Source organism: Sphingobacterium sp. HSC-15S19 (assembly GCF_050433745.1).
Lineage (GTDB): Bacteria > Bacteroidota > Bacteroidia > Sphingobacteriales > Sphingobacteriaceae > Sphingobacterium > Sphingobacterium siyangense.
Genome location: NZ_JBNPWQ010000008.1, coordinates 115,343 through 173,013, shown reverse-complemented (window position 1 = coordinate 173,013; position 57,671 = coordinate 115,343). Strand labels below are relative to the sequence as shown.

Below are 57,671 nucleotides of genomic sequence, written 5' to 3'. Positions count from 1 at the left end.
ACGACCCATGCAATCTCGGTTGTACTGGCGCCTATATTACCACTGATCTCGCTCAGGGAAACATTGACCACAGTTGTATCGATAAGCTCCAGCAGCGCACAGGCTATAGCTGTACCAACTAATACTGCGCGGGTTGCTCCGGTCGGATATACTATTGCCGGTGAATCAGTTGAAGAATTTACCACCATATTATTTTGTTTTGATTTTCACTGATGCACTAAGGCCGGGAAATAAAGGAGTTTCCTTATCTGTCAAGCTTTCCTTATCCAATATGATTCGAATTGGAACACGTTGTACGATCTTGACAAAATTACCGGTGGCATTATCAGGTGGTAGTAAGGAAAATTTAGCCCCAGTGGCACCACCAAAAGAGCTGACTTTACCAGCAAGCTCCACATTCGGATAGGCGTCGATCTTGATGGTAACTTCCTGTCCTATCTTAATAGATTTTAACTGGCTCTCTTTGACATTCGCTGTTACCCAGATCGACTGCGAATCAACGATAGCACAAAGATTCTGCCCATTACTTACCAAATTTCCGGTTTGTACCGTCCTTTTGACCACTGTACCGCTACATGGAGAAATAATAAAAGCATGGCTCAGCTCATATTCGGCTAATTTTAGCTCTGCTTTCTTTTGTTCAACTAAGGCTTTCGCCGATCCAATTTGTTCCCTATCCGACTCAGCGGAGGTATTTTGGCCGTTTGCCGATGACCGCGAGGACTCCAATTTATCAATAGCCTGCGCGTGCTCAGCCTTGGCAAGTTCAAAACGGTTTTTTATTGCGTTATAGTCCTGCTGCGTAATGCCTTTGATTTCCAGAAGTCTGCTTGCCCTTTCCATCTCATCTTTTGCCACGTTCAGATTTGAAAGAGCTGCTGTAATTTCTTGCCTATTGGAATTAACAAGCCGCTGAGAAGCTGTTGCATTCTCAAAACTTGCTGTTACCATTTTTCCAACTGTTAGCACCCCCGATTGTGCACTCAATAAAGCAGCTTTAGCCTGTAAAACTTTCGCTTCCAGTTCCTCATTATTTAGTTTTATTAGTGTATCTCCCTTTTTTACATATTGATTATCCTGAAAATAAATTTGATCAACAGTACTGGACACCCTAGATTTTAATGTCACAATGTTACCGTCCAGTTGAGCATTGTCGGTGGTTTCATATCCCCCGCTATTGAGCCATAAAAAAAGGATGATTCCGGCTATAATAACCATTGCCGTGATTACATACATCTTTAAAGATGATTTTTTCTTAGAGTTTTGAGCTATTTCCATAAGTATAATTATATAAACCGAACGGTTGGTATGTTTCTTAGTCCAAAAAAAAGGCTTATTTTGCCTTTATTAAATCATAGATTGTTTTGAATTGTATTCCTATTTCATTGATCAGTTCTTCAACCTGGGTCCGCCTGACAAAATAGACCCCAACACCATAGTTTTGATAGATGAATAGTTTTGCGATCTGCATATCAGATAAAGGTGAAGCAATCTCTCCTTTTTCTCTAGCAATAGAGATTATTTCAGTCCAGTGGATTAATTCACTTCTTTTCCGCTGTTCCTGCTTTTCATTAAATTCAGGTAGTAATTTCATTGCATCAAAAATTAATGCAAATTGGTTAGCTCTCAGAATCCCTCCTTTTTCATCCGTCGCATTATTATAGCGGTTGATCCTATCCGTTGCTGCCACAATATACTGCTGAATAAATTCCCATAGGGAACCTTTAGAAAAATTATTATAGGCGTCTAACTGTGAAGTGTCAAAATAAAAATTGATAATCTCTTCAAAGACTTTCTCTTTACTGTTAAAATAGTGATAGAAAGCGCCTTTAGACAGACCAGTAGCAGTTACGATATCCTGCATGGTTACTTCATAGTAACTCTTTTGCAGAAAAAGTTTTAATGCTGTTGCTATAATAAGATCTTTTGAATTGCTCATAAACCGACCGTTTGGTTTGCAAATTTACAATTATTTATATCAATTGCAAATTTTTGCCTTCGAATAATGTTTTTTGTACAAACTTTGATGACATCTCCAATCCGTATTTCATGATATTCATGCTGTGTGGATGGCTTTGTGGTCAACACGAATGTAATACTGAAACTATTACCAATTGAAGCAGTACATCATAGATTTTAATAAGAAGCCGGGCAGCGTTATTTCTGTCCGATTCTATTATATGAACTTTCCTTTCCAGAGCTGACCAAAATAACAGATTCAGCATTCAGATTCTATATCTGAATACACAATATTTCTCTTTTTGATCCAGCAAATACTGTGGAATAGGCTATTTTATAATTCTCGGTATTGCCCTGATGTAGATCAGTTCAAAGATAATCTCAACAATTGTCTGACTTACTATTAGTACTGCTACCAATTGATTCTCCGGCGCAGGTAAAGCAAGTGCCAAGGGAAGCACTACCAATGAGTTTCTTGTAGCGGTCGACGTGAATAGCTCAAGAGCTATTCACGTCGACCTGAAATAGCCTAGCAGAAAACTTACCAATAAAGGGTGCAGCAATGGCAAATAAAATATAAATCAGAAGAACCTTCAAAATGGGATCTAGATTACCTACAAGCACGCCAATTTGTGACGCGATCACAACAAAAAAGGCAGAGCAATAAAGGACACGGGCAACCAACCTGAAAAATTTAAAATTGCAGCCCCAATTTTCTTCGTTGATCTTGGAGACAAATGGGTAAAAATGAAAGAAGAAACGGTATAACGATCAGATATAGAAACGCTTTGACAAAAGGAGTTATTTCAATAATGCCCACAGTTTCATTCCCAAGTAATATCCATAAATAAAGTGGAAGGAATAAGAGTTGTAAGATAAAAAGTAAAGGAGTGGATGCCAATATGGCCTTCGAATTTCCCTTTCCTAAGTGTGAAAAAACGATCACATAATCGCTACACGGAGTAAGCAATACTAATGCAACTCCAAGAGTAATTGTTGGCTATGTGGGGAAAAGCATTGTCAATACATAAATCAATATAGGAATCAATACAAAATTAACTAGCAACAGAGCCTTAAAAAATGAAGCATTTTTAAATGCCTTTTTCAATTCCAAAAAAGGAATTTGGCAGAACATATGAAGACTTACCATTTTGTTTTGAAAGTTTCATTTTCTAAGAAACATATTTATTTAATATCCTTCTAAATTCTGCAATCGGTGCGACCCTAGCAGGACCAATTCCTGCATGAATATTGAGTGGTTTTTCGTTAATTATAAATTGTAAATAATCTATTAATTTATGCAAATAAAGGAATTATAAACAATATTTTCATCGATCAATGATATTAAAGTAAATTTTTATAATTCTTGAACTATGATATGTTTTTCATTATATTTGCTACAATGTTGCGTCAAATATCCACCATATTGTTTTTAATAATTGCCCAAATAGTTTTATTGGGCCATGAGTTAATAGCGCATCATCACTACAATCAACGTGCAATTGATATTACTGACTGTACTTCGGATAATCAAAAGGACGATGACTCAACCTGGTCTCTTGCTTTTTCTGCTTTTATGCACACGGGTGAACATGCAACTTTTATTTATGCCCAGTCAAATAAGACCGAAATAGCAAAAAACATTTCAAAAATTGCAAAACCGTTTGCCGTACTTTTTGAGAATCCGACCTCGTATATTGCTGTTTATCAAAAACATACTTTTCCACCAAATAGCAAATGTATCTACAACTCGCTGCAAAAAAGTTGTTATACACTCCGTGGTCCTCCCTTCTTCTTTGTGGGATAATACTTATTGTCCTAAAATTTAAATTGTTAAAAGACTTAAATGTAGAAAGGCTTTAATAATAAAAAGCAATTTTCTACCGCTTTGTAAAATATACAATTTAAAAACCCATCCAAATTTACATGGTTTTATAGCTTTCAATTAATCCTTTTGGGATTATGGCATTGAACGATTATGTGACTCGAAAATAGTTTTGAGGAAATTTATATTTCTTACATCTATTATTTACTCACATCATAATTATTTGGTAGTTAATGCATAAATGTTGGTTATGTGAATAAATTATTTTATTTATTAGAAAGAGCAAAGTGAAGAAGTATTTAAAGGAAACAAATATATTGGATTATACGAACAGTTCGATCCAACGAATAATAGAACAGAGACATTGGAAGTGTTTTGATACTGTCTTTAGAATAAAAGCGATATACAATTTTGTACGCGATGAGATCAGATTTGGATACAACCACTCCAATACCTTAAAATCCTCTCAGGTACTTATAGATGGTTTCGGAAATGGAAATTGTAAGACAATTTTACTGATGTCTTTTCTCCGTGCAGTAGATATCCCCTGTCGTATCCACGGATTTGTCGTTGATAAATCAATTATTAAAGGTATTTTGGATGGTGTGTGGTATAAGCTCTCTCCACAGAAATTATTGCATAGTAGTGTAGAGGTATATGTTGATGATGAATGGTATATGCTTGAAGGTATCATGCTTGACAGTGAATACATAAAAGGTTTTTTAAAAGTAAAGCCAGAAATCAGGGAATCACTATTTATCTTTGGTCTATTCGAAAATGGATTTGAGAATTTTATCCTCGAAAAACGAATTAGTAATGAACAGGCCTTTAGAAGATCAGACGTTGAAGATCTGGGTACATACGACTCTCCTGACAATCTGTACAATTTACATAGCCAATATTTTAGTGTAATCAAAAAGTTTTTCTTTAAAAACTTTGCCCGTCACCGTTTAAATAAGATAATTGACAACGTACGTAACAATCAGGATGTTTAGAAAAAATTAAACTATTCTTTATAAGATATGTTTTACTGATAATTTAATCAATGGATTATGAATTATTTTAAGGTATTTTTTTCCCGACAGTTTTTCTGGGAAATTGTGAGAATCCTCACTGTTGGTTTGGCAAGCCTTTTATTTTATCTGGATCTTATTCCACTCTGGATACTTTTGCTCGCTACAGCTTTTGGATTATATGCTTTGCTAAAAACAGCATTGCAAGGACTAATAAAGGAAAAAAAAGTAGGTACAGAACTTTTTATTTCCATAGCGGTCGTCATCTCGGTCATTGGTAAGGAGTACCTGGCTGGCTCGGTCGTATTGATGATCATATTAATTGCAGAGTATATCGCAAGTGCAAGCGGTGAAAGAGCTCGAGCATCAATAAAGGAACTAATTGGAACAGTTCCAAGGTCTGCAACGCTTAAAAAAAATGGTACAGAACAAACTATTTCCATTGACTCACTGGCTATAGGCGATGTAGTAGTAGTGAAAGCTGGTGAAAAAATCCCAGTTGACGGAAAAATAGTAGCTGGTTCAGGGTCGGTCAATCAAGCTCCTATCACAGGTGAAAGTGTTCCCATAGAAAAAACGAACAGTAATGAAGTATTTGCGGGAACTGTTCTGGAGTTGGGGGTACTAGAGATTGAAATGACCAAAGCTGGAAAGGATACTGTATTTTCGAGAATTATTGCGCTTGTAGAAGAAGCTGAGAGTAGTAAGGCCCCGATCGAAAAACTAACAGATAAAGTAGCATCATGGCTTATTCCTGTAGTTTTCATCTTTGTTGGTGCCGTGTATTTTTTTACCCGCGATGTGAAACTCGTAATTGCACTGCTAATTTTTACATCACCCGCGGAACTGGGATTAGCTACTCCTTTGGTAACCATCTCGGCCATAGCGAGGGCTGCACGCGAGGGCATCATGGTAAAAGGAGGTAAATTTTTGGAAGAATTGGCCAAGATAAAAACTATAGTATTTGATAAAACGGGAACACTTACAATCGGAAAGCCCACACTTAATAAGATAGAAATTGTCAACGGTGAATTTACAGAGTCTGAGCTGCTTCATTTTGCGGCTTCGGCGGAAAACAGATCTAGTCACCCGCTCGCAAACGCAATTATAGCTAAAGCCGAAGTCTCTAATATTGCGATTTCTTATCCTACAGAATTTAATGTGTTTAAGGGAAAAGGAATCGGTGCGCTCGTTGAAGGTAGACGGGTGCTTATTGGCAATAAGGCACTCATGGATGATAATAAAGTGATCGTGGCCGTAAATATGGACAATCTCACAGATACCGCTATTTATATGGCTATTGATGACAAATACGCCTGTGCGTTTTACGTATCGGACGCTATACGTCCTGGAGCGAAAGAGATGATTCAGGAACTTAAAAATAGCGGGGTCGAAAACATTATTATGCTCACCGGCGATAATCCTCAAACTGCCCTACATGTTTCAAATGCACTCGGTATTACGTCCTTTAAAGCAGAGATGCTGCCCGAGGACAAAATTAATGTGATAAAAGAGCTTCAGTCCAAAGGAGATAAAGTTGCGATGGTGGGTGATGGAATCAATGATGCACCGGCGCTGGTCCAGGCTAATGTAGGAATATCTATGGGGGTTGTAGGGACACAAGCAGCCATGGAAGCGGCAGACATTGTATTGGTAGAAGACAAACTTGAGAAAATTGCCCGCTCCCGAGCAATAAGCAAAAAGGCATTTAAAACGATAAAGGAAAATATTATTGGCGGTGTCGGGATTGTACATATTATAGGCATTACACTTGTATTGATGGGCGTTTTAGGTCCAGTACAGGCTGCGGTTATACATCTTTTACCTGACACGTTGGTTTTTTTAAACTCAATCAAGCTGCTCAAAGTGAAAATACCATAGTACACACTTTTTGAAATTAAAAATCTATTAATATTAATTTCAATAATGGCAGTTGCTGGTTCATCCCGATTTTTTACCATGCGTAACGTAGATAATAGTAAAAAATTGGGATAATTAAACCTTCAATCGCTTTTTAATACACAGTCCTATGCGACTAAATCAGGCTCTACCTTATTATCATTTTGTGCTAAAATAGCTAATTTTTTTTCATTGTTATAGCAACCCTTCAGTGCATAGGATCTAAAATAAGATCTTATTCATTGAAGGGTTGTTTTGTCTAAATATCCAGAAAGGAAAACAATTATAAAATGTAACTATACATTACCTTTTACTGGCAATTGACCATTAGAAATTACCTAAAGCACTAAAACCAATGTAATTTTTGCCGACAGTGGGGAAAACAGCTGATCTACGTTTCTTATTTTTACTAAAAAACATCTTTTCCATTTTCGGATATATCCAATAGGCTATCTCTGTTGAAAAAATACCTACCCCTGCACCAGCTACAACATCACTTACCCAATGCTTATTATTAACAAGCCTATAAATACCTGTAAAAAAGGCAAATGGGTAACCAGATATGCTCAACCAAAAATTCTTCGATCGATATTCTCTAAATAAGAAGTGTGCAGAAGAAAAAGCGGTGGCGGCATGTCCAGAAGGAAAAGAAAGTCTATTTGAACCATCGGGGCGTTCAGAACGTATGATCCGTTTTGTCGGTACAACAATGGCGGCAGCAATAAATTGTGTTGCTCCATATAGGAGAATACTTCGCCTTGGATCATGCATACCCTGATAACCGGTTAGATTTATACCAATTGCTAAAGCTGCAGGAAAATATTGTGTGAAATTATCCAAATTTGTCTTTCGTGGTTTTTCATGTAATATTTGGTTCCGTGTTATAAAATCGACGTCTCTGATATTATGGACCATAAAACTAGCCGCCCCATAAGCGATGGAAGCTGATGGTAATATATATTTATTATAATTTGGTCGATTTACATCCGTTTGTTGCTTTCTTGATAACGATTGCAAATGGATTAGATTCGAGGTCGTATCCTGTGCATTTATGATTGATAATTTTGTTGAAAAAAGTATTAGAAATGAAGTTATTGTCTTGTAAACAAAATGTCGTCTTAGAATAGAGGAAAAATTCATTTTTTAATATTGTATAATTTAAAATTTTGCTGATTTTTATTTGTGGTGACAGAAGCAATAGTTGTAGCCAGTTCTTAAATAATCGTATTTAAATGGTTTTCAAGTGTATTCTGATCTAGCAAATAAAGCATGTCATTTCTTGTATCCATAGGAAACAATAATTCCCAAATTTGCCCATGTGTTAGACCTATTTCTGTCACTGCATTGATGGATGTTCCACATGCCTTCGCGCTGGCATGTGCAAGAAGCCTGTCTTCGAAGCTTTGAACATTTTTTTTCATATCTCCGAGAATTTTCTTAAAATACTTTTGTTCGGATGTATATTTTAATAAAAGAGGTTCATGCTTTATGAAGTTATTGCGGCATATCATAACATCAGAGATACTGCGGGCAATTGTTCTCTCTTTTTCCGATAGGTTGATAACGCACATGTTTAGTGGTTCCCAAGAAATTTCCAAAAGCATAGTTAACAGCTCAACTTTATTACCAAAAAAATCATAGATCTTATTTCTTGAAACCCCATCTAAATGAAGTAACTGGGAAACTTGAAAGCTATTGAAATCTGATCTCAAAATGAGTTGTCTCGACTCTTGAAGAATTTTGTTTATAAAGAGAAACTGTTTCATTTCTTACCAATCCTTTCCTGAATAGAGGAATTAACCGGCGGTGGAAATTCCGTAAAAAAAAGAATCTTCAGCAAATGGTACATAAACCTTATGCTGTATTTAATTATTGAAATTAAAAATGAGAATGAGTGTGCTGAAATACCCTCAATTTGAAAATTATTGAAGTAAAGTATATATGCTGGAAATGAATTGAGACTGCGAAATTCCTTACAGTCTTTATCACTATAAATAAGTTTGTACATAGACCAGATACTAGAGAAGCGTTTAATATAGAATCGTAATAAAAAACTTCTACGCGCAAACGTCCGGGCGCCATACGCGGGGCGTTCATCCCAAGTCAAAAGCGGAAGTTAAAAAAAACAATATGTAATAAATCTAAGAAACCTCAGTACGCAATGATGGTCTGAGGAATTAGGATGCTTTTGTATTTGGCGGACCCCGAAATAAGAGGCCAGCTATATACACAGATAATTTCTGGTATGGAAAATCAAAGCATAAAACCTTTCTTTGAGATAAGCTCTTTTCGAAAAGCTGCGAATTATCACTAGATTTTAAATGAGTGGGAAGTATGCAAATGTCGCTTACCTTGGTTGATATATCTGCAGTTTTGGTATAGCATATTTCTTCACCGAAATGGAAAAATGCGGTATCCCCTTTTTCAACTGGTTGCGTAATCAGGGCATCATTATCACAAAAAGCTAACTTTAAATCTAATCCGTATTGGTCAGTTTTCTGAGGATGTGAAACAATACTGTGACCTATTAATATGAATAGGAAAACGAACAGTTGAATTATGGTAAACCTTTTTTGCATATCAGTAGTCATAAATATAGCAATTTTAATCATCAATATGTTATGACATCCTAAGACTTTTTCTATTTTTTCGGTCAACATTAAGTTAGGTATCATACATTAAAAATATATGAAGAATTTAGTTCATTATGATAGATGAAGCTGATTTTAAGACCAAAATTCTTTGACGAAAAACTTAGAAATATTTTTTAGAATTCATTCATAATTAAGATTTATTTGTACCTTTATGAAGTTTATGCAAAAAAGGTTTACCATACTGATTATTCTGCTGGCCCAAATTATTGTTTTGGGACATGGCCTTTTTGCGCATCATCACCATGAAGAAGCCGAAATATTCCAGCATATTCGTGGTGGTGAAGTTAACACTGGAAAAGTAGATATCGGTCACTTATTCTCAGGAATTCAACATACCGGAGATCAGATTACTTATACAAGTTACGATAATTCTGATTTAAAATCGGCTAAAGATACCGTTAAGATATTTTTAGCTACTGTGCCGGATTACAGAATGTATTGGGAGTACACCATTGTATTCTTACAGCATACTTTTCCGCCTGAAGGACATATTGCCTATCAATCTCCCCTTCATTGTGGTTACTCTCTCAGAGGGCCTCCTATGTTCATCGTTGCCTAACTTTCGGAAACTCCTGAAGGTTAATTTTTCTATTCTGCCTGACATGATTGGGCAATATTTAAATATTACTTTTTTTAACAACGATGAAAAAACTACTTTATATCGCAGTACTTGCTGCTTTCACTTTTACTTCTTGTGGCAACAATGCCAAAACAGCAACAGAAACTACTGAAACTGAAATCACTCAACCTGAAGCCTCACAGCCTGTAAACCAGGATAGTGCAATCAAGGCCCATGGCCATTCACATGATGCCAATGGCGGACATGCCACTGCTCCAGCAGCTGCAAAACAGGATAGCAGTAAATCTGCTGGGGTGAATCAGGACAGTGTGGACAAAGCGCACGGACACAAACACTAATTCATTTCTTTTTTTAGTATTCACAATCAATAGAACCCTTATCAGCCCCTGATATTTGGGGATGAATCGGTGTTGTATCATATTTAAATTCAAATGGATTATATTAAAGTAGTCTTGTCTACCCTGCTTTTAGTTGTGCTCTCAGGTGCGCTATATGCACATGGGGTCGATGAAGACACCCAAACGTTTTTGAGTGGCAACTCAGGTGTCGCCTTTGTCCCATTTCTGTATATCGGAGCCAAGCATATGCTGACCGGTTATGATCATCTTTTGTTTCTGGTAGGGGTAATTTTCTTTCTCTACAAACGCAAGGAGGTATTGCTCTATGTCAGTTTTTTTACGATCGGACATAGTGTTACGCTCCTGTTAGGCGTATTAGCAGATATGGCTATCAACTCTTACCTCATAGATGCCATCATCGCGCTATCTATTGTCTACAAAGGTTTTGACAATCTGGGTGGTTTTCAGCGTTTTCTTGGATTCCAGCCCAATACGAAAGCTGCTGTTTTGATCTTTGGGCTATTCCATGGTTTTGGACTTGCAAGTAAACTACAGGAGCTTAGCTTCAGCCGAGAAGGCTTGCTAACCAACCTGATCGGTTTTAATATAGGCGTCGAGATCGGTCAGTTTATCGCCCTAGCTCTTGTTCTTTTTATTATCTCCAGTTGGAGAAGGTCGCCCAGCTTCCTGAAATTTTCAACACTTACCAATACCCTGCTCATGGCAGCCGGTTTTCTTTTGTTCGGCTATCAGATAGTCGGTTTTATCACATCTTAATACCTATTAAAAATGTCAGAAATAACACATCAAATATTAGATAAACAATCCATTGTAAAGCAGGTGCTTATTGCGCTTGTGATCGGCTCTGTCCTACTTGTGAGCGCAGTGCTTCCCGCAGAATATGGGATCGATCCTCTGGGAATCGGAAAAGTAACTGGTTTTAGCAAGTTGTATGTTCCCGAAGATAAGTCGGTAGCCACTACAAGCCAGACCGAACATAAGCTTTTGACAATAGACAAGGTAGGTTCAGGTCCGGAAGTGGCCAGACCAACTGCAGCTGATAACCCTCCGCCAGCAGAGCAGCTGGCTGAACGCACTGATGAGGCGAGTGTGCTGGTACCAGCGGGTAAAGGATTGGAATACAAAATCAACATGCTGAAGTACGGTGCATTGAAATACGAGTGGACCACCGATAAAAATGAAGTCTATTTTGATTTTCATGGTGAGGTTAAAGACCACAACGACTACTTTGAAAGCTATACAATTGCGTATTCCAATAATGTTGCGGGATCTTTTATCGCTCCTTTCGAAGGACCACAGGGCTGGTATTTTAAAAACTACTCAAACGAGGATATAACGGTCAAGATTAAACTGAAAGGTCAGTATCTCCTTAAAAAATAAATTTAACAATATCATGATATGTTAAACAAGATCATTCATTTTTCTATAAAGAATAAGTTGGTGATCGGATTATTTACCCTGGCATTAATTTGCTGGGGTACCTATTCCCTTACCAGACTTCCAATAGATGCCACGCCTGATATCACCGATAATCAGGTTATGGTCATCACCGTGTCGCCGACACTCGCCGCCCAAGAGGTGGAACAATTGGTCACATTTCCGGTCGAACAGACCATGGTCAGCATTCCCGGAATTAAAGACATGCGTTCTTTCTCGCGGTTTGGTCTTTCTATCGTCACCATCGTGTTTAACGAAAAAGTAGATATTTACTGGGGACGGCAGCAGGTACAGGAAAGACTTTCAATTGCATCAAAAAATATCCCTCCCGGTGTGGGAACACCGGAAATGGCACCAGTGACCACAGGATTGGGTGAGATATTCCAGTATGTGGTGCATCCGCAGAAGGGCTATGAAGATAAATATGATGCCACAGAATTACGTACAATACAAGACTGGATCATCAAGAGGCAACTGCTTGGTACACCAGGTGTCGCTGAAGTTAGCGGGTTCGGTGGTTTTGTAAAACAATACCAGATCGCAGTCGACCCGGACAAACTAGCAAGTCAAAATATAACGATATCGGACATTTTCAGCGCGTTGGAGAAAAATAACCAAAATACCGGCGGCGCTTACATAGATAAAGGACCCAATGCTTATTTTATCCGTACTGAAGGTTTGGTCAAAAACCTGGAAGAGATCAAAAATATCGTGGTCAAAAACGAAAATGGCGTGCCCGTATTTGTTCGGGATGTGGCTGATGTAGGATTTGGCAATGGTCCACGTTACGGTGCTGCAACCAGAAATGGGCAGGGCGAAACAGTGACAGGAATTGTCATGATGCTCAAAGGCGCTAATTCATCCGAAGTCATTTCGAATGTAAAGGCTAAAATAGCGGAAATACAAAAAGGACTACCAAAAGGCGTTGAAATCGAACCTTTCCTAGATCGTAAAAAACTTGTGGACGGTGCGATTTCAACGGTTTCGACTAACCTGATCGAAGGTGCTCTTATCGTTGTTTTCGTTCTGATCTTATTTTTGGGAAATCTCCGCGGTGGTCTTGTCGTTGCATCAGTCATTCCTTTGGCCATGCTGTTTGCAATCTGCATGATGAACCTTTTCGGTGTATCGGGCAATCTGATGAGTCTGGGGGCAATAGATTTCGGAATTATTGTAGATGGTACGGTCATTATAGTGGAAGCTGTCATGCATAGGATTACGGGAAGTAAAGCGCGATATGGGGGTATAGAAAAACTCTCCCAGGATCAGATGGATGACGAAGTTTATGAGTCATCGCGCAAGATCCGTTCGGCAGCAGCATTTGGTGAGATCATTATTTTGATTGTTTACCTTCCATTATTAGCGTTGGTTGGTGTAGAAGGGAAAATGTTCACACCAATGGCACAAACGGTGTCATTCGCAATTCTTGGTGCATTTCTACTTTCATTCACATATGTTCCGATGATGTCGGCGCTGGTTTTAAGTAAAAAGACAACACACAAGGAAAACTTCTCTGACCGGATGATGAATGCGATCCAGCGCTTCTATGCACCGATAATTGAAGGCGCAATGAAAAAGAAACTGTTGGTAGTTATTTTGGCTGTAGCACTGTTTATTGTTACCATATTTACATTCAACAGAATGGGCGCTGAATTTATTCCCCAATTAGATGAGGGAGATTTCGCTGTTGAAACGCGTGTTCCGGTGGGAAGTTCCATTAATCAGATGATCGCTGTTTCGAAAAAGGCGCAAGATATTCTCCTCAAAAATTATCCCGAAGTAAAACAGGTGGTGAACAAAATCGGTTCCGGTGAAATTCCTACAGATCCGATGCCTATTGAAGCTGGTGACATGATGGTAGTCTTAAAACCTAAAAAGGAATGGACCAGTGCGGAAAACCGTGAAGAACTGATCGAAAAAATGCAACAGTCTCTGGCTGTTATCCCAAATGCGACATTCAGTTTTCAGCAACCGATACAGATGCGTTTCAATGAATTGCTAACAGGTGCAAAACAGGATGTTGTACTTAAAATTTATGGAGAGGATCTTGATGTACTCTCGGATCTTGCCTCAGACGTGGGCAAAAAGATTCGCAATGTTGATGGTGTGGAAGATCTTTATGTTGAAGAAATAACCGGGCTGCCTCAGATCAATATCAAGTTCAACCGGGATAAGATTGGCCAGTACGGGATGAATGTAGATGAGATCAATAGTGTCGTATCCGCGGGATTTGCAGGTAAAATATCCGGGCTTGTCTATGAAGGGGAACGTCGGTTTGATCTTGTGGTCAGATTGGACAGTGCCGCACGTGTTGATATTACTGATGTTCAGAATCTATTTGTCAGTACACCAAATGGTCTTCAGGTACCCTTAAGTGAACTTGCAGAGGTGAGCTATAAACCCGGTCCCGTGCAAATACAGCGTGACAATGCCAAACGGCGCATTACCGTTGGCTTCAACGTACGTAACCGTGATGTTAAGAGTATAGTAAATGATATACAGGATGTAATAGCAGCCAGGGTCAAAATTCCTTCGGGATACTATGTCACCTATGGTGGGCAGTTCAAAAACCTGGAAGAAGCCAACGCTAGGCTTGCTGTAGCACTACCGGTAGCCTTATTACTCATCTTATTGTTACTCTATTTTACGTTTCACTCTGTCAAACAAGGACTGCTGATATTCACAGCAATACCATTGTCGGCCATTGGTGGTGTATTCGCACTGTTAATCCGCGATATGCCGTTTAGTATCTCGGCGGGTGTGGGATTTATTGCACTCTTCGGCGTGGCCGTACTGAATGGCATAGTCCTGATTGCTGAATTTAACAGGCTTGAAGCTGAAGGAGTCTCAGATATCATGGAGCGGGTACGTGTAGGAACAAAAGTCAGGTTACGCCCCGTATTAATGACCGCTACTGTGGCGTCGTTGGGTTTCCTACCGATGGCCATTTCCGCATCATCAGGTGCTGAAGTACAACGCCCATTGGCGACTGTCGTGATCGGCGGACTGATCACCGCGACGGTACTCACGCTGGTCGTGCTACCAGTACTGTATATCTATTTTTCAAAATCATCGAAAAACACCGTCATGAAAACACTGCCACCCACACTCCTATTGATCATGGGTTTATTTGCACTTCCTGAAAGCGCAGGCGCGCAGGTGGCTGATCTGCCATCCAAAGCCCTGACGCTCGATCAAGCTATTGACCTAGCATTAAAGAACAATGCGCAGATCAAAATTGCAGCGTATGATGTCAATATCCAGCAGGCTCTGAAAAAAGGCAGTATCACAATGCCCAAGACAGATATTTCCTATTCACAAGGTGTTGTCAGTAATCCTACGATAACGGATAACCTGATCAATATAGGTCAGCGGCTGGAGTTCCCAACTGTTTACAGCAATCAGGCCAAGGTCGCCGAAGAAAAAATAAAAAGCAGTCAGGCTTATAGGTCTGTCACCGAAAACGACCTCAGACGGGATGTAAAGCTAGCATATGGACAATACCAATATGCACTTGAAAAAAGATCGTTACTGATTGGTCTGGACAGTATATACATCAAGCTGAGCAAAGCGAGCACTGTACGATACAAAACAGGAGAATCTACTAGCCTTGAAAATATCACATCTACTGTACAGGCCAGACAGATCCAGAATGAACTGGAAAAGAATGACGCTGATATTATCATTGCCAAACGGCTGATGCAGACTTTACTTAATACAACTGAAGATATCACGATCAGCGAACAGCAAATTACCGCCAGGGAACTTCCGCTGAATGCAGAGACCCTACCCCTGGATAATCCGCTTCTTGCTTTTCTAAGACAGGAAGTTGAGGTAAACCGTAAAAATACCACATTGGAGAAAAGCCGGATGTTACCGGACATCATCCTTGGATTTAGCAGTCAGACATACAAAGGACAACAGAGCATCAACGGAATGGAGAGAACGTATACTGGAAAAGACCGGTTTAATTTCTTCCAGATTGGCGTCGGTGTTCCAATCTTTCCCGGCGGATATCGGGCAAAAGTGAATGCATCTAAGCTAAATGAGCAGAAAGCGCTCGCCCAAATCGAGCTGGCAACAACAAATCTAAGTGGACAATTAAGGGAACTGGCCCAACAATATGTGAAATTTCAGAAGTCCCTCCGCTATTATCAACAAGATGCGCTACCCCAGGCTGAGCTCATCATTCGAAATTCGGAAAAGAGCTTTAGAAGTGGTGACATATCCTATACGCAATACTTACAAAACCTAACACTGGCAAGTAATATCCGGTTTGAATATCTTGACAATCTCTACAATTATAATCGGGCAACAATAGCTATCGAAGCCATATTGGGAAACAAATAATTAAATAGTCAACAATGAAAACATCATCAAAAAAATATATACCACTGCTACTTGTTGCGACCACATTGGGAGTCTCCTGTGGCAGCGGCAAACAAGAGGCTACGGCAGAAAAAGCGCCAACAGAACAGCTAGCAAAGGATAGCACAACAGGGAGTAGCAGAAAGATCTCCTTCACAGCGGATCAGTACAAGTTGTCAGCTATACAAACAGGAAAGATCGAACAGCGAAACATGAGCAATGTGATCAAAATGACTGGGACAATTGATGCCGAGCCGGGCAGCGTTGCTTCGGTATCGGCGCCGCTGGGCGGATATCTTACCACACCGGGTCTGCTGCAGGGACAAGAAGTGAGAAAGGGTCAGCTTTTGGCAACATTGGAGAATCCTGAATTTATATCCATTCAGCAGCAATATCTCGAAAGCCTGGGCCGCCTCACCTATCTCGAGGAAGAATACAGAAGGCAGCAGGCATTACGAAAGGAAGATATCAATGCCGCCAAAACCTTTGAACAGGTGAGCTCTGATTTAACAATTCTGAAAGCTAAAATATCGGGTTTGGAACAACAATTGGCATTGATAGGAATTAGTAGCAATGCTCTAAAACGCAGCGGACAAATAGGTCGTACAGCGAGCCTATACGCTCCCATCTCCGGATACATCAAAACAAGCAATGTTAACAGAGGAAAGTATGTTGCCTCAACAGATGTACTCTTTGAAATCATGGGAACCAGCAATCTGCACCTTGCCTTAAACGCTTTTGAAAAGGATCTGGGTAAAATCCGTGCTGGGCAAACGGTCAAGTTTTCTTTGGCTAACGAAAACAGTTATAATAGAACAGCAAAAGTATTTTTGGTAGCACAATCAGCAGACGACAACAAAATGATTCCCGTACTATGCAATTTCACCAAGGAAGCTGGACTATTGCCGGGTATGTATATTAAGGCATTTTTAGAAACGCAAGCAGAAAATCAATATGCTGTGCCAACGGAAGCGATTGTACAGCTCGAAGGTACCGACTATATTATTGAACAAAAGCAGCAATCCAAGACAAATTTTGATTTTGAATTGGTTCCTGTTTCAAAAGGTGTCGAACAGGCTGGATATACAGCCATTGTACTACCATCTTCTGTTGATATAGCATCATTCACCTTGGTAACAAAAAATGCATACACGATTCTTTCCGCAATTAAAAATGCCGAAGAAGAAGAATAAGCCGATTGTGCCCCTTACTTCCTACCTAAAATCGGAAAGCCAGCGCAGAAGAAGAAAAAGTAAAATTATTTTACCTCCTCCTCAACAGAAAGGAGGAGGTTTTAACAAAAAGCACTCACCTAGGATGTTTGGTTACTCCGTGATAGCATTTGTTATTATTTTATTTATTGTAATATTGTTTATGGTAGCATTGGTTTCAGGAGTTCGAATTAATTAAAGTACAACCTGAATAGTTATTATACAAAAATGTGGAATAGATCAAGTTATGGAAAATATTTTTTATCGTGTTTTTAGACCATTCGCCACACTTCGCAATGCAGTTTTTGCAAAACTTTATGTCGCTCAGATTGCCAGTCTTTTTGGAGACGCGTTTACCTGGCTGGGGCTTGCACTCTTGGTTTATAATATAAGTCCTGAGAACTCTGCGACAATACTGGCATCGGCATTGACCCTTCGGGTAACAGCTTATATTATCTTTTCTCCATTCGCCGGTGTTATCTCCGACAAAATGAAAAGAAAAAACATTTTGCTCTTAACTCAATTGGGACGAATGGCTATCGTATGCCTTTTCCCATTCGTCACAGCTCAATGGCAGATCTATGTGCTCATTTTTCTGCTCAATATATTTGCGGCATTTTTTACCCCAACCTACCGCGCCATTATACCGCAGATTATCGAAAAGGAAATGTACAGGGAGGCGAATGGTCTTTCAATGGCGACTTTCCAGCTACTGAGTGTATTCGGTCCGGCATTAGCTGGTATCTTTTCGGTCTGGTTGGGTGCCAAACAGATTTTCTTTGTTGATGGTCTGATGCTGCTCTTGGCGGTGGCACTTATAGGAACGATCTCCCCTTTAGCTTTGCAGCGGGGAGTCAATAATGTCGAAGCAGAAAAACCGGGACATACCTGGCGTGATATTTTTAGAAGTGTACACTTACTTTTTGGTAACAAAATCTTACGATTCTCTTTAAGTATTGAATTTATTTCGGCAGTAGCAGGCGCAATGGTACTGGTAAATACGATCGGGCTAATAAAAACATCGCTTCAACTAGACGATACACATTACGGATGGATAATGTCCGTTTTCGGTATCGGAGCTGCCATTTCAGCATTTCTTTTGGGTAGTTTAGATAAATCCAAAACACGAAGGATCTCATTGATCAGTGGGGCGATAATGATAGGACTCGCTATTACTTTTGCCAATTTTGTAGGGTTCAATAGCCTAATGATCTTATGGGTGTTTGCTGGTATTGGTCAAACGCTAGCCGATATGCCTTCAGAGACGTTGATAGGTGAAAACATCGAGCCACAGGATCAAGGAAAGGTATATGGAACCCATTTTGCATTTTCCCATTTATGGTGGGCAATTGCTTATCCCATAGCAGGTTTTTTTGGTTCACAATTTGCGGACCGAGCATTTTTGTATGGCGGACTTCTTACCTTGGCTTTGGCAATTGGCGTTATCTTATTTTTTAAAGTTAAGGGATGGAAAAGCACCTGAAAATAGCTTAAACTAGCGCTTTTTCTCTACAAACAATAATAACCTATTTAGCTGCACTCATAAAGCATCTAATTTAATTTCGTTTAATTTTTATTCTAAAAAGTTCGGTCTTAAAAAATATTTTTTTTCATAATGCCCTTGATAATAGCCATATTTTCAGTATCATCCCAGCTAATTCTAAATCGAGAAAATATCTGTCAATTTTTAAAGCAAAATTTACCACACATTCACATCTTGTCTTTTGATCTTAATGACCATTTGTTTACAATGTCTATCCGAATGACTGTCGATCATTCTCAGAAAATCATAACGCTGCTAATGCAAAGGAACCTAGAAGTAAAGCTATTGAACTTGGAAAATCAGTAGTTGCTTTTTATTTTGAATATTTATTCAAAGTAAAGCGAACCATTGGTGTAGATTCTAAAGAATTCTTTTTTATAGACCTCACCAATTGGTATTTCCACATCGTCGATCATGACGCCATGATGATCAAAGGACTCTATAAAATTTAAGTTGACAACATAAGACTTGCTAATGCGGATAAATATATCCTGTGGCATTTTCTGATGAATCGTCTTTAGGTTCATTGCCGTAATTAGCCTTTGGTCTCCAATATAAAGCACAACATAATCTTTCAAGCCTTCTACATACTTAATCTCATCGAAATTAATCTTATGGAAACGACGCTCTGACTTAATAAGAAGAAAGTTTTCCGAGAAAGACTCCAGCGAGCTTTTTTCAGTTTCATTGGAAAGTAGCTTAGAAAATAATGAAGCTTTATTAATTGCTTTTTTGAGTCGAACCTCATCAATTGGCTTTAAAAGATAATCAATTGCTTCAAGTTCGTAGCTTTTCAGTGCATATTGCGGATATGCGGTCGTAAAGACGACCAGCGTATTATCAACTAAACTTTCGGCAAATTCAACTCCTGATATATTTGGCATTTCAATATCTAGAAATATAAGATCGACCATATTCTCTTTAAGGAATGCACGAGCTGTGGACACATTGGAAAATACATCCAATATTATAAGTGCGGAATGCTCCAGAATTAATGCTTGCAATTCCGCCCGAGCAAGGGGCTCATCGTCAATGATTATACAGTTCATATTTTTAAGATAAGGCTAACACTATATTCATTTTGACTAGAAATCATTTCTAGATGAAAAGAATTTCCAAAGAGTAGCTGTAGACGTCTACTTATATTTTTTAAGCCCAAACCACAATTATTCTTAGCCGGAATATAAAGTGGATCAACAGAATTAATGCATCTAAATGTCAAAGAATCTTCAACAATACCTATCTCGATAAGTATTGTCGCATGTTCCTCTTCGATTGTTGTACTATGTTTTACTGCATTTTCGACAAATGTTGTAAACAAATTTGGAGGCAGCATAATGCCTCTTACACCTTGCTCAGGAGAAGTAAAAACGATAGAGGCTTGGAGATTGTCGCGACGTAGCTTTTCCAAGCTCAGGAAATTGGACAAAAACTTGATTTCACTGCCCAAAGTTGTACGTTCTTCATTGTTTTCATAAAGCTGATAACGTAGAAATTCAGATAGTCTCATAATCACGGTATTTGCTTTGTCAGGATTTGTACGAACCAAGGCTTTAATACCATTAAGCATATTAAAGAGAAAATGTGGATTGATCTGGTTCTTTAATGTATTTAATTCCATGCTTAATGTGACATTTTTGAGTTCAGCAATATTTTGATTATCCTTGACCCAGCGCTGGAAGAGCTTTATCGTAGTCGTAATAAGAATAATAGGTACGGCAATTATTGTCCCCTCAACTGGACCTGTCTGTGTGTCTATTTCATGAATTTTTCTCGCTTGAATAAATAGCGTTGGATAGTGGCTTATCAAATAGGAAGCAAAGCCTATCCCCGCTTTCACAATCATGATAAGTACTAAAATATACATAATATACTTCCCCTTAAAAAACAAATAGGGAACCAGGACATACATATTCGCATAAAATAGTCCCATAAAGATAAACATAACATAGAATAACCTGGAAAACTTATAAATACCTTCATAGGCTTCAAGCCAATTGGAGAAAAACAATATAATGAAAAATGATGCAAGCAGTGCTAGATGTCGAAATACGCGATATCGATCATTAACAATAAATGCTATTAGTTTCGGGTCCAAACCAAGATTATTATATCCCATACCTTAGAAATAACATAGAACAAATATAGTCTACATCAATGCTTTCTCCATAATTATTATACCAAATGCCCTCCTCTTTCTACTAAATTTTTATAGCTTATTTTGTTAGTATAAAATCTAAGTCATTTGGTATAAAAGTCAAAATATCAATTGTTAAAACCAATTTATTTGTAGTGCATTTACACTTAATCGAAAAATGAGCGAGTATTCGCCACGAATAAAATTTATAGGTTAAAATTTATAATAATGACAGGAAATCTAACATCCAATCTGATAGCAGTAGCGCTCTTTTTATTAGCCCTGCCCAGTTTCTCTCAAACTCAACCACTAAAAAAACAGCTGCCTGATAGCCTACGTCAAAAGGCAGTAGCATTTATGGCAAATAAATTTGCTGATGCCCGTCCGCTAAATATTGAATTTACGGTTCAGTTACCGACCGATTACACTGTAAATTCACAAAAAGGGAACTCATTACCTGATGGCAAAATAACCAATTTTAATCAACTTAAAACCAATTTGAACTATAATTTCATACGTAAAAGAAAATGGATGCTGGGAGCAAGCGTGGAATATCGGTACTACAGTATTACCAATGAAACTTCAACCGAGCAGCAGCCGACAGTTACCAATAGCTTGAAAAGCAATTTTAGCTATCATTCCTCTTCAATTAATTTCACTTATTTTTCCCGTCTTTTTGGAAAGACAATGATTTATGGCGTCAATGGTATTGTTGATGGCAGCGAAAAAGGTTTCGAAAGGACTCGAGGACTTGTTTTTGGTTCCATGATTTTAAAGGCCGACCAACGCACAAAAATTATTGTTGGTGCTATGGCAAATGTTGGTCCAAATGCTCAGATACCTGTTCTTCCAATGTTTACCTACGAACGTAAATTTGGGAAGGATATGGTGATGGATATCCTACTGCCCAGACAGATTTTGCTGCGAAAATATTTCCCTCATCGTTCAAGGCTCTCGATAGGTGCTGAAATGGACCAAACTAATTTCTTTTTATATGACATCAAATCATTTGATTCCTCGAAAATTTATGAATGGCAACAAGCAAGTAGTAATACCGGGCTCATTTATGAACATATATTAGGAAAGTATTTTATTGCGACATTCAGAACGGGGGCTAAAATCCCATTGAGTGGAAGGCTGTATGAAAAAAATAAGGTGAGAGATCCACTTTTCAAAATTTCGGCCGCTCCTTCGTTTTATTTCAATATAGGAATTTCCTTTAATCCTTTTATGCCTTTAAAAAGAAAATGATCACTTAACAGAAATTACCCAAGTGAGGCGAAGAGGGGTATAATTAACTCCTGTGGTGATATGCTCCTCTTCTTATTTTGATCTAGTTTCTTTTCTGGTATTGTTTTGTTCTTATATTTTTTAGTCAAAACGGTAATTTAGTTGATTGTTTGATGTGTCTCATAACAAATGAGCTTTGAATTTTGCTGATATGAGGTATTGCAGATAACTTCTTCGTCACAAAATCATTGTAAGCATCAGGGTCCTGTACAATGACTTTAAGAATAATATCAAATATACCACCAGTAACGTAAGCTTCCATAATTTCATCATACTGGTGTACTTTTTCCAGAAATTCCTCCACACATTCTATCCGTTGCGTATTGAGAGAAACTTTCACAATAACGGTAAAGTTGAGCCCTACTTTTCTTGGATCCACCAACGCAACGTAGTCAGTGATATATCCCTCTCCTTCAAGCTTCCGTATCCTGTCATAAATTGAGGTTCTTGACATATTGAGACGCTCAGTTAAATCAGTAATATCAAATTTTGAATTCTCCTGAAGTAATCTGAGCAGGTCGATATCCTGTTTATTTAATGTGTTCATCCGGATTTTTTACAATAAAGGTACGAAAACAAGATTCAAAAATGTTCAAAAAATGTATAATTAATGAATTTATCGTATATTTTACATAATTAAAGCCATAAAAAAATACTAAAACTGGTATTTTGTACATTTGTAAGTATTAAATACATTTCAACATGCTTAAATATATCATTCTAGTTGCCCTTGGGGCAATCAGTTATGGAACACTTACTTCTTTTGCAAAAATAGCATATGGCCAGGGATACTCAGCCGGAGAAATAACTTTCGTACAGGCCTTATTAGGCGCAATGATTTTATGGTCGCTTGCAATATTGCGGAATATCAGAAAAAAACAGAAGTTGAAGCTCAATTGGAGACTCGTTCTGGCAGGTACATCAATGGGATTTTCAGCTTACTGCTTTTATTATTCCGTCAAGTTTATTCCTGTGGCCCTGGCAATTGTGCTGCTCATGCAGGTATCCTGGATCGGAATCATCGGTGAGTGGCTTATCTTTAAAAAGAAGCCTTCCAGATTAGAAATCGCTACAAGCGTCATCATCATTATCGGAACAGTTCTGGCAGGTAATCTGATGCATATACAAAGCATGAATTTTTCTATGACCGGTATTGCATTAGCCACGGGGGCAGCATTCCTGTACACGATTTATGTACTTTCGACCAGCAAGCTGGGTAATGACACCCCGATGCTGGAAAAGAGCGCACTTATGACCACTGGCTCGGCATTGATGATTCTTCTGATCAATTTCCCTTCAATTACAGCCAGCACACACCTTGATTTTGGTTTACTCAGATGGGGAACCTTTCTCGCTGTTTTCGGAACTGTTATTCCACCGATATGTTTTACAACCGGAATGCCGAAGATCGGTCCGGGGCTAAGCACGATTCTCCTCACACTGGAACTGCCAGCTGTTGTGCTTTGTGCCTATCTAATCCTTGGCGAAAAGGTCACCGTAGTACAGATTATTGGGATCATCATTATGATCTCCGCGATCATCTATCTCAACATTGTAAAAAATAAAAGAGAAAAATCAAAAGACAAACTAACAGAGAAGCAATTGCTGTCTGGTAGTTAAACTTTTCCAATTAAATATCAAACCAACCACTAAACTTAAAACAGAAAAAATGAAAAGTGAACAGAATATAGTGTACATAGCTGGAATGGCTGTACAATATAACCGAAAATATCCCGGAAATCCCGTCATTGTCTTTCTTCATGATTCCCTGGGCAGCATTGAATTATGGCGGGATCTCCCTCTTCGGATTTCCGGTGCGCTCCAGTGCAATACCCTAGTATATGACCGCTTGGGTCATGGGATAGCTCATCCGATGCCTAGCCCCTTAAGAACGGCCGAATATCTGGAAAAGGAAGCTGATACTTTATCGGAATTACTGGAAGAATTGGGCATCGACAATGCCATTTTGCTTGGGCATAGTGACGGTGGTTCCATTGCGCTGATTGCTGCTGCAAAATATCCGGACAAGATTAAAGCTGTTATATGTGAGGCCGCACATATCTTTGTTGAAGAAATTACATTAAATGGAATTGAGGAGGCAATCAATGCCTATCAGAACACAAATCTTCCTGATCGGCTGGCAAAATATCACGGTGATAAAGTGGATACCCTATTTAGGGCATGAACAGAAACTTGGATGAGCGAAGCTTACAGAACATGGAATATTGAACATTTTCTGCCAAATATAAGCTGTCCCCTTTTATTTATTCAAGGAGAAGCCGATGAATATGGAACAATGTTACAAGTGGAAAAAATAATTGATCAGGTAAGTGGAAAAGCTATAAAATATATTATACCCAAAATTGGGCATACCCCGCACAAAGAGGCTCCTGAAGAGACATTTCAAGCCATCGAAGAATTTATCCTCAGTATTTTGTAGTTTACATTATTTTAAAAGAACACTTCTGGCCTATATGTATAAACTTCAGTAAGCGATACTTTTAAATAAACTTGGCTCCTTATCCAGGATCATTCAGTAAGTATCCTATTTTTCCAACAGCTAAGATTGGACTTTTCTAATAAAAACTTACCATCTGCATTCATCTATAGAAATTTTATAATTTTGATTCTAGAAAAATTCTACAAAAATGTTTATATTAGAATACCAATAATTAAAAAACGCACCCAAAACAGCACCAAATTTGAGCCAAAAGCTAACAAATGTAGTAGTCAAAAGTGGGTTTAAACAATATAAAGGCAATATTATGAAGAAACGTGAAATTCGAATCCCGCCTCTTCCGCCAAGACAAAAAGGCTTTCTGAGAAATCAGAAAGCCTTTTTTTGTTTTTGAGCAAAAAGCAGTACCTAAAATATATCTAAACGGATCATACCGAAAGTTTGGGGGGTAAAGTTTTAAGCATACAATTTCATTACTCTATATAGGAAGAATGTGGTGTCCCTTACGCCACGAAAGACACTCCTGAAGGCTTTGAGCTTTGCATTGAAAGATTCTGCTGAAGCATTGGTGCTTCTGTTGTCGAAGTAGTGTAGGACATATTGATGATGCGCTGCAATGGATCTTGCTACGCTCTCAAATGAAGTGATGCCTGCATTCTCAACCTAATTATACCACAGTCACAGTTTGGTAAATGCTATCTTTTTGTCCTTGCATTTATTGAGTATGTCACCTAGGGCAATTCCAAGGTCATAAGCCCGCTTTAGCCTGGGAAACCGTATAAACAGCAATTCAGCTCGGCTTTTCTGGTTTTCGGACCATCGGCTTGGATGCTTGAACAAGAGGTGTCTGTATCTAGCTAGTAGTTGTTTGAGCGTGTCTCCATTAGGCAACAACTCGCGTTCATATGGGGTTTCTCTCTTTCGCGATTCCATTATCTTCTTGCTTTCCGCATCCAATACCTCCCAACGATACTTGATACGGAGTTCCTGCACAACATCGTAAGCTAACTGTTGGACATGGAACCGATCGACCACACGTCTGGCATTCCTGAAACATCTACGGATTGCCTTAGCCATGTTCGGCGCCATATCCATGGTCACTTCTTTTACCTTATTCCTTGAGCGCAGGGGAATTCGTTCAAGAACAGTGATAATATCTTCGGCCTTTGTTCCCTTGATAGTTGCCAGAATAGTCCCTTTGCGGCCTTTAGCCGACTTACTGCTTAAGATCGTGTAAAGCTCCCCGTTACTAAAGCTGGTCTCATCAATGCTTAGCTGTTCGGAGATGTTTTCAGCAAACAATGTCCAGCTCTCCGCATGCGGCTTCTGGTTCCAATCATGGAAATCACTGAAATGGTTCTTATATTGATCCTGCAGTTGCTTGCCATCCATCTGAAAGAATAATCCTACCAATTGGGCACTTACCGGATAGTTATCCAAATATTTTCTTTAAAAAAAGCCAGAATTCAGTCGTCATTCGAGTACCCTCACGCACCAGGTTCCAATCTCTTGTGATAATCTGTCCCGTATCTAACACCTTCCGGCGCGGCGGATATGTAGTGTAACTTTCTGACCTCTAATGGGAAAGCCTGAAATCTCTGTGGAAGGCATAAATCCCTTTGACTCCAACTTACTTTTCTCATATCCCGTTGGAGCAATATTAAGCTCGTCTAGATAAATGTGGAGCTGATTGTCTATCTAATCGACTTCTAAAATCTGAAAGTATTCTAAAAGCCCTTCAGGCATCAATAGGGATAGTAATTTTATTAGTGGCTACATTGTCCAGCACCACTCAATCGTCTTTTAGTGTATTACCAGGTTTTATCTCAGTCACAACAGCGATTTTTATTTTTTACACAAGTGTAGCTTCCCCCCCCCTCTTGCTCTCTTTCTGTTGCAACAAACGAAGACCAGGTGGTGGTCAGATTATCTCTTTCTACAGTACTTGTTCAGTGCTTGTTCAGTGCTTGTTCAGTGATCACTCAGTATAGACTGTATAAGCAGTGACTTACTAGTGTCTAAATATTGATTAAAAATTGTTATTACATGCGATTTAGTATTAGGATGCTTCCGTTTTAATATTTCTTGAATAGCTACACCCGAATCAGGTAATTATGGTAGTCATCAAAAATGGGGTTCGTAGGACTGTTTCCAGGAAAGCAGGTTGTCATACTGCGCAGATCTCCGGTTAATATCTCAACTGAATCTACTGAATTGGAACATCTTAGCATATTGTAAATAGTAATAAGAATACGGCATTCATATCATTACAATTAATTCCACATATACTTGAGATGCTGGATAGATCAACTAAATTAAAACCACCAGGCGTTTGCCTCCATCGATACCCATTTCCCAAGCGTTTTCAATGTTTTTAAGTGGAATATTTACCGTTTCAATTTTTAATTTTCCGTCAGCAGCAAGCTGAAACATTTCGGGAAGTATTTCTGTAATCAATAGTATTAATTCTTCTGGCGTCCAGGTTCCTAAGCCCGAACCGGAAAGCTGAATAGCTGTACTGCGTAAAATGGAAGATGACAATGTAATTGAATCGCTCATCATTCCGCCAACAGTAACATATCGCGTATGGTGCGAAAATCCCCCATTGCCTTTTAATGCTGATAAAATCAGTTCTGCACTCTTTCCCCACAGGTAATCAATAACCACGTCAATTGGATTTTGCTGCTGTAAGATTTTTAGTCGTGTAATAAACGCTTCATCGTCCTGTTTCAACGAAATGATCTCATCTGCACCTAATGATAATAATTCGTTTAAAGACCGTTCGTTTCTCCCTGTCACTATCACCTTTTTCGCACCGTAATGTTTGGCAATTTGCACAGCAATTTTGCCGGTAACACCTGTTGCACCGTTAATAAGTACGGTTTCCCCTTTTTGCAAACCCGCTCTGAAACGTAATGCCAAAGCTGAGCCCATCACTGCGTTTGGTAAAGCTGCTGCTGTTGCATCATCAATATTTACGGGTAACCTTACCATACGTTTTTTTTCAACAATCGCTTTTTCGGCAATCATTCCGCCAACGCCAATTCCATAAACACGTGTACCATCTGCAAGTACCCCAACACCATCTCCACCGACCACTTTTGCTGTAAACACTTCGTTTTGCGAGGAATAATGTTTTCCACTTGCCTGCATTTTGTCAAGGTTTTTCACTGCAGATGCTTTCACCAAAATCAATAATTCATTTTCATTTTGCACTATTGGCTCTGCAAAGTCTACTACATATTTTGGCATTTCGCCTTTTTTCAATACTACTGCTGCTTTCATTTTATATAATTTTATGCAGCAAAATTAAAAACCGATATTTCAGCAGTTGATAACATTTGTTATTAAATCCGTTTTTTTGCCAATACACTTTTTATACGACTTAAATGGACCGAAGAAATCCCAAGATAAGAAGCGATATAATGTTGTGGAACACGTTTTATAATTTCGGGTCTTTCTTTTAGCAAATTGATGTAGCGTTCCTGCGGCGTATTTTTGACCATTGAGAAAAAATATTTCATATAATCGAATGTTCGCTCAAAAACTTTGTCTATAAGCATATCCCGTAACTGTGGAATTTCTTTAATTTCTTCAACTATCCTGTTTAGGTCGGTTTTGTGTATCCACCATAAAATGCTTGGTTCAATGGTTTCTATAGTGGTCTGACTTGGAATATTTTTTCGGAAGCTTTCAATAGAACCCACCGTTTCATTTTCAAAGAAAAATTGACAAGTGATATCTTTACCATTATTATTGAACCAAGCACGAATCCCCCCCTTTTCAATCAGAAACATTTTTTTGGAAACTTCTCCTTCCTTCAAAAGTATGGTTTTGGCAGGAACTTCAATGCGATGGAAGCAATCTATATATTCGTTCCATTTATCGTCATCAAGTTGGAATTTAATTCTGAATTGTTCAAACATTTACTTGTCGTAATTGCACTGTCGATATATAAAATAGCTTTCTTTCAATTCTACTAACCTACAAAAAATTACAGACGTGAAAGAGATATTTTTGCTATAAATGCTAAGCATCTATTTGCTAAAATTTGCCTGATGTAGTTTGAATGTCTCTGGTGAAACTTGGGTCTTCTTTTTAAAGAAACGGCTAAAGTAAGCGGGATCTTCAAAATTAAGCTCGAAAGCAATTTCTTTTATGGTTTTTTCACTCGAGATCAGCATTCTTTTTGCTTCTAAAACCAACCGTTCATGAATTAACTGCGAAATTGACCTACTCATTTTAATCTTTAGAATCTGATTTAAGCGTTTTGCCGTAATACCTATTTCCTTTGCATAGAAGTCAGCAGTGCGCTGTTCCTTATAATATTGATCCAACAGGACAATAAACTGATAAATTCGTTTTTGATTCACATCCTGTTCTAAAAAATATTCCTGATGTAAACGGATTAGATTCAACAAATAAACTTTTATGAGAGCCTTCAAGATAAGATAAGTACCTTCGGGTTTATTGTATTCCTCTTTTATTAAGTTCACAACCTGAGCAAGAATACCAGCATCCCGAGACTTGACGATCAAATGTGTAGATTGTCCTTGCATATTGAAGAGATTGAACACATCCAAAGCATATTCTTTGTCATCCTCCTCCAAGTAATCTCGCTTGAAAGCGAGAAGATATCCAGTATTGGAATTGCTGAACTCTTCCATACGATAGAGTGGAATCAGATAGATATCAACATGAGAATCAGAATCACCAATATTGCTATATTGACAGATAATTTCGAAAAAGGAATTTCTATCTTCACTTTTCAAATAGCTTTCCGGGCAACACTCCAGTTCAAAATATATCATTTTAAGTGGATCAATCTGATGGCTGACTCTCATGTGGTTTTTATTTTAAATTAGTCATTCTTTTTTATTTCGGAGTATATATTCTACCAGTCTTTTTTTCATAAAGTTCGGGAAGAAAAGTCGTAAAATTACTCATTTCCTCATGACAATGTTTACATAGTCCTGCACCTACATGATCGGGATAGATTTTAAGCCGAGTCTCCAAATCATTTGCAAGATCATTACCTTCAAAATAACCCAACCAAAAACGACTTCTCATTTCACAGCCATAGGCAGTATCCCGAATAAAGTGTACCATTTTGGCGGCATAGCCTTCTTGGCCATCCATACCCAATCTCGCGTGAATAGCGGTTACACGCTGTTCTGGAAATCTACTTATATCCAAAATATTTGAGGGATTTAAAAAATTAATCTTCAATTTATGAATTTCATTTCCACCCAATCTTTCGTGGGCAATATGGGTTCCCCCAATATACTTTCCAGTCCCCCTCTCACCGATCCAGTCACTATAAACATGGTCTTCTTTATGCCACAGTAAATACTGATGCGTATCCTGAATATAGGAAAACCACCATTCAATCATTTCGCCGTTTATATTGGCCAGTGAAGACCTTGCTGCAACAACAAGTAAACCGTCTTCGTACCGTCTCCACCCTGCTTCAAACGGTAGATAACCAGGCTCTAAGAGCTCATTTGCTTCTTCAATTCTCATGTTATTCTATTTTAGTCGTTATAAATTATTATTAAATACATGTATTCTATTGATGCTTGCGATGATATATAAAGCCACCGAAATTGCACAAGCCAAAACAGCAGCGATTAAGAAGGTTGTTCTCATTTCATAATTCAGTTCCGTGATAAAGGATGAAAGGAACTGTCCGCCAAAAATCGCCATGGAATAATAGCTTAGGTACTGCCCTAGATTACTACTGCTGCTTTCTTCGACGGTCATATGATTTAGCAATGGAACAGTAAATCCAAAACCTATGCCCATCGCTACCGCCCCTATGAATAAGGTGATGTTGGATGTGGTAATAAAAAAAATAGTAAGCCCAATGGCAAATGCAAAAAATCCCATTGACAACGTAAAGTCTTTTGATAAATACCTGGTGACGCGAGGCATCTGGCTCGCTGCTATAACGGCCACAATCGAAATAAAAGCCATGAAGTATCCCGTTTCAGCCTCACTGTAGTGAAACGAAGATGGAAGAAATAATGGAAGACAAACAAATGCCACAAAAAACAGCATCATGGCAAACGCAGCAGACAAAATTATTATCAATAAATGTCTACTGATTTTAGTTCTCTCTGTTGACTCAACAGCAACCACTTTTTTGCGTAAAGCATCAGCGCTCCTCTTGACACTTATGGAAATTAATAATGCACATACCAACCCCATTAGATAAATTAAAAAAGGATATTTCCAACAAAAGCCCCCCAAAAGACCGCCAAAACTCAAAAATACGACCCCACCCAATTCGATGGACATACCTTGCCAGGCTATCATTTTCAGTCGGTCGTCACCAATGAATAATAGTGCAATTAAGCCTGTTCCAGCTGCCTGTATTGACGCCGTAGCAACACCTAAAAGAATACGATCTATCACAACCAAATAAGGGTTGGTAAGAAGCCCCCCCCAACAGCCCAAGTAAAGCATAAAGTATCAAACCCCATCTAAGCATCAGATATGCTCCCTTTCGGTCAATCAATTTCCCAACGAAGGGTGCGAAAATTACTACGCCGAGCGAAGGCAACGTAATCAACAAACCTGGATTTTCTTCAAATCCTAAATGGACTGAAATTTCTTTTAATGACGGTGCTATAACAGTTCCAACCATAATTGTTAAACTGCTGCTCAGTAGCAAAGCAAATATTCCAAATTTTGATATCTGATTCATACTATTGTTTTTATTGACTCTACAAATTTCAATATTAAACAATGATGCAAATGGTGTGATTATCGCATTGTCTTGTACTTTTAGGAAATCGGTCCACATAAAATCAACATTTCTTATCCCCAATTTCCTGTTTCATCAAATTATCTACGGGTAAAGTTCAATAGCCATTTAAACTTTCCAAAATTTACGCTACTACCAAATTGGGCATAACTGAAAAAATAGCTCTTTTTATCCCTAATAACAACGACATGTCTAAGATTATAAAATGTTATTTCTGGCACTCTACAAAAAAATACCTGAAACCAGTGATAAGGGTTATGGACCAATTCGTCTATTTTTGCAGGAAAGGAGAGTGAAAAATGAGAAAACTAATGGGATGCTATTTAATCATCTTGGTCATCGGACCATTTTGCTCGAAGGCGCAGGAAAATTTAAAATTTGACGATAATTTCAATTTATGGAACATACAAAAAGGTCAATCGGCAACTGTTTTTGCCACAAAAGCTTATGTGCGTGCTCAACCTAGTCTTAAGGCAGCAATCGTAGATTCTTTATCGGTAGGAAATGTTGTTACGATCACCAGTGCGCCCTTCAAAGGAAATACACTGAAAAATTTTTATGCTCCTTGGTATGAGATAAGTTATTCCGACGGTAACAGTAAAAAAATGGTTTTATTTGGCTCGGACTAGTAGCGCTCGGAAAACAAACCGCTTCGGACGGCTCGCAATATATTTACGGTTTTGAGCGTTTTACCAAAAGTATCAACGAACAGGAACAGGATCATTTTTCAACAGTAGTAAAACTTCTCGACGCAAAAGGAAATTTTCTAGCTGAACACACCTTCCCTTTCGCCTATTCAGAACAAACCTTCTCTCAGAGTAAATTGCTGCCGGCAATGGGGCTGCAAAATGTCAAACAAATCATCCGCATCGAATTTCTGGGGGAAGCCTGTGGTATACCTTCTGAGTACAACTATGTGGCCTGGACAGGACAACGACTTGTGGATCTTCCCAGCAGGTATTCGGTGAGTGATGCTGGTGTTTTCTATTACGATGAAAAGATTCTTTTCCCTTCCGAACACGGAAAAAATAATCAGATTATCTTTAAATACATTGAAGAGGGAGAAGCTATTGACGACGATGCAGAAAATCCCAATTTCAAGATCACAAAAAAAAGTGAAGAATTTCTATGGAACGGTACTAGCTTTGAAAAGCTTCCAACGGCTAAATAGTATTTTTCAAAGATTCTAACATACTGGATACATATAAAAATCAATAAATGGAAGAAAAGAATATATATGATTTGTTCTACAGCGGACAACTAGACTTATTTATCATTGAAGGAGAAAACCAACTGCGACAAAACGATCAAGATGTTACGCTTTGGACACACCTTGCGATCGCCTATCATGATCAGGCATTCTATGAAGGCCACGAAGCTATTTTCGATGTTATTCAGGAAAAAATGATCCCCTATTTTCAAAAAGCATTGGCCATCGAACCTGATAATGAAACGACCCTATATCATATACTGAATTATGTTTTGGACAATCAAGCGACATTAGCACAAATTGGTCGACCAAAATTCCATATTACTGAAGGCAATAAAGGTCTATTCATCGAATACGCAAAAAAACTAATCGCTTCCCCCAATATGTCCGGATATGGGCACAACTATTTAACCAACATCTACGAAGGGCTCCAGGACGATACAGCGATGCTTCCAGTTTTGGAGGCGAGCATTGATTTCGTTAAAGAAACATTCAAGGATGAACGGGAAACCTTGGATCATAATTTTTCCATCTTTTGGATAAAGAAAATATACCTGCTTGACCGTACCAAACAGATCAATGAGTCTAATATTTTAGCATTAATGGAAGCGGATTTTAAGCATTTCATCAGCAGCAATGAAATGAATTATGTCGATCTCGCTGAAATTGCTTACGAAAATAAAGCAATCGACCTAGCACTGCAGATTTTGCTTAAGCTTATCAAAGGGGAAAACTCAGCCCTGCATATCCATCAGGAGTTGGTCAAATGGCATACTCGATTTGACGAATTGATTGCCGAGGGGTATGAACACCCTGAGGTCTTTTACTATCAGCTTATCATTGAACGCAATTACTCAGAAGAAATCGGAATCCCGCTTGACTATTATTATCTCCATGCACTCAAATTGGTCGATGCCTATCCTGATTCTTATGTCGGTTACCATTTTGCGGCGGCCTATCTCTATGACGAGGGACAGTATGCTGCGGCTATTCCATATCTGGCCATGGTAGGTGAACGGAATTGGAATGCAACATCCTGGCGACGTATGATCGAATGTACCCTTAAAGCCAATGGAAAAGTTTACGATCAGGTTTCCACTTTCCATGACCTTCCCCGTGAATGTTATAATGAAGCTGTCGCGCTATCTGATTTTATTCACGCCCAGGACAACTTAACCACAGTTGATCAATCTGCACTACAATTGCTCGTCCTTGAACTTTATCGTCAAGCCTACGACGCTTTCAAGGAGTATTTTGAACAAAATAAGTACGAAAGTGACTACTTTGGGGGCTCCCACAACCGGGCCATGAATTGTAATAATCTAGCATTAGCGTATAAAGAAGCCGGTGAACTAGAAACCTCCTATGCTATCGCCACCGAAGGATTAAGCTATTCCGACTTTGAAGAACTTCATTTCACCCGAGCCGATACCTTGTCAGCATTGGAAGATTACGTACGTCTGGAGGAGGTCCTTCAACAGTACTTTGACACCTATCAGATTTCGTTGGAAGCCACCCTTGAGCAGCAAGAATTTACCTCCGAAGAAGATGAAGAAGCTGAAGATATGGAGTCTGTTGTATTTCCTCCTTGTTACCGCATGCTTATGCATCAAATCGATGTTGAATACCAACTAGGTCGATCAGCGAATATTCAATCCCGGGCCCAACAGCTCCTCGAGTTTATTTACAAATTCTATATTGATCATCCCAATTTAGATGATTATCATTATCGTGACTTTGAAGCGTCAAAAAATGGGATAGAACATATTATCTATCAGATAATTGAGTCGGATAATTTTGAGCAACGTGTCTCCTATTACGAAAATATGGCACAACGGTACCCACATGAAGCACAGCCTCAATATGTGTTGATGCAGCTATATAATGAAAAGAGCAATTACAAGTCCATGAACCTCGCTGCGCGGAAATACCTTAAAAATAAACGGGAATTTATCATCGATAATTTCGATAAAGCAAAGACGCTCTATCTCATTGTTAAAAGCCATTACTATCTTACGGAATTTAGCGCGGGTATAGAAATATTCCAAACGTATGACAGTTGGGTACAGTCAGTCATGGAGCCTAATGATTATGTCCTTTGGTTAAAATTTGGAATTGAACTTTTCGCCGAAAACGGAGATATAAACGAAGTAAATAAATACGTCAATGTTTTCAACGGTATTTATCAGCAATGCGATTGGGGCTACGACGATGATGTCGAATCGGTTAAATTAGCAGAGGCATATGCAAACTATAAAACAGGGAATCTGAAAAAAGCACACAATTTGCTTGATGAAGCGCTCGCCTATTCGGATCATTCTCCTTTAGCTGATGAATATAAACGTACCTGGAAAAAGCCCGGCTTTTTTTCTGGTTTTAAGTTTTAAGTATTTCTTTGCTTTCCGAAAAAAGAATTCCAAACGTCGCTCCATGTTATCTGGTCCTCCCAAACTCAAATAACATGGAGCGTATAAAAAAGTCCATAATGCCAAAAAAAGTTAAAAGTGGAAGCAGATTCTACCCAAAACAATTATATTTGAGCTGACATGGCACTTAAGCGACTTATACTACTATTTTTAACCTTCGGTTTCCTTTTAAGCGCACCCGACGCTTTTGCCTGCCATAAAATGAATGCAGACAGTAGTCACACACAAGGTAATGCTATCACTGACAAAAAGGACCAGTGTTGTTCAAAATTTAAATCTTCCCAAAAAAAGGCTTTTTGTAAACATCACAAACCATGTAAAAATTGCAATTGTCAATGCACGTATAGCGGTACATTTTTGGCAATTTCCAATCCCCTTGAACAAAATCATGAACTTTGCGGTATAGCAATCAAAAAAAATTATAAACCCATAGCGCCAACATTTATTTCTGAGGGATATTTTTGTCCTTGGGTCCCGCCAAAAATAAGTTAATCCATACAATCCATACGTTGATCATTTATCAATCATTTTTGATTACTTATTTTTATTTATTCTTTCATCCAATCATATGAAAATCAAACATTATATTATAACAGGGGCTTTAATACTATCGTCCTTGACAAACTATGCACAAAACAACACCGTGAACACCACTGTTAAAATTGCGGGAAACTGCGGTATGTGTAAAAAAACAATAGAAAATGCAGGAGCCTCCGCTCAGGCTAAAGTTGAATGGAACGAAGACAACCAAACAGCAACAATAGCCTATGACGCAAAGAAAACTTCCTTAGATGCTGTATTGAAAAGTATCGCAGGAGCAGGCTATGACAATGAAAAATACCTTGCCGCGGAAGATACTTATGCTAAACTACATGCTTGCTGCCAATACGAAAGAAATTTAGCTCCTCCAGCTTCAGATAGCCCACAAGACGTAAGCACTGAGCCGGTAGCTTCAGTAGATGACATCAGCAACGCAAGCAATTTTCAAAAGATCTATGACCAATACTTTCTGCTTAAAGATGCACTTGTAGCTGCGGATAGTAAACAAGCTGCAGGCCTAGCAAACGATCTTGCCGATGCAATCGCTAAAATACAAACTGCTGATCTAACGAAAGCGGAAGAGGAGGTCTGGAAAACCAAAACAACATCACTCAAAGCGACAGTGAAGAGCCTACAAGAGGCAAAGGATATCAGTAAACAACGAGAAGCCTTCGCGCTATTGTCAGAAGATATCTATAGTTTGTCCAAAAACTCGAAACCGTCTTCTTCTGTTTATTACCAAAAGTGTCCAATGTTCAACAAAGGCAAAGGTGCGACTTGGTTAAGCCGTCATAAAGAAATCAAAAATCCATATTACGGCGCACAGATGTTAACATGTGGCAGCACAATTCAAACGCTTTAACAAATAAGATCGTTTAATCGACTCTTAAAAGGTTTATCTCCCCACGAGATAAACCTTTTTTTGTAATTGCTGCCGCAATGGTCGATTTTTATAAACCAAAATAGTATATTTAGTATCAACAGAAATTGGTTCGCTTAAATGATAACACGCGTATATTATAAAACAAGGTTCAATTCATGGAAAAAGTAATTATTACAGGTGGTGCTGGAGCTATAGGCCTTCATTTAACAAAACTATTGGTTGCCAATTTCTATGAAGTTATTATTTTTACCAGAAATCCGAAGTCTCATCCCATACAAAACAATGTCCGTTACGTACATTGGGATCCCAGTAAACAGGAGATTGATGTCAAATCAATTCAGGAAGCCGACTATATCATCAACCTGGCGGGGGCAAACCTCAATTCGAAACGCTGGACAAAATCATATCAACAAGAAATTATTGCCAGCAGGGTAGAAAGCGGGCAACTGCTCTATCAAAGTCTAAAACAAATACCAAATCAAGTAAAAGCAGTCATATCGGCCTCCGCTATAGGTTGGTATGGAACAGACGATCAGTACCAAAAAAAACCTTTTGAAGAAGGAGATCCACAAGGTGGAAATTTTCTCTCCTGGGTATGTAACCTCTGGGAAGGAAGCGTGAAACCTATTGAAACATTGGGAAAAAGACTCATTGTCTTCCGTTTTGGAGTAGTTATCAGCAAGGATCAAGGCTTACTCAAGGAAATTAACCGTTTCCTACCCTTTCGTTCAATTCCGGTATTAGGCTCTGGAAAACAGATACTCAGTTGGATCCATATGGATGATCTCTGTCGGATGCTGCTCTTTGGCATACAAAATGATACCATAGCCGGAATTTATAATGCATGTTCATCCGAACCGCTTCCCCTCGCGGAGTTTGCAAAAAGAATAGCCAAACGTAAATATGGTCCATTCTATATTCCCCTACCCGTCCCGTCATTTTTGATTAAATTTATGCTTGGAAAAAAAGGGCAGGAAATGGTGCTCAATGGTACGTGGGTAAGCAACAAAAAGATAGTAAATGAAAAATTCCCTTTTAAATATCCCCTTTTGGACAATAATTGTATAGATAATTTACATATTGATTAATTGTTAATTCGCGTTAATTTCTGCCCTTTTTGGGACAAAATCCGTATATTTGCGGCTTATGAAGATTTTTAGATATGGCGCAAAGGGCTCCGAAAAAGCGGGAGTCATTTTAAACGAAAAGAAATATGATGTTTCAGAGGGAAATTTTCAATACAACCGCGATTTCTTTGCGGATATTGCAAATTTAGAAAGACTTCAAACATATATAAATGAAAAAGGCGACACGCTTAAAGAGATAGCCGACAACGAGCGTATCGGTACACCATTGGAAGCTCCGTCCAAAATACTTTGTGTAGGGCTTAATTTCGATGATCACGTCAAAGAAACCAAATTGCAACAAGCTTCCGAGCCTATTGTCTTTATGAAATCTGTATCTGCATTCAATGGCCCTTTTGATGGAATCACCCTTCCGAAGTTCTCTGTAAAATCTGATTGGGAAACCGAATTTGCCATTGTAATTGGGAAAAAAGCTTCTTATGTTACTGAAGAAGAAGCTTTGGACCATGTGTTTGGCTATGTGTTACACAATGACGTTACAGAGCGTGAATTTCAGATCGAGCGTGGCGGAACCTGGGATAAAGGTAAAGGATGTGATACTTTCGCTCCTATTGGCCCATTTATAGCAACCAAAGATGAATTCACAGATATTGATAATTTAAAAATATGGCTTAAACTCAATGGTGAGCTTATGCAAGATGGCAATACAAGTGATTTTATCTATCGTGTACCCAAATTGATTTCTTATTTAAGCCATTTTATGAGCTTACTTCCAGGCGACATCATTTCCACAGGATCACCTGCAGGATCTGGCATGGGCAAATCCCCACAAAGATTCCTGAAAGATGGCGATATCATCGAATATGGCATCGATGGACTAGGATCTGCAAAACAGGTGATTTCGGCTTATCAAGCGTTGTAAAAAACATATATCTGGGTTCTTTCATTCTTTTTCCGTCTGAAAGAACCCATTTTCTTTCACTTCATTTTATTTTATCCCTGGCATTTGTGTACATTTATATCAACATCATCCATTTGTCCAACTAAAATTGCTAAATCCCTGCAGGGTCAATGATTCAACTAAACAACATATCCAAATCTTTTGAGGTAAGAGCGGCACGTATTGATGCCTTAAAAGACATCTCACTGTCTATTGAAAAAGGTGAAATTTTTGGTGTAATAGGCGCTTCCGGAGCCGGCAAAAGTACTTTGATCCGTTGCGTCAACCTTTTGGAAAGACCAGACAGTGGACAAGTAATTATAGAAAATGACGACTTGATGTCGCTATCTTCCACTGGTCTTATGTTGAAAAGAAGAAAAATTGGTATGATTTTTCAGCACTTCAACTTACTATCATCAAGAACAGTGTATGAAAATATATCCTTTCCGCTCGAGCTTGAAGGCAAATCGAAAGAATTTATTAGCCAAAAAGTGTTGGAACTATTGCGTTTGGTCGGGTTGGAAGACAAAGCCGACGTGTACCCTGCAAATCTCTCCGGAGGCCAAAAACAACGTGTTGCTATCGCGCGTGCTTTAGCCAATGATCCTTACATTCTACTTTGCGATGAGGCCACAAGTGCCTTAGACCCCGCAACTACAAAATCCATCCTCAAACTGCTAAAAAAAATCAATAAGCAGCTTGACCTTACGATATTGTTGATTACTCATGAGATGGATGTTATAAAAAGTATTTGCGATCAGGTTGCCGTATTAGACCACGGAGAATTGATTGAAACCGGCCCGGTAGAATCAATATTCGCCAATCCTCAGGAAACAACAACTAAAAACTTTATTCAGTCTTCACTTGAAGTTGAAATTCCACTAAGTTTTCAGGAACGCTTAAAAAGCGCTGGAAACCCACTCGTAGAGATCTATCTAACTTCAAATGAAGAATCCATCCCATTTATACAGCATTTGGAACAACAATATCAAGTCAAGACAAATATCATTACCGCTCAAATAGATTATATTGGCGAAATGAAATTTGGTGTTATATTGGCCGAACTATCGGGTGAAAAAGAAAATGTAACACGTAGTCTATCTTTCTTAAAAGAAAAGCATGCACAAACTAAAATATTAGGCTATGTCTGATCAGGTATTTAATCTTCTGCTATCGGGTACTTTAGAAACCCTAACCATGACTTTCTTATCAGGCTTCTTTGGTTTTATCCTAGGTCTCCCACTCGGGATATACCTGTTCTTGACCCGAAAACATCAACTGCTCGAAAACAAAGCCATGCACCAACTTGTTTCATTGCTGGTGAATGTGTTTAGGTCTATCCCCTTTATCATACTTATCGTATGGATGATTCCGTTTACACGCAACGTTGTCGGAACATCAATCGGTATGGCCGCAGCATTGGTACCCTTGAGCATAGGTGCTGCCCCATTTATAGCAAGACTTGTGGAAAATAGTCTTCTGGAAATTCCAAATGGCCTGCTTGAGGCCTCAAGAGCAATGGGTGCAAATGCACAACAGGTAATTTTCAAAGTTTTGCTTCCGGAGGCTCTCCCCTCGCTAGTAAACAATGCGACAATTACCTTGATAACACTTGTTGGTTACTCCGCAATGGGCGGTGCTGTAGGTGCTGGTGGACTTGGACAGATTGGCTATCAGTATGGTTATGTCGGATATGATACTTTTATCATGAATTCTGTTCTAATTTTATTAATTTTAATAGTATTCCTGTTACAGTATACAGGAGATTACATCTCAAAAAAAGTAAACCATCGTTAACATAAATTATATCATATGAAAAAATTGAACTATGCATTTGCAATCTTAGCCTTCAGTCTTGTATCGATTGTAGCATGCAATAACAGAGAAAAGAAAGAGAATATCCTCAAAGTCGGTGTTGTGTCCGGCCCAGAAAAGGAGCTTGCGGAGACGGCTAAGAAAGTTGCAAAAGAAAAGTTCAATCTTGATGTTGAGTTAGTGGCTTTCAACGACTATGTCGTACCTAATGAGGCCTTAAATCAGGGTGATATCGATGTAAACGTATTTCAGCATCAACCCTATCTACAGGAGCAATCCAAACAACGCGGTTTCACGAAATTAACCATTGTCGGAAACACGTTTGTATTCCCCATTGTTGCCTATTCAAAGAAAATAAAAACAATCACAGAGTTACAACCTGGTGCCGTTATTGCCATTCCAAATGACCCTACCAATGGAGGACGCTCTCTTTTGCTTCTCCAACGCGAGGGAATTATCGGTCTAAAAGAAAATGTAGGTATCCAACCTAAAGTAACAGATATTGTCAGCAACCCTAAACAGGTTAAGATCATAGAGATGGAGGCCCCACAGTTACCTCGCGTCCTAGATGATCCTCAAGTTACAATTGCTATCATCAACAATAGTTTCGCCTCTCAAGCTGGGTTGGATCCCGAAAAACAAGGCTTATTCACAGAAGATAAAGAATCGCCTTATGTCAATCTGATTGTTGCCCGCTCAGATAATAAAAACGATGAGAAGGTGCAGCAGTTTATCCAGGCGTATCAGTCACCGGAAGTAGAAGCGACAGCAAAAAAAGTCTTCAAAAATGGCGCTATTAAAGGCTGGTAAAATTTTAAACATTCAAGTGATGGAATCAGGTCAATTATGCCCTTGTGGCTCTGGCAATACCTATGGGGAATGCTGCCAGCAAATTCATCGTTTCCATGCCAAAGCAACCACAGCGGAGGCATTGATGCGCGCACGTTATAGCGCCTTTGTAGCACAACAGATCGATTTCCTATACGATACGTTTCATCCCTCAACACGACGGTTCCAAAATAAACAGGCAATCGGACAATGGGCGCGGGAGAATAAATGGATGCAACTCTCTATCCTTAAATCTACATTCCAAACTGTCGAGTTTGAAGCACATTACCTGGATCCACAGATGGAAGTTCAAATTCACCATGAAAAGTCTACGTTCAAAAAACAAGATGATTTATGGTACTACGTTGACGGACGTTGATATAACATATTTCGCTTGCAAGCTAGTGTAAAGGATACCATGCCGTCAACAACAGCTTGCAAGCAGCTTTTTCAAGACCACGACCTCCCATCTCCTCAAACGACTTACTCCAGACACCTCGCCCTCCATGTACGAAAATACAAACCGGACCATTTCCAGCAGACTTCGCAAAAAGTTTGACCCCATCCTGGGTTTCAATATAAACGGATGAATCACGATCGACAACAGTCGTCTTTGTTTGAGCAAATGCCATATTGATCGTAATCATTACACACAAAAAATAAAACATAGATCGTCTCATTTCCCTGTACGAATTTGGTTTAAAGTTCTATTTGGTTTAAAGAACGGTATTTACAGCGCTAAATATAATAAATAAGCGTAGCCAAATCATCAACGCGAGCTAAAGACAATAAAAAAGCAGTCTCAACGGAATGTCAAGACTGCTTTCTTCAACGAATATTCGTCAGTTATTTCTATTAGATCGCCTCTTCAGTATCTTCGCGGTAAGGAGCTTCTTCATCAAACTCGCCCTCCCATTTCGCAACAACAACGGTTGCCAAACAATTTCCGATTACATTGACAGAGGTACGCGCCATATCCATGAGTTCATCGATACCTAAAATTGCAGCAATGACAAATGTTGGTAAACCAAATTGATCCGCTGTCGCAATCAAAATAATTAATGAAGCCCTTGGTACAGCAGCAACACCTTTAGAGGTGATCATCAATGTAAATGCAATCATTAATTGATGTCCAAACGACAAATGGATACCAGCCGCCTGAGCGACAAAGATCGCAGCCAATGATAAATAAAGTGAAGTACCATCCAAGTTAAAACTATATCCTGTGGGAATTACAAACGAAACAATCTTACGTGGTACACCAAATTTCTCCATCGCACTCATTGCTTTCGGTAATGCCGCATCTGAACTTGTAGTCGCAAATGCAATCGAAACAGGTTCCTTAATCGCATTAATAAAACGTTTCACAGGTATTTTTAGATAAAGTGCCACCGGAAGAAGAACCAGACATAAAAAACACACCAAAGCAAAATACAGCGTCGCCAAAAGCATGAAAAGATTCTTTAGAATATCGACACCGAGATGCCCCACCGTGTAGGCCATAGCGGCACCAACTCCAATAGGCGCAAAGTACATAATCATGTTCGTAAACTTAAACATGGTTTCAGACATACTCTCGGTAAAATCAACCAGGGGTTTACGCTTTTTCTCATCTACCATTGCCAATCCAATCCCAAACAAAATTGAAAATACAACAATCTGTAAAACTTGATTATCGGCAACAGATTTGACGATATTTTCAGGGAACAAGTCGCGTATAAAAGAAGTAAACTTGTATACAGGATGTACATGGTCCGGAAGTGTTTTGAGGATATGCTCATCCATACTTTCTTTCGGTACAGGCAGTTCTTCATGTGGCATATGTGCAACATCAACGCCCACTCCTGCCCGAGTCAGGTTTATCGCACCTAAACCAATAAAAATAGCACATGTTGTTGCGCAAAAGAAATAAAGCATGGATTTCCATGCCATACGTCCCACCTGTTTCAAATCAGAATGGCCTGCAATTCCATAAACAAGCGTAGCAAAGAGAATTGGGCCCACAATCGTCTTGACTAACTTAATAAAACCTTTACTCAAAGGTTGCAGGGAAATCGCTAGATTTGGAAAATCCAACCCGACAAATATCCCCATAATCATACAGGTTAAAATCCAAGTGGTCAAATTTTTCTTAAAGAGCGCATTTACAACCAAAACGGTAGCAACTATCCAACGGACAGCCATTAGAAATTCATGCGAAAAGCCTACAACCTCAAATTCGTATAATACAGCAATGATACAAGCTAATGTAACTGTGATCAGGGTCATCAACCCTATTTTGGTTTTTAACATTTAAAAGATTTTAATGGTCAAAAAAACAAAAATAAAAAAATACTATGCTTTTGCAAATATTATTATTCCAAATAGCCGAGTTTCGCAACAAAATATCGATTTCGCCAAAATAGAAAAACACAAAAAAGGCAGGAAAATTTATTATCCTGCCTTATATTTTAACGGAGTACTAAATTTATTCCGCGTGTAACCAAGCTTTTTTCGCTAATAGCTCATCGTTCGATTCACGTACATCTTCGTCATCCACACAACAATCCACAGGGCAAACCGCTGCACATTGAGGCTCATCGTGGAAACCTACACATTCTGTACATTTATCTGAAACAATATAATAGACTTCATTAGAGATTGCTTCTTGAGACTCGTTGGCATCTAGTGTAACACCATCGCCAAAATCGATAACCCCATCCAAAGCCGTCCCGTCTGAGAATTTCCAAGTTACACCAGCATCGTATATTGCATTATTTGGGCATTCCGGTTCGCAAGCACCACAGTTAATGCATTCGTCTGTAATTTTAATCGCCATTTATAACCTCACAATTATGATAAATAAACTATTTTTGCATTATCAATATGAAACAACGTCTGATTGAACAATAAGGCTAGTTGATTCACGTTGATTAATGTTAACAGCACAAATATAATACAAATTTGTGTATTCATCTTTTAAAATTTTAATATTTTGACAAAGCAACAACGAATAAATGCATTTGTAAAATTAGGCGAACAGCTGCAAAAGCGCCCTGAAGATTTGATTCAAATCATTCAATTCGCCCAACATAAAAACCCTTGGTATACCCCTCAAAATGTTGAACGCGCCATTCAAACCATTGCTGCCAATTTGACAATAGAAAAGCTGAATCACTGGTTGGCGCCATATCCAGATCTTCATTCAACGAAAATTGTAGGTTTAATTCTGGCCGGAAATATTCCATTGGTTGGCTTCCATGATATCCTATCGGTACTGATCAGCGGCTTTACAGCAAAAATCAAAGTCTCATCGGACGATGCAGGATTAACAAGCTATGTGCTCAACCTGCTTAAACAAATTGACCCATACTTTAATGATGCCTTTGAAATTGTTGACATACTAAAAGATTTCGATCTGGTTATTGCAACGGGCTCCAACAATAGCGCCCGTTACTTTGATTACTATTTTGGCACCAAACCACATATTATTCGTCGCAATAGAAATAGTATTGCCGTTATCGGCGGCCAAGAATCTTCTAACCAGTTGGAATCACTGGGACACGACATCTTTGATTATTTTGGGTTGGGCTGTCGCTCTGTATCAAAGCTATTTATTCCAAAAGACTACCCAATAGCACACTTCTTTGAAGGTATCGCTGCTTTTAACAGCATGACAGAGCATTTTAAATACAATAACAATTACGACTATAACAAATCCATCTATCTGATCAATGGCGACAAGCATTTTGATAATGGATTTTTATTGCTCAAAGAAGATGAGCGCACGGCTTCTCCCCTTGCTGTGGTTTATTACGAAACATACGAAACACTGGCTGAAGTTGAAAATAAGCTCAAACTAGCGCAAGAAAATATCCAATGTATTGTATCAGAAATAGCATTAAATGTGCCGTCGCCGGTATTTCATTTTGGAGAAAGCCAATGCCCTGCTTTAGATGATTTTGCTGATGGCGTGAATACACTGGATTTTTTATTCGCAAACCAATAAGCTTCCTTTAAATTCATAGTAAATAAATTGCATTAAAAATACTAACTTTGAAATCATGTATATCATTAAAGTAAGAGGTGTCGCCAAAATCCCTGATTATGTTCAATTAAGAGATGATGCCTTCACCTTGCTGGCATATTTTAGAGTCGACCGCCCAGATAAATCACTCGATAAGATTGGATTAGGAGAAAAGGCAGAATATATCATGCAACTGGTTAAAGAAATGCCTTTTGGGCAAATTAAAAAATTAGAATTTTAGCTTCCATGATTGAAAATAAAGTAATTACATTAAAAAACGTTGATATCTTCCAACAAAAACATCTGGTCTTGTCCAATGTCAATTTAAACATTGGTAAAGGAGAGTTTATTTACCTGATCGGCCAGTCCGGTAGTGGAAAAAGTAGTTTACTAAAAATCATTTACGGCGATTTATACATCGGTAATGGTGAAGGAATGATTGCAGGCTTTGACCTTAAAAAGTTGCACGAAAATGATGTCCCCTATTTGCGTAGAAAATTGGGTATTGTATTCCAGGATTTTCATCTTTTATCCGATAGAAGCATCGAGAAAAATCTCGAATTTGCACTGAAAGCAACAGGCTGGAAAGATAAGAAAATGATCGACAACCGTATATTGGATGTACTGGAGAAAGTTGGGCTTCGTTCGAAACTTAAGAAAATGCCCCATGAACTTTCTGGTGGTGAACAACAGCGCATTGTAATTGCCCGCGCATTATTAAATAACCCCGAAATTATTCTGGCAGATGAGCCTACCGGTAACTTGGATCCTGCTACGTCAGAAGAAATCGTCTTATTATTACGTGACATTGCCAATTCCGGAACAGCTATTTTAATGGCAACACACGATTATACCATTATCCGTAATATGCCATCACGCATCATCAAGACCGCCGATGGGGTATTACAGGACAATGTCAGTATCTAGACGGAAAACTGACATATAAAAAATGAGATTCCGACAAATTGTTAGGCTTTTTTAATAAAATCTGACAAGCTGTCGGAATTTTATTGTTTGGCAAAAACTTTGACAAACGAAGCATAGAGTAAATTTTTGAATCTAATTTTAGCATTGAAGATATGAATGAGCAAGATAATTATTACGATGAAGGTCAAGATCCAGTAGAAACAAATTCTTCTGAACAACAGGAACAGCCTGCTGATAATATAGCAGAAGAACTGTCTACTGAAGAGAAATTGGCTGCAGAATTGGCAGAGGCAAAGGATAAATACATTCGTCTTTCTGCTGAATTTGACAATTATAGAAAACGTACAAGCAAAGAACGTGTTGAATTGATTCAATCAGCTGGAAAAGATGTCATCAGTAAGCTATTACCTACACTAGATGATTTTGACAGAGCGTTAACAGCCATGGAAACAGCGACAGATGTTGAATCTGTAAAAACAGGAATGGATATTGTTAACAACAAATTCAGACAAACGTTGTCGCAATTGGGGTTAAAGGAAATGGAAGCTACAGGCCAAGCCTTCGATCCTGAATTACAAGAAGCTATCACGGCAATTCCTGCACCCACAGCAGAATTAAAGAATAAAGTAGTGGACGTGATCGAAAAGGGGTACTACTTAGGTGACAAAGTGATCCGTCACGCAAAGGTAGTTATAGGTCAATAATATTAAGACGATGTCAAAAAGAGATTATTACGATATACTTGGTGTCTCGCGATCAGCGGACGAGAAGGAGATTAAATCAGCATATCGCAAATTGGCGATTAAATACCACCCGGATAAAAATCCTGGTGATCATGAAGCTGAGGAACAGTTTAAGGAAGCTGCTGAGGCATACGATATCTTGAGCAATCCACAAAAACGTCAACGTTATGACCAATTTGGCCATGCCGGTAATTCGGCAAGTGGTGGCTTTGGCGGTGGCGGCGGCATGAATATGGAAGACATATTCAGCCAATTTGGTGATATCTTTGGTGGAGGACATCCATTTGAAAGTTTCTTTGGCGGCGGTGGTGGCCAGCGTGGCGGCCGTCGGGTAGCTCGTGGAAGCAACTTACGCATAAAAGTTAAATTAACACTCGAAGAAATTGCCAAAGGCGTCGAGAAAAAGGTAAAGGTTAACAAACAAGTGGTCTGTCATTCTTGTGACGGATCTGGTGCTAAAGATAAATCTTCTTTCCATACCTGTAAAACCTGTGGGGGATCTGGATCAGTTAGAAGAGTAACAAATACCATCTTAGGACAAATGCAAACAACAAGCACTTGCCCTACTTGTAATGGTGAAGGCGTTGAAATTACAGCAAAATGTACAACTTGTAGAGGTGAAGGACTCGAACGCGGTGAGGAAACAATCGCAATCAATATTCCTGCAGGAGTAAGTGAAGGCATGCAACTTTCCATGAGTGGAAAAGGAAATGCTGCTCCGCGTGGTGGTGTACCAGGAGATTTAATTATCCTGATCGAAGAAGTACCACACGAAAGTCTAAAACGTGACGGACTAAATGTGATCTATGACCTATACATTAATTTCGTAGATGCGACCTTAGGCACAAGCGTTGAAGTCCCTACAATAGATGGGAAAGCGAAGATCAAAATTGAGCCCGGCACACAAGGTGGTAAAATTTTACGGTTAAAAGGAAAAGGTATTCCTGAAGTCAACTCTTATCACAAAGGGGACCAACTTGTATACGTTAATATCTGGACACCAAAAGCCGTATCTAACGAAGAAAAAGAATTATTGAACAAACTGAAAGAATCGCCAAACTTTAAACCTCAACCAGGTAAAAGTGAAAAATCATTCTTCGAGCGAATCAAAGAATATTTCGATTAAAACCGGTCTTTCAAATACAAAAAAAAGCCATTTGTCCGCTGCTGACAAATGGCTTTTTTTTTATCTTCTTACTTGAAATTGACAATTGAAAACAAAAAGTCAGCCCAATATCATTATTGTTAAATGGAAACGATAAAAATAAAAATACATCAAATTTTAATCAATTGAACCACTATAATTTACAATAATGATAAAACATCTAGACAATCCAGTGACAAAAAATCAAAATAAGATTTCGATATTTGACTAACAAATTTAAAAAGTCAGGAAGTAATTACTGGCAAATTAAAACAAACTATTAAATAAAAAAGACATGAAAAAAGTTTTACTAACATTGACTGCCATTGCAGGTTTAACAATAGCAGCACAAGCTCAAACTGAACAAGGAAAAATTATGGTTGGTGGTCAACTTGGCTTCGAAACATCAAAAGTGAAAGATACTGACCATAAAAATAATTCATTCTCAATCAACCCAACAGTTGGTTACTTTGTAAGCGACAACTTGGCAATTGGTACTGGAATTGGTTATAACTGGGGAAAAACTGAAACAAGTAAAGATAATAGTATTAAAAACGATGCTTTTCAGGTATCACCTTTCGCTAGAAAGTACTCTGCAAACGGCCCGGTAAGATTCTTTGCTCAATTATCAGTTCCAATGGCATGGGGTACAACTACAACTGAAGTAAATAACGTAGAGACAAAAAATAAATTCGAATCATATGGTGTGGAACTAGCTCCGGGTTTAGCTTACTTCCCGACAAGCAAAATCGGTATCGAATTAAAAGTCAGAGGTTTATACTACAACTACAATAAAGATAAAACAAATGACGTTGCAGTAAATACATTTGGTTTGAATGTCAACTCATTAGCGCCAACTTTAGGTGTACAATTCCACTTCTAGTCAATAAGGCGTCTGACAATAGAAAAGGCTATAATTATTTATAGCCTTTTTTTATATGTCCACCTTTATCAATTATACCGTTTAACAATCCGGAGTTTGTGTGTATAACGATTCTGTTCAGCATTAAAAATACCTTCCGTATCCATCCGATCAACACGGACTTTCGCTGAGGCATGTATAATCGTATCGCGATCCAGCATAATTCCTACATGAGTAATCCTTCCTTCGGCATTGTCAAAAAAAGCCAAATCCCCTACCCGTATTTCCGAAACAAAATCCACAGTTTGCCCCATCTCTGCCTGCTGATAAGCATCACGAGGCAAGGAAAGATCAAAACAGCTATAAATCAATTGGGAGAAACCGGAACAATCGATTCCCCATTGTGAACGTCCACCCCATAGGTAAGGAGTGTCCTTATAACTTAAAGCCAATCGCGACACCTCAGTTTCAAATTGATTTCTGGTAAACGGATTGATACTACCTTGATAGGTTAATCCCAATGGAGATAAACTGACAATATTCTCTGCATTTAGGTAGAGCTTGGTTCCATGACAGAGCTGAAATTGTGCGGTATCAGTAAAAAGGACTCCTCCCTCCCTTCCAACGATAATCGGTATTCCGGTCAGATACTGTTGCATATCCACGTCGTTTAGTTCCTGAAACTGCCCGTTTTGAATCCAGCCTAAATAGTCCGTTTCCAACAGACGTATTGATGTCCAATCGGCCTGTTCATCAAGGATCTCAAAAAGTTCCCCAAACAATACCTGAGAAACCATCTCACTACGGTGTGCCTGTTCTAAACGTAACGGAACGAGAGCTAGTTTACAAATACCATATTTCATGTGCTAAACAAAACAAAATCGTCAAAAATGTGATTATATATTATATGACGAAGATAAATTAATTATAGTAGAAATGGAGAATACAAATTCAAAATTCAAAAGGATACTCGTCGCGGTTGACGACGAACCATGCTCAGAAAAGGCGATACTATATGCCAAAGAAATGGCCGCAGTATTTGAAGCCTCCATAGCACTTGTCACGGTTGTTCCCCCTACTTCTCCAGCTAGTTTTGGTGCAGATCCGCTATTAGGTCAGCAACCTATCATCGTTCCAGAAGTATCGGAAATGGAACAGGATAATGCACAAAAATATCTTGAGAAAATAAGTCGCGAATTTACAGGTGCAGGCGAAGTATATCTTTTTAATCGAATCGGATCCATTAAAGAAGAAATTCTGGCCGCGTCCCATGAGTGGTCTGCAGATCTTATTATTATGGGGACCAATGGACGGACGGGCTTTGATCACTTTATTTCCGGCTCTGTATCCGAATCAGTCATTCGTAAATCTACCTGCCCTGTACTCGTTGTTCCAAGTAAATGTGACTGATATTAAACGGTCCATATGTATAAAAAAAGGCTATTTTTTCATTAGAAAAAATAGCCTTTTTGCTTGTATTATATATAAATTACTTTTTAATCAATCGTGCCACAAACATACTATCCGCTTTCTCTTCATAACCTTTCAAATAGTCCATACGTTCTATTTCAAAACCAAAATTATCTACAATGTAATTGACAACATCTTCGTTTTCTGCTTTAAAAATAGAGCAGGTTATATAAATCAAAGGCTTGCCCGCTTTAACATGCCCCACCACATTACTTGCAATATTCTTTTGTAGTGCATTGAATTCGGCAATCTTAGCGGCCCGAAACTGTCTAACCATTTCTGGTGTACGCCCCCAAGTCCCCGATCCAGTACAAGGTGCATCCAATAACACCCCGTCAAATCGTTCGCTCCCAAGAATTGCGAAGCTATCCTTGGTAAGATCGAGTATTTTTTTTCGGTAATGCTTTATTCCGGCACGGTCAAAACGTTCATCGAGATTTCGGAGAATACTCATGCGAACATCAGAAACCAAAAGATTAACAGATGGACAAGCATCCATCAACAAGAGCGATTTGCCACCCGAAGCCGCACATGCATCCCACCAGGATTCTCTTTCAGCGGGTTTCATATAATCCAAAGTGCGCTGCGAAGACAGATCCTGCACTTCTATAATCCCATCCAAAGTATCAAATCGCTGCAAGGATGTTCCATTATTCAAAGCAATAGTCTGATCGCCAATCATGGAATAAGGAATCTGATTGTTATCCAAAATAGCGCACACGATCTTTGTCTTGCCGCGTTTCACCCGAACATATAAGTTGGGCTGGATCAACTGGCTCTCTAAAAATTGCACCAAGTCGATCTCTTCAGAAATATAATCCACGAAAGGAAAGAGGTCATTCCGATTAAAAACACCTTCAGACGTCAGAAATGCAATTTTGTCTTTCAGCGGCAGATGAAGTTTATCGCTATAGGAAGGCTCAAAAAGTGCCACCAAAGGACTTTCCTGTTCACATAGAAATTCCGCAAGCACCAACCTGCGCTGTTGGGACAACTGCGAAGCCGCCATTCCCAGACGAAAATAATTATAACATAAACGGGAGGTAGACTTCCGGTCCGAAGATCCCATTTGCTTGTTCAACTTAAAAAAAGTAGTCAGATAACGCGAAAATGGTTGATCAGCTTCAAAACCATCCATTGCCCGCTCAAAATTACGTATTTGCTGATGAACACGTCTTTCACTGAATTCAGCCATTCAAAGATTATTTTCTTTCAAATTTTTTGTTGTGATAAACCATTATACCCAAAGCTCTATTAGCATAGCCCCATTTTGGATAAAATTCAAATTTGTAATCGCTATTCAATCCCGAAAACTTATCTTGCGTCATTCGGCTAACATAATCCACCCCATATTTATGAATCAATCGACCGAAATACAATGCCGCATCATAACCTTTATAAGAAAACTCAGACGGGTCTACTTTATAAGCCGTTTTATAATTTCCAATAAATTTGCGGGTATCACTATCACTCTCATTCACTAAGTTGGAAGAGGTAATAGTAAGTCCATAGAAATCCATATTTTCGAAATTCTCAAACGAAAGCTTAGCCATATTTGGATGTCCATACAACTTAAACTGGTTACCTGGATTCAAAAAGCGTTCGTCCATCGCATCCAAAAGCCCCTTTACCAAATTCTTATTAGCCGTACCAGAAATGACATGATTAGTTCCCGTCAACACAAGGCTATTGTTGAGCTCGTTGACGCTCATAACAGTTTTTACTTTTGCCTGTGCATTAGCCTTTGAAATTTCGCTAACAAAATTGACTAGAAACTGTTTGCTTTCATCGTCACCGGCATCGTATACCAGAATCTGATCACCCGTATAATACTGATCAGCAACATATTTTGCTAATGTTTCCGAGTGTGTACGAATAGATGGTGTGATGGAAACCAAATTAGGTAAGCTAAATTCGGAAGCCATAGTCGCCGCCAACGGAGAAACTTGTAACACATTCTTATTTGCAAATGTTTGCCCAAAGCTTTTTATCTCACGTGGATACACCGGGCCCACCACAAGTACGGCATCCTTCACATTGACCGCTGTCCCCAAGGTCGCATTATAGGCAACATTGTCTCGAGAATCAATTACTTGTAGATCAAATAAGGCCCCCTCTTTGGCAATTTTGTCAAGGCCCAATTGAAATCCCTGATAAAAATCAAGCGCCAAGGAAGAACGCTCCACATCTTCTTTTGTAATCGTCCCCGCAATACCACTTAACTCGAATGGTAATAGCAAGGCGATGCGATTATTTTTCACAGCATGGCCGTTGACATCCTGGATATCCCCCACTTTGGCAATGGTCTTATCTTTGTCAACTACTGGTTTAGTCACAGCAGTTTGCTGTTCGCCTTGACCAGAGGAAGGCGAACGCAATACTGTGCTTTTTTTCGTTGTGCAGCTTGCAAGACATAATGCTACAAGTGCCGCAACCCATATTTTATTCCCACTCAATTGTAGCGGGCGGTTTTGAACTGATATCATATACAACTCTGTTTATTCCTTTCACATGGTTGATAATTTCATTTGAAATTTTTGCCAACAGGTCATATGGTAAATGTATCCAATCCGCAGTCATTCCATCAAGAGAACCAACTGCACGTAAGCTAACAACATGCTCGTAAGTACGCTCGTCACCCATTACGCCTACAGAACGCACTGGCAAGAAAATTGTACCAGCTTGCCATACTTTATCGTACCAGCCAGCTTCCTTCAGATTATTGATAAAGATCGCATCAGCCTCTTGTACAATACGTACACGCTCAGGTGTAATATCACCTAAAATACGAATTGCCAAACCTGGTCCAGGGAAGGGATGTCTGCCTAAAATTGCCTGATCCACTTCTAAAGCTTTTCCTACTCTTCTTACTTCATCTTTAAACAACGTTTTTAGCGGTTCTACGACTTTCAATTTCATGAAATCAGGTAAACCACCAACGTTATGGTGTGATTTGATTGTTGCTGACGGTCCTTTCACTGAAACCGACTCGATAATATCTGGGTAAATTGTTCCTTGTCCCAACCATTTCGCTTCAATTCCTTCAGGTAATTCTTTTTGGATTTCTTTTGCAGCTTCATCAAAAACATCAATAAATGAATTACCAATGATTTTGCGTTTCTCTTCTGGTTCAGAAACCCCAGCTAATCTACCATAAAATAAATCCTTGGCATTTATTCCTTTAATATTTAACCCCATATTTTTGTAAGAATCCAACACCTGCTCGTATTCATCTTTACGAAGCAGACCATGATCTACGAAAATACAATGTAATTTTTTTCCGATTGCTTGATGCAACAATACTGCTGCTACTGTTGAATCTACTCCTCCTGACAAAGCCATGATAACGTGATCGTCACCCAATTGCGCTTTCAAAGAGGATACTGTTGTTTCAACAAATGCGTCCGGTGTCCAGTCCTGTGCACAACCACAAATGTTTACAACGAAGTTTTTTAATAAGATAGCCCCATCAGTACTATGTGTTACTTCCGGGTGGAATTGTATACCATAGGTGCGGGTACCTTTTACTTGATAAGCAGCAACACGAACTTTATCCGTACTTGCTATAATGTCAAAATTTGCAGGAACTTCTTTGATAGTGTCTCCATGTGACATCCATACCTGCGATTGAGTTGGTACTCCTGCCAATAATTCATTCTCACTATTGACAAACTGCAGATTTGCACGACCATATTCGCGGATTTCAGAAGGTAACACTTCACCACCTGATTTTTGAGCGATGTATTGTGCTCCGTAACAAACTCCTAAAAGTGGGAAACGATCCTGAATAGCGACAAAATCAATTTGCGGTGCATCTTCTTGTCTAACAGAATAAGGACTTCCTGAAAAGATAACACCTTTTACGGAGTCATCAAAATCTGGCAATTTATTGAACGGGTGTATCTCACAATACACATTTAGTTCTCTGACACGTCTAGCGATCAACTGTGTGTATTGAGACCCGAAGTCTAGAATTATAATTTTTTCTGGCATGCTGCAAAGGTAAGTATTACGAATGAATTATTAAATGTCAAATCAGGAAATAATGCCTGCTTTTAACAGTTCTACTTCCATTTCTTTCTGTAGAATTAGGGCTTCCTCCCGTGCTCTTTCAGCGAAATCACGTCCGTTTGAGGCATAGATAATTCCCCTTGTGCTGTTTACTAAAAGCCCGCAATCTTTGTTCATACCAAATTTACAAACATCTTCAAGCGAGCCGCCTTGTGCCCCCACTCCTGGAACCAATAAAAAATGATCTGGTGCATGTTCTCTAATTTTAATAAAGCCCTCCCCACGTGTTGCTCCGACCACATACATCAAATTGTCAGGTGTACCCCAAGTATTGACTTTATCGATCACCTGTTCGAACAATTGCAGCCCTTCTTTGTTTTCAAAATTTTGAAAGTCCAAGCTACCCTCATTCGATGTCAAAGCAAGTACGATTGCCCATTTATCGTTAAAATCCAAAAATGGAGTCACCGAGTCCTTCCCCATATAAGGTGCGATTGTAATACTATCAAAGCCAAGACCAGACGTCTTTTCATCAAAAAATGCCATCGCATAACGTCCCGACGTATTGCCAATATCCCCCCTTTTTGCGTCAGCAATACTGAAACAATCCTTTGGTAACGCAGCCCAGGTTTTTTGAAGCGATTGCCAGCCTTTGATTCCATAACATTCATAAAACGCAATATTGGGCTTATAGGCAACACACAAATCAGCCGTTGCATCTATGATAGCCTTATTGAAGCTATAGATCGGATCCTCATCATCCAAGAGATGCTCCGGGATTTTCGTGAGGTCTGTGTCTAATCCGACACATAAAAATGAGCGTTTCGCTTTTATTTGATGAATAAGTTCTGCTCTTGTCATGCTATATTTAGAGATCTTAAAATTATTTATTGATTAAATCTTGAATAAATTTACCTACATCAGGGCTTGAATAATCCGCCATACCTTCATGCCGTGTCGCTACATTACCCGCTTTGTCCAATATCACCGTTGAAGGAATTGAACCCGAGAGCCACTCCTTTGGAATATCACTATTTGGAAAACTAATCGGCAAAGTCAGCTGCTGTTCCTTCATAAAAGCCTCTGCTTTTGCTTTCCTGCCTTCTATCTCCACAATCAAAAACACCATATTTGCGTTATCTTTATAGCGATCATAGAGTACATTGATCGAAGGCATTTCTGCGCGACAAGGTGCACACCACGTTGCCCAAAAATTAATAAACACCACTTTTCCCTTCAGATCGGCCACCTTGACTGTTTCTCCCAGCGAATTGACAAAGGAGACATGACTGAATGCGCCCCCTGGAGCCACCCTATCGGAATCTTTAGAAGCTGAATTAAGCTCCAGTTTAGGTTTGAAAAAACCCATTTTCATTAAAAATTGCTGAAAATAACTTCTACTTGTTGGCCAGATCAACAAACCGATGAGCAGTACAAATACAACGTTTCCGATTATCTTTTTTGTCTTCGGACTCATAGGTAATCCCGCTATTAAGAATCAAACTTATCCAACAGCTTCAACAAGGTCGCAAAATCCTTTGGATAAGGTGCCTCAAAAGCAATCTTAACTCCGTTCAACTCAAATTCAACATGTTTTGAATGTAGTGCAAAACGCTTCATAATGGGTTGTTCCTCTTCATCTTTGGATAATGTATATCCCCTTTTCTTGATTTGGGACAAATACACAGGTTTACCGCGATACATGTCATCCCCCACAATAGCGGCATGTTGTGTCGCTAGGTGAATACGGATTTGGTGCATGCGTCCTGTAATGGGTTTACATTCCACTAAGGTATAGTTCTTGTAGTATTTGATCGAATTGAAGATGGTCTCTGCCGGTTTGCCGTTTGCACGATCAATAGATACATTTTTATTGCCTTGGTTCAAGATGGGCAAATCGACAAGCAAATCCTGAAAAGTATGTGTACCACCTATGATTGCATGATAAATCTTATTCACTTTTCTTTTTTCAAATGCAATGGAAATTGTACGGTATGTTTCTGGATTTTTTGCAATTAATAAAATACCCGAGGTCTCTTTATCCAGGCGGTGGCATACCTGTGCATCAGGATGATATTTCTTCGCCAAGCGAAGAATATTGACCTCCCCACCCTCACGTTCATCTAAAGAAGCGACAAACGGCGGTTTATTGATAACAATCAAATTTTCATCCTCATGGATGATTAATTCTGAAAATTTGGGAAATTTAAATAGACGATTCTCATTTTGTATCATTTTGCAAAAATACAAAACACAAGGCAGAATATTGGTCAATGTATGATAAAAAGCTTACTTTTGAACACACAATATAAGTTAAGATGTCTGTAAACAAAGAAATGAAACGAGTAAGCACAGCAATGCTGCAAGCCATGAAAGAACGTCAGGAAAAGATTTCTATGCTTACAAGCTATGATTACTCCATGGCCAAAATGGTAGATCAAGCTGGTGTTGACGTTATTTTGATTGGAGATTCCGCTGCCAACGTATTTGCTGGCTACGAAACAACCTTGCCTATCACCCTAGATAATATGATCTACCATGCCGCTTCCGTTGCTCGGGGTACCGAGCGTGCCATGGTATTAGCAGATTTGCCATTTGGATCTTATCAGGGCTCTGCCAATGAAGCTTACAATGCAGCTGTACGCATGATGAAAGAATCAGGTGCGCACGCATTAAAACTCGAGGGAGGACTTGAAATCATCGAAAACATCAAAAAAATCATTGCCGGAGGAATCCCTGTATGTGGACACCTGGGCTTGACTCCCCAATCCATCAATAAATTTGGAAATTTTGGTGTGCGGGCAAAAGAAGAGCAAGAAGCCGCTAAATTAATAGAAGATGCACTCGCTTTGCAGGAGGCGGGCTGTTTTGCAATTGTTCTGGAAAAGATACCGGCAAAATTAGCTAAAACAGTAACCGAAAAACTAGCGATTCCAACAGTTGGTATTGGGGCTGGGCCGGATTGCGATGGACAAGTCCTTGTGATTAACGACATGCTTGGAATGAATGCCGATTTCAAACCAAAATTTATGCGTCATTTCGCTAATTTGCACGAACAAATCACAACAGCAGTAGCAAATTATGTGGCCGAAGTAAAAGCAGTACAATACCCGAACGAAGACGAACAATACTAGAAGAAAAATATGCGGTTTTTGATCATTGGGCTTATTGTTCTTATTGCTTATCTGATGATACGCAAAAAATTCAATCTATTTGGGTTTACCGAAGATATGTCCAGAAATTTAAAATCAGGTTTTCAGTTGATTGAAGCTTCATCTC

59 protein-coding genes and 2 pseudogenes (2 of these 61 running past the window's edge) are annotated in these 57,671 nt (G+C 38.9%); 33 read left to right on the top strand and 28 right to left on the bottom strand.

Annotated elements, in window-relative coordinates:
• The 4 genes from L1283_RS08720 to L1283_RS08705 form a co-directional block, all read right to left on the bottom strand.
• Nucleotides 1–188: the 5' end (the start) of a DHA2 family efflux MFS transporter permease subunit gene (locus L1283_RS08720; protein ID WP_429626024.1), read on the bottom strand. The gene continues 1,375 nt to the left of window position 1, outside the view; the window shows 188 of its 1,563 coding nt (coding positions 1–188); its start codon is at nt 186–188; its stop codon lies off the left edge, out of view.
• A 1-nt stretch (nt 189) separates the two neighbouring features.
• Nucleotides 190–1,278, bottom strand: coding sequence for an HlyD family secretion protein (locus L1283_RS08715; protein WP_429626023.1), 1,089 nt, complete (start codon nt 1,276–1,278; stop codon nt 190–192).
• 55 nt (nt 1,279–1,333) lie between these two features.
• Complete coding sequence (locus L1283_RS08710) at nt 1,334–1,939, bottom strand: TetR/AcrR family transcriptional regulator (RefSeq protein ID WP_429626022.1); 606 nt, start codon at nt 1,937–1,939, stop codon at nt 1,334–1,336.
• 714 nt (nt 1,940–2,653) lie between these two features.
• Nucleotides 2,654–2,953, bottom strand: coding sequence for a hypothetical protein (locus L1283_RS08705; RefSeq protein WP_429626048.1), 300 nt, complete (start codon nt 2,951–2,953; stop codon nt 2,654–2,656).
• Between the two features lie 408 nt (nt 2,954–3,361).
• Here L1283_RS08705 and L1283_RS08700 point away from each other — a divergent pair, with 408 nt between their 5' ends.
• From L1283_RS08700 to L1283_RS08690, 3 genes are all read left to right on the top strand, one after another.
• A complete protein-coding gene (locus L1283_RS08700) occupies nt 3,362–3,766 on the top strand; it encodes a hypothetical protein (protein WP_429626021.1) in 405 nt (134 codons plus the stop codon).
• 305 nt (nt 3,767–4,071) lie between these two features.
• Nucleotides 4,072–4,779 (top strand): transglutaminase-like domain-containing protein, encoded by a 708-nt coding sequence (locus tag L1283_RS08695; RefSeq protein ID WP_429626020.1) that lies wholly within the window; start codon nt 4,072–4,074, stop codon nt 4,777–4,779.
• 57 nt (nt 4,780–4,836) lie between these two features.
• Entirely contained in the window at nt 4,837–6,678 is a 1,842-nt protein-coding gene (locus tag L1283_RS08690; RefSeq protein WP_429626019.1) for a heavy metal translocating P-type ATPase, read from the top strand.
• Between the two features lie 345 nt (nt 6,679–7,023).
• Here the strand turns inward: L1283_RS08690 and L1283_RS08685 are convergent, their stop codons facing one another.
• From L1283_RS08685 to L1283_RS08675, 3 genes are all read right to left on the bottom strand, one after another.
• Nucleotides 7,024–7,536: a phosphatase PAP2 family protein gene (locus L1283_RS08685; RefSeq protein WP_429626018.1), complete on the bottom strand. Its 513-nt coding sequence runs from the start codon at nt 7,534–7,536 to the stop codon at nt 7,024–7,026.
• A gap of 374 nt (nt 7,537–7,910) precedes the next feature.
• Entirely contained in the window at nt 7,911–8,462 is a 552-nt protein-coding gene (locus L1283_RS08680) for a hypothetical protein (protein WP_429626017.1), read from the bottom strand.
• Between the two features lie 411 nt (nt 8,463–8,873).
• Nucleotides 8,874–9,371, bottom strand: coding sequence for a hypothetical protein (locus L1283_RS08675; protein WP_429626016.1), 498 nt, complete (start codon nt 9,369–9,371; stop codon nt 8,874–8,876).
• 139 nt (nt 9,372–9,510) lie between these two features.
• Here L1283_RS08675 and L1283_RS08670 point away from each other — a divergent pair, with 139 nt between their 5' ends.
• The 7 genes from L1283_RS08670 to L1283_RS08640 all read left to right on the top strand — a co-directional run bounded on the left by L1283_RS08670 (nt 9,511) and on the right by L1283_RS08640 (nt 18,788).
• The gene (locus tag L1283_RS08670; protein WP_429626015.1) at nt 9,511–9,909 is read left to right on the top strand and encodes a hypothetical protein; all 399 of its coding nucleotides are present in this window, start codon (nt 9,511–9,513) and stop codon (nt 9,907–9,909) included.
• Nucleotides 9,910–9,992: 83 nt separating this feature from the next.
• Entirely contained in the window at nt 9,993–10,268 is a 276-nt protein-coding gene (locus L1283_RS08665; RefSeq protein ID WP_429626014.1) for a hypothetical protein, read from the top strand.
• A 93-nt stretch (nt 10,269–10,361) separates the two neighbouring features.
• Entirely contained in the window at nt 10,362–11,045 is a 684-nt protein-coding gene (locus L1283_RS08660; RefSeq protein ID WP_429626013.1) for a HupE/UreJ family protein, read from the top strand.
• A 12-nt stretch (nt 11,046–11,057) separates the two neighbouring features.
• Complete coding sequence (locus tag L1283_RS08655) at nt 11,058–11,669, top strand: hypothetical protein (protein ID WP_429626012.1); 612 nt, start codon at nt 11,058–11,060, stop codon at nt 11,667–11,669.
• Between the two features lie 18 nt (nt 11,670–11,687).
• Nucleotides 11,688–16,076, top strand: a complete 4,389-nt coding sequence (locus L1283_RS08650) for a CusA/CzcA family heavy metal efflux RND transporter (protein WP_429626011.1) — start codon at nt 11,688–11,690, stop codon at nt 16,074–16,076.
• A gap of 14 nt (nt 16,077–16,090) precedes the next feature.
• Nucleotides 16,091–17,287 (top strand): efflux RND transporter periplasmic adaptor subunit, encoded by a 1,197-nt coding sequence (locus L1283_RS08645; RefSeq protein ID WP_429626010.1) that lies wholly within the window; start codon nt 16,091–16,093, stop codon nt 17,285–17,287.
• A gap of 265 nt (nt 17,288–17,552) precedes the next feature.
• Nucleotides 17,553–18,788, top strand: a complete 1,236-nt coding sequence (locus tag L1283_RS08640; protein WP_429626009.1) for an MFS transporter — start codon at nt 17,553–17,555, stop codon at nt 18,786–18,788.
• A 386-nt stretch (nt 18,789–19,174) separates the two neighbouring features.
• Here L1283_RS08640 and L1283_RS08635 read toward each other — a convergent pair whose 3' ends face one another.
• Nucleotides 19,175–19,897 (bottom strand): LytR/AlgR family response regulator transcription factor, encoded by a 723-nt coding sequence (locus L1283_RS08635; protein ID WP_429626008.1) that lies wholly within the window; start codon nt 19,895–19,897, stop codon nt 19,175–19,177.
• A complete protein-coding gene (locus L1283_RS08630) occupies nt 19,894–20,967 on the bottom strand; it encodes a sensor histidine kinase (RefSeq protein WP_429626007.1) in 1,074 nt (357 codons plus the stop codon). Before L1283_RS08630 ends, L1283_RS08635 begins: the two co-directional genes overlap by 4 nt.
• 246 nt (nt 20,968–21,213) lie before the next feature.
• On the opposite strand from L1283_RS08630, the gene L1283_RS08625 reads away from it, so the two are divergent.
• The gene (locus L1283_RS08625) at nt 21,214–22,236 is read left to right on the top strand and encodes a hypothetical protein (protein ID WP_429626006.1); all 1,023 of its coding nucleotides are present in this window, start codon (nt 21,214–21,216) and stop codon (nt 22,234–22,236) included.
• Nucleotides 22,237–22,360: 124 nt separating this feature from the next.
• Here L1283_RS08625 and L1283_RS08620 read toward each other — a convergent pair whose 3' ends face one another.
• Nucleotides 22,361–22,822: an Lrp/AsnC family transcriptional regulator gene (locus L1283_RS08620; protein ID WP_429626005.1), complete on the bottom strand. Its 462-nt coding sequence runs from the start codon at nt 22,820–22,822 to the stop codon at nt 22,361–22,363.
• A 155-nt stretch (nt 22,823–22,977) separates the two neighbouring features.
• On the opposite strand from L1283_RS08620, the gene L1283_RS08615 reads away from it, so the two are divergent.
• Genes L1283_RS08615 through L1283_RS08605 form a run of 3 tightly spaced genes read left to right on the top strand, consistent with a single transcriptional unit; the run spans nt 22,978 to nt 24,715 of the window.
• Nucleotides 22,978–23,895 (top strand): EamA family transporter, encoded by a 918-nt coding sequence (locus L1283_RS08615; protein WP_429626004.1) that lies wholly within the window; start codon nt 22,978–22,980, stop codon nt 23,893–23,895.
• A 49-nt stretch (nt 23,896–23,944) separates the two neighbouring features.
• On the top strand, nt 23,945–24,460 hold the full coding sequence (locus L1283_RS08610; protein ID WP_429626003.1) for an alpha/beta fold hydrolase: 516 nt from the start codon (nt 23,945–23,947) through the stop codon (nt 24,458–24,460).
• A 12-nt stretch (nt 24,461–24,472) separates the two neighbouring features.
• The gene (locus L1283_RS08605; protein ID WP_429626002.1) at nt 24,473–24,715 is read left to right on the top strand and encodes an alpha/beta fold hydrolase; all 243 of its coding nucleotides are present in this window, start codon (nt 24,473–24,475) and stop codon (nt 24,713–24,715) included.
• A gap of 474 nt (nt 24,716–25,189) precedes the next feature.
• Here the strand turns inward: L1283_RS08605 and L1283_RS08600 are convergent.
• From L1283_RS08600 to L1283_RS08565, 8 genes and pseudogenes are all read right to left on the bottom strand, one after another.
• A pseudogene (locus L1283_RS08600) lies at nt 25,190–26,125 on the bottom strand (ISAon1 family transposase).
• 138 nt (nt 26,126–26,263) lie between these two features.
• Entirely contained in the window at nt 26,264–26,392 is a 129-nt protein-coding gene (locus tag L1283_RS08595) for a hypothetical protein (RefSeq protein ID WP_422663602.1), read from the bottom strand.
• A gap of 651 nt (nt 26,393–27,043) precedes the next feature.
• Nucleotides 27,044–28,018: a quinone oxidoreductase family protein gene (locus tag L1283_RS08590; RefSeq protein WP_286851100.1), complete on the bottom strand. Its 975-nt coding sequence runs from the start codon at nt 28,016–28,018 to the stop codon at nt 27,044–27,046.
• A gap of 62 nt (nt 28,019–28,080) precedes the next feature.
• Nucleotides 28,081–28,659 carry a Crp/Fnr family transcriptional regulator gene (locus tag L1283_RS08585; RefSeq protein WP_286851099.1) on the bottom strand — a complete coding sequence of 193 codons (579 nt, stop codon included), beginning with the start codon at nt 28,657–28,659 and terminating at the stop codon, nt 28,081–28,083.
• Nucleotides 28,660–28,770: 111 nt separating this feature from the next.
• A complete protein-coding gene (locus L1283_RS08580) occupies nt 28,771–29,577 on the bottom strand; it encodes a helix-turn-helix domain-containing protein (protein ID WP_286733290.1) in 807 nt (268 codons plus the stop codon).
• 31 nt (nt 29,578–29,608) lie between these two features.
• Entirely contained in the window at nt 29,609–30,256 is a 648-nt protein-coding gene (locus L1283_RS08575; RefSeq protein ID WP_286733286.1) for a DAPG hydrolase family protein, read from the bottom strand.
• Between the two features lie 18 nt (nt 30,257–30,274).
• Entirely contained in the window at nt 30,275–31,201 is a 927-nt protein-coding gene (locus tag L1283_RS08570; RefSeq protein WP_286851098.1) for an MFS transporter, read from the bottom strand.
• A 13-nt stretch (nt 31,202–31,214) separates the two neighbouring features.
• Nucleotides 31,215–31,442: pseudogene (locus L1283_RS08565) on the bottom strand (hypothetical protein); the annotation flags it as partial.
• Nucleotides 31,443–31,813: 371 nt separating this feature from the next.
• On the opposite strand from L1283_RS08565, the gene L1283_RS08560 reads away from it, so the two are divergent.
• The 10 genes from L1283_RS08560 to L1283_RS08515 all read left to right on the top strand — a co-directional run bounded on the left by L1283_RS08560 (nt 31,814) and on the right by L1283_RS08515 (nt 41,608).
• On the top strand, nt 31,814–32,131 hold the full coding sequence (locus L1283_RS08560; protein WP_312352588.1) for an SH3 domain-containing protein: 318 nt from the start codon (nt 31,814–31,816) through the stop codon (nt 32,129–32,131).
• Between the two features lie 206 nt (nt 32,132–32,337).
• On the top strand, nt 32,338–32,673 hold the full coding sequence (locus L1283_RS08555; RefSeq protein WP_286851095.1) for a hypothetical protein: 336 nt from the start codon (nt 32,338–32,340) through the stop codon (nt 32,671–32,673).
• A 47-nt stretch (nt 32,674–32,720) separates the two neighbouring features.
• On the top strand, nt 32,721–35,099 hold the full coding sequence (locus L1283_RS08550) for a hypothetical protein (protein ID WP_429626001.1): 2,379 nt from the start codon (nt 32,721–32,723) through the stop codon (nt 35,097–35,099).
• Between the two features lie 607 nt (nt 35,100–35,706).
• Nucleotides 35,707–36,540 carry a DUF3347 domain-containing protein gene (locus L1283_RS08545; protein ID WP_286848977.1) on the top strand — a complete coding sequence of 278 codons (834 nt, stop codon included), beginning with the start codon at nt 35,707–35,709 and terminating at the stop codon, nt 36,538–36,540.
• 176 nt (nt 36,541–36,716) lie between these two features.
• Nucleotides 36,717–37,649 (top strand): TIGR01777 family oxidoreductase, encoded by a 933-nt coding sequence (locus L1283_RS08540; RefSeq protein WP_286848979.1) that lies wholly within the window; start codon nt 36,717–36,719, stop codon nt 37,647–37,649.
• A gap of 58 nt (nt 37,650–37,707) precedes the next feature.
• The gene (locus tag L1283_RS08535) at nt 37,708–38,568 is read left to right on the top strand and encodes a fumarylacetoacetate hydrolase family protein (protein ID WP_286733275.1); all 861 of its coding nucleotides are present in this window, start codon (nt 37,708–37,710) and stop codon (nt 38,566–38,568) included.
• Between the two features lie 149 nt (nt 38,569–38,717).
• Nucleotides 38,718–39,737, top strand: coding sequence for a methionine ABC transporter ATP-binding protein (locus L1283_RS08530; RefSeq protein WP_286848981.1), 1,020 nt, complete (start codon nt 38,718–38,720; stop codon nt 39,735–39,737).
• Nucleotides 39,730–40,383: a methionine ABC transporter permease MetI gene (gene metI, locus L1283_RS08525; RefSeq protein WP_088161761.1), complete on the top strand. Its 654-nt coding sequence runs from the start codon at nt 39,730–39,732 to the stop codon at nt 40,381–40,383. Before L1283_RS08530 ends, metI begins: the two co-directional genes overlap by 8 nt.
• A gap of 15 nt (nt 40,384–40,398) precedes the next feature.
• Nucleotides 40,399–41,211: a methionine ABC transporter substrate-binding lipoprotein MetQ gene (gene metQ, locus L1283_RS08520; protein ID WP_088161762.1), complete on the top strand. Its 813-nt coding sequence runs from the start codon at nt 40,399–40,401 to the stop codon at nt 41,209–41,211.
• A complete protein-coding gene (locus L1283_RS08515) occupies nt 41,189–41,608 on the top strand; it encodes a YchJ family protein (protein ID WP_232475541.1) in 420 nt (139 codons plus the stop codon). The genes metQ and L1283_RS08515 overlap by 23 nt, the downstream gene beginning before the upstream one ends.
• 22 nt (nt 41,609–41,630) lie before the next feature.
• Here the strand turns inward: L1283_RS08515 and L1283_RS08510 are convergent, their stop codons facing one another.
• The 3 genes from L1283_RS08510 to L1283_RS08500 form a co-directional block, all read right to left on the bottom strand.
• The gene (locus L1283_RS08510) at nt 41,631–41,876 is read right to left on the bottom strand and encodes a hypothetical protein (protein WP_088161763.1); all 246 of its coding nucleotides are present in this window, start codon (nt 41,874–41,876) and stop codon (nt 41,631–41,633) included.
• Between the two features lie 208 nt (nt 41,877–42,084).
• On the bottom strand, nt 42,085–43,521 hold the full coding sequence (locus tag L1283_RS08505) for a dicarboxylate/amino acid:cation symporter (protein WP_088161764.1): 1,437 nt from the start codon (nt 43,519–43,521) through the stop codon (nt 42,085–42,087).
• 175 nt (nt 43,522–43,696) lie between these two features.
• Nucleotides 43,697–44,047, bottom strand: a complete 351-nt coding sequence (locus tag L1283_RS08500; protein WP_046672889.1) for a 4Fe-4S dicluster domain-containing protein — start codon at nt 44,045–44,047, stop codon at nt 43,697–43,699.
• 156 nt (nt 44,048–44,203) lie between these two features.
• Between L1283_RS08500 and L1283_RS08495 the strand changes: the two genes are divergently transcribed.
• The 6 genes from L1283_RS08495 (at nt 44,204) to L1283_RS08470 (ending at nt 48,932) form a co-directional block, all read left to right on the top strand.
• The gene (locus tag L1283_RS08495) at nt 44,204–45,217 is read left to right on the top strand and encodes an acyl-CoA reductase (RefSeq protein ID WP_286848984.1); all 1,014 of its coding nucleotides are present in this window, start codon (nt 44,204–44,206) and stop codon (nt 45,215–45,217) included.
• 55 nt (nt 45,218–45,272) lie between these two features.
• On the top strand, nt 45,273–45,476 hold the full coding sequence (locus L1283_RS08490; protein ID WP_108631977.1) for a fructose-6-phosphate aldolase: 204 nt from the start codon (nt 45,273–45,275) through the stop codon (nt 45,474–45,476).
• A 5-nt stretch (nt 45,477–45,481) separates the two neighbouring features.
• Nucleotides 45,482–46,162 (top strand): cell division ATP-binding protein FtsE, encoded by a 681-nt coding sequence (locus L1283_RS08485; protein WP_286848986.1) that lies wholly within the window; start codon nt 45,482–45,484, stop codon nt 46,160–46,162.
• 152 nt (nt 46,163–46,314) lie between these two features.
• Nucleotides 46,315–46,866: a nucleotide exchange factor GrpE gene (locus L1283_RS08480; RefSeq protein ID WP_046672893.1), complete on the top strand. Its 552-nt coding sequence runs from the start codon at nt 46,315–46,317 to the stop codon at nt 46,864–46,866.
• A gap of 10 nt (nt 46,867–46,876) precedes the next feature.
• Entirely contained in the window at nt 46,877–48,031 is a 1,155-nt protein-coding gene (dnaJ, locus tag L1283_RS08475; RefSeq protein ID WP_046672894.1) for a molecular chaperone DnaJ, read from the top strand.
• A 313-nt stretch (nt 48,032–48,344) separates the two neighbouring features.
• Complete coding sequence (locus L1283_RS08470; RefSeq protein ID WP_075992871.1) at nt 48,345–48,932, top strand: porin family protein; 588 nt, start codon at nt 48,345–48,347, stop codon at nt 48,930–48,932.
• A 68-nt stretch (nt 48,933–49,000) separates the two neighbouring features.
• On the opposite strand, the gene L1283_RS08465 is transcribed toward L1283_RS08470, so the two are convergent.
• Complete coding sequence (locus L1283_RS08465) at nt 49,001–49,774, bottom strand: C40 family peptidase (protein ID WP_286851425.1); 774 nt, start codon at nt 49,772–49,774, stop codon at nt 49,001–49,003.
• A gap of 73 nt (nt 49,775–49,847) precedes the next feature.
• On the opposite strand from L1283_RS08465, the gene L1283_RS08460 reads away from it, so the two are divergent.
• On the top strand, nt 49,848–50,321 hold the full coding sequence (locus L1283_RS08460; RefSeq protein WP_286851427.1) for a universal stress protein: 474 nt from the start codon (nt 49,848–49,850) through the stop codon (nt 50,319–50,321).
• Between the two features lie 79 nt (nt 50,322–50,400).
• Here the strand turns inward: L1283_RS08460 and L1283_RS08455 are convergent, their stop codons facing one another.
• From L1283_RS08455 to L1283_RS08430, 6 genes are read right to left on the bottom strand one after another with little or no spacing between them, the layout of a single operon-like run.
• A complete protein-coding gene (locus L1283_RS08455) occupies nt 50,401–51,576 on the bottom strand; it encodes an RsmB/NOP family class I SAM-dependent RNA methyltransferase (protein ID WP_312352590.1) in 1,176 nt (391 codons plus the stop codon).
• Between the two features lie 7 nt (nt 51,577–51,583).
• Nucleotides 51,584–52,867, bottom strand: a complete 1,284-nt coding sequence (locus L1283_RS08450) for an ABC transporter substrate-binding protein (protein WP_286848076.1) — start codon at nt 52,865–52,867, stop codon at nt 51,584–51,586.
• Nucleotides 52,824–54,374: a glutamine-hydrolyzing GMP synthase gene (gene guaA, locus L1283_RS08445; protein ID WP_120334085.1), complete on the bottom strand. Its 1,551-nt coding sequence runs from the start codon at nt 54,372–54,374 to the stop codon at nt 52,824–52,826. The genes L1283_RS08450 and guaA overlap by 44 nt, the downstream gene beginning before the upstream one ends.
• A gap of 42 nt (nt 54,375–54,416) precedes the next feature.
• On the bottom strand, nt 54,417–55,253 hold the full coding sequence (gene pyrF / locus L1283_RS08440) for an orotidine-5'-phosphate decarboxylase (protein ID WP_112376356.1): 837 nt from the start codon (nt 55,251–55,253) through the stop codon (nt 54,417–54,419).
• A 22-nt stretch (nt 55,254–55,275) separates the two neighbouring features.
• Entirely contained in the window at nt 55,276–55,869 is a 594-nt protein-coding gene (locus L1283_RS08435; RefSeq protein WP_088161768.1) for a TlpA family protein disulfide reductase, read from the bottom strand.
• A gap of 14 nt (nt 55,870–55,883) precedes the next feature.
• On the bottom strand, nt 55,884–56,627 hold the full coding sequence (locus tag L1283_RS08430; protein ID WP_429626000.1) for an RluA family pseudouridine synthase: 744 nt from the start codon (nt 56,625–56,627) through the stop codon (nt 55,884–55,886).
• 83 nt (nt 56,628–56,710) lie between these two features.
• Between L1283_RS08430 and panB the strand changes: the two genes are divergently transcribed.
• Together panB and L1283_RS08420 are read left to right on the top strand one after the other, a co-directional pair.
• Nucleotides 56,711–57,526, top strand: coding sequence for a 3-methyl-2-oxobutanoate hydroxymethyltransferase (panB, locus tag L1283_RS08425; RefSeq protein WP_286848074.1), 816 nt, complete (start codon nt 56,711–56,713; stop codon nt 57,524–57,526).
• A gap of 9 nt (nt 57,527–57,535) precedes the next feature.
• Nucleotides 57,536–57,671: the 5' end (the start) of a hypothetical protein gene (locus L1283_RS08420; RefSeq protein WP_286848073.1), read on the top strand. Its footprint extends 467 nt past the window's final position; 136 of the gene's 603 nt are visible here — the first part of the coding sequence; it begins with the start codon at nt 57,536–57,538; the stop codon falls past the right edge of the window.

Coding starts and splice junctions, on each gene's coding strand:
- L1283_RS08715 (WP_429626023.1), bottom strand. CDS start 1,278: ATGGAAATAGCTCAAAACTCTAAGAAAAAATCATCTTTAAAGATGTAT.
- L1283_RS08710 (WP_429626022.1), bottom strand. CDS start 1,939: ATGAGCAATTCAAAAGATCTTATTATAGCAACAGCATTAAAACTTTTT.
- L1283_RS08700 (WP_429626021.1), top strand. CDS start 3,362: ATGTTGCGTCAAATATCCACCATATTGTTTTTAATAATTGCCCAAATA.
- L1283_RS08690 (WP_429626019.1), top strand. CDS start 4,837: ATGAATTATTTTAAGGTATTTTTTTCCCGACAGTTTTTCTGGGAAATT.
- L1283_RS08680 (WP_429626017.1), bottom strand. CDS start 8,462: ATGAAACAGTTTCTCTTTATAAACAAAATTCTTCAAGAGTCGAGACAA.
- L1283_RS08675 (WP_429626016.1), bottom strand. CDS start 9,371: ATGATACCTAACTTAATGTTGACCGAAAAAATAGAAAAAGTCTTAGGA.
- L1283_RS08670 (WP_429626015.1), top strand. CDS start 9,511: ATGCAAAAAAGGTTTACCATACTGATTATTCTGCTGGCCCAAATTATT.
- L1283_RS08665 (WP_429626014.1), top strand. CDS start 9,993: ATGAAAAAACTACTTTATATCGCAGTACTTGCTGCTTTCACTTTTACT.
- L1283_RS08660 (WP_429626013.1), top strand. CDS start 10,362: ATGGATTATATTAAAGTAGTCTTGTCTACCCTGCTTTTAGTTGTGCTC.
- L1283_RS08655 (WP_429626012.1), top strand. CDS start 11,058: ATGTCAGAAATAACACATCAAATATTAGATAAACAATCCATTGTAAAG.
- L1283_RS08650 (WP_429626011.1), top strand. CDS start 11,688: ATGTTAAACAAGATCATTCATTTTTCTATAAAGAATAAGTTGGTGATC.
- L1283_RS08645 (WP_429626010.1), top strand. CDS start 16,091: ATGAAAACATCATCAAAAAAATATATACCACTGCTACTTGTTGCGACC.
- L1283_RS08640 (WP_429626009.1), top strand. CDS start 17,553: ATGGAAAATATTTTTTATCGTGTTTTTAGACCATTCGCCACACTTCGC.
- L1283_RS08635 (WP_429626008.1), bottom strand. CDS start 19,897: ATGAACTGTATAATCATTGACGATGAGCCCCTTGCTCGGGCGGAATTG.
- L1283_RS08630 (WP_429626007.1), bottom strand. CDS start 20,967: ATGGGATATAATAATCTTGGTTTGGACCCGAAACTAATAGCATTTATT.
- L1283_RS08625 (WP_429626006.1), top strand. CDS start 21,214: ATGACAGGAAATCTAACATCCAATCTGATAGCAGTAGCGCTCTTTTTA.
- L1283_RS08620 (WP_429626005.1), bottom strand. CDS start 22,822: ATGAACACATTAAATAAACAGGATATCGACCTGCTCAGATTACTTCAG.
- L1283_RS08615 (WP_429626004.1), top strand. CDS start 22,978: ATGCTTAAATATATCATTCTAGTTGCCCTTGGGGCAATCAGTTATGGA.
- L1283_RS08610 (WP_429626003.1), top strand. CDS start 23,945: ATGAAAAGTGAACAGAATATAGTGTACATAGCTGGAATGGCTGTACAA.
- L1283_RS08605 (WP_429626002.1), top strand. CDS start 24,473: ATGAGCGAAGCTTACAGAACATGGAATATTGAACATTTTCTGCCAAAT.
- L1283_RS08590 (WP_286851100.1), bottom strand. CDS start 28,018: ATGAAAGCAGCAGTAGTATTGAAAAAAGGCGAAATGCCAAAATATGTA.
- L1283_RS08585 (WP_286851099.1), bottom strand. CDS start 28,659: ATGTTTGAACAATTCAGAATTAAATTCCAACTTGATGACGATAAATGG.
- L1283_RS08580 (WP_286733290.1), bottom strand. CDS start 29,577: ATGAGAGTCAGCCATCAGATTGATCCACTTAAAATGATATATTTTGAA.
- L1283_RS08575 (WP_286733286.1), bottom strand. CDS start 30,256: ATGAGAATTGAAGAAGCAAATGAGCTCTTAGAGCCTGGTTATCTACCG.
- L1283_RS08570 (WP_286851098.1), bottom strand. CDS start 31,201: ATGCTTTACTTGGGCTGTTGGGGGGGGCTTCTTACCAACCCTTATTTG.
- L1283_RS08560 (WP_312352588.1), top strand. CDS start 31,814: ATGGGATGCTATTTAATCATCTTGGTCATCGGACCATTTTGCTCGAAG.
- L1283_RS08555 (WP_286851095.1), top strand. CDS start 32,338: ATGGGGCTGCAAAATGTCAAACAAATCATCCGCATCGAATTTCTGGGG.
- L1283_RS08550 (WP_429626001.1), top strand. CDS start 32,721: ATGGAAGAAAAGAATATATATGATTTGTTCTACAGCGGACAACTAGAC.
- L1283_RS08545 (WP_286848977.1), top strand. CDS start 35,707: ATGAAAATCAAACATTATATTATAACAGGGGCTTTAATACTATCGTCC.
- L1283_RS08540 (WP_286848979.1), top strand. CDS start 36,717: ATGGAAAAAGTAATTATTACAGGTGGTGCTGGAGCTATAGGCCTTCAT.
- L1283_RS08535 (WP_286733275.1), top strand. CDS start 37,708: ATGAAGATTTTTAGATATGGCGCAAAGGGCTCCGAAAAAGCGGGAGTC.
- L1283_RS08530 (WP_286848981.1), top strand. CDS start 38,718: ATGATTCAACTAAACAACATATCCAAATCTTTTGAGGTAAGAGCGGCA.
- metI (WP_088161761.1), top strand. CDS start 39,730: ATGTCTGATCAGGTATTTAATCTTCTGCTATCGGGTACTTTAGAAACC.
- metQ (WP_088161762.1), top strand. CDS start 40,399: ATGAAAAAATTGAACTATGCATTTGCAATCTTAGCCTTCAGTCTTGTA.
- L1283_RS08515 (WP_232475541.1), top strand. CDS start 41,189: ATGGCGCTATTAAAGGCTGGTAAAATTTTAAACATTCAAGTGATGGAA.
- L1283_RS08510 (WP_088161763.1), bottom strand. CDS start 41,876: ATGATTACGATCAATATGGCATTTGCTCAAACAAAGACGACTGTTGTC.
- L1283_RS08505 (WP_088161764.1), bottom strand. CDS start 43,521: ATGTTAAAAACCAAAATAGGGTTGATGACCCTGATCACAGTTACATTA.
- L1283_RS08500 (WP_046672889.1), bottom strand. CDS start 44,047: ATGGCGATTAAAATTACAGACGAATGCATTAACTGTGGTGCTTGCGAA.
- L1283_RS08490 (WP_108631977.1), top strand. CDS start 45,273: ATGTATATCATTAAAGTAAGAGGTGTCGCCAAAATCCCTGATTATGTT.
- L1283_RS08485 (WP_286848986.1), top strand. CDS start 45,482: ATGATTGAAAATAAAGTAATTACATTAAAAAACGTTGATATCTTCCAA.
- L1283_RS08480 (WP_046672893.1), top strand. CDS start 46,315: ATGAATGAGCAAGATAATTATTACGATGAAGGTCAAGATCCAGTAGAA.
- dnaJ (WP_046672894.1), top strand. CDS start 46,877: ATGTCAAAAAGAGATTATTACGATATACTTGGTGTCTCGCGATCAGCG.
- L1283_RS08470 (WP_075992871.1), top strand. CDS start 48,345: ATGAAAAAAGTTTTACTAACATTGACTGCCATTGCAGGTTTAACAATA.
- L1283_RS08465 (WP_286851425.1), bottom strand. CDS start 49,774: ATGAAATATGGTATTTGTAAACTAGCTCTCGTTCCGTTACGTTTAGAA.
- L1283_RS08460 (WP_286851427.1), top strand. CDS start 49,848: ATGGAGAATACAAATTCAAAATTCAAAAGGATACTCGTCGCGGTTGAC.
- L1283_RS08455 (WP_312352590.1), bottom strand. CDS start 51,576: ATGGCTGAATTCAGTGAAAGACGTGTTCATCAGCAAATACGTAATTTT.
- L1283_RS08450 (WP_286848076.1), bottom strand. CDS start 52,867: ATGATATCAGTTCAAAACCGCCCGCTACAATTGAGTGGGAATAAAATA.
- guaA (WP_120334085.1), bottom strand. CDS start 54,374: ATGCCAGAAAAAATTATAATTCTAGACTTCGGGTCTCAATACACACAG.
- pyrF (WP_112376356.1), bottom strand. CDS start 55,253: ATGACAAGAGCAGAACTTATTCATCAAATAAAAGCGAAACGCTCATTT.
- L1283_RS08435 (WP_088161768.1), bottom strand. CDS start 55,869: ATGAGTCCGAAGACAAAAAAGATAATCGGAAACGTTGTATTTGTACTG.
- L1283_RS08430 (WP_429626000.1), bottom strand. CDS start 56,627: ATGATACAAAATGAGAATCGTCTATTTAAATTTCCCAAATTTTCAGAA.
- panB (WP_286848074.1), top strand. CDS start 56,711: ATGTCTGTAAACAAAGAAATGAAACGAGTAAGCACAGCAATGCTGCAA.